Annotated in this window: 50 protein-coding genes and 2 pseudogenes; 21 read left to right on the plus strand and 31 right to left on the minus strand. The window is 52.6% G+C overall.

All coding sequences use genetic code 11. The features are described 5' to 3' along the window. Positions 1 to 268, plus strand: a pseudogene (locus tag ACTH5D_RS04975) (hypothetical protein); the annotation flags it as partial. Between the two features lie 39 nt (positions 269 to 307). Here ACTH5D_RS04975 and ACTH5D_RS04980 read toward each other — a convergent pair. From ACTH5D_RS04980 to ACTH5D_RS05005, 6 genes are all read right to left on the minus strand, one after another. Further along, positions 308 to 613 carry a hypothetical protein gene (locus tag ACTH5D_RS04980; RefSeq protein ID WP_441668948.1) on the minus strand — a complete coding sequence of 102 codons (306 nt, stop codon included), beginning with the start codon at positions 611 to 613 and terminating at the stop codon, positions 308 to 310. A gap of 393 nt (positions 614 to 1,006) precedes the next feature. Next, complete coding sequence (locus ACTH5D_RS04985) at positions 1,007 to 1,759, minus strand: SDR family NAD(P)-dependent oxidoreductase (RefSeq protein ID WP_441668950.1); 753 nt, start codon at positions 1,757 to 1,759, stop codon at positions 1,007 to 1,009. A 115-nt stretch (positions 1,760 to 1,874) separates the two neighbouring features. Continuing rightward, complete coding sequence (locus tag ACTH5D_RS04990; protein ID WP_441668952.1) at positions 1,875 to 2,783, minus strand: LysR family transcriptional regulator; 909 nt, start codon at positions 2,781 to 2,783, stop codon at positions 1,875 to 1,877. 21 nt (positions 2,784 to 2,804) lie between these two features. After that, positions 2,805 to 3,293, minus strand: coding sequence for a hypothetical protein (locus ACTH5D_RS04995; RefSeq protein WP_441668954.1), 489 nt, complete (start codon positions 3,291 to 3,293; stop codon positions 2,805 to 2,807). A 537-nt stretch (positions 3,294 to 3,830) separates the two neighbouring features. Further along, positions 3,831 to 4,805, minus strand: coding sequence for an alpha/beta hydrolase (locus ACTH5D_RS05000; protein WP_441668956.1), 975 nt, complete (start codon positions 4,803 to 4,805; stop codon positions 3,831 to 3,833). After that, the gene (locus ACTH5D_RS05005; protein WP_441668958.1) at positions 4,802 to 5,746 is read right to left on the minus strand and encodes an MBL fold metallo-hydrolase; all 945 of its coding nucleotides are present in this window, start codon (positions 5,744 to 5,746) and stop codon (positions 4,802 to 4,804) included. Before ACTH5D_RS05005 ends, ACTH5D_RS05000 begins: the two co-directional genes overlap by 4 nt. Before the next feature lie 72 nt (positions 5,747 to 5,818). Between ACTH5D_RS05005 and ACTH5D_RS05010 the strand changes: the two genes are divergently transcribed. From ACTH5D_RS05010 to ACTH5D_RS05030, 5 genes are all read left to right on the plus strand, one after another. Next, on the plus strand, positions 5,819 to 6,748 hold the full coding sequence (locus ACTH5D_RS05010; RefSeq protein WP_441668960.1) for a LysR family transcriptional regulator: 930 nt from the start codon (positions 5,819 to 5,821) through the stop codon (positions 6,746 to 6,748). A gap of 949 nt (positions 6,749 to 7,697) precedes the next feature. After that, positions 7,698 to 8,390 carry an NYN domain-containing protein gene (locus ACTH5D_RS05015; protein ID WP_441668962.1) on the plus strand — a complete coding sequence of 231 codons (693 nt, stop codon included), beginning with the start codon at positions 7,698 to 7,700 and terminating at the stop codon, positions 8,388 to 8,390. Between the two features lie 821 nt (positions 8,391 to 9,211). Beyond that, positions 9,212 to 11,362, plus strand: coding sequence for an ATP-binding protein (locus tag ACTH5D_RS05020; protein ID WP_441668964.1), 2,151 nt, complete (start codon positions 9,212 to 9,214; stop codon positions 11,360 to 11,362). Continuing rightward, complete coding sequence (locus ACTH5D_RS05025) at positions 11,359 to 12,744, plus strand: hypothetical protein (protein ID WP_441668966.1); 1,386 nt, start codon at positions 11,359 to 11,361, stop codon at positions 12,742 to 12,744. The genes ACTH5D_RS05020 and ACTH5D_RS05025 overlap by 4 nt, the downstream gene beginning before the upstream one ends. A gap of 13 nt (positions 12,745 to 12,757) precedes the next feature. Continuing rightward, positions 12,758 to 13,183 carry a very short patch repair endonuclease gene (locus ACTH5D_RS05030; protein ID WP_441668968.1) on the plus strand — a complete coding sequence of 142 codons (426 nt, stop codon included), beginning with the start codon at positions 12,758 to 12,760 and terminating at the stop codon, positions 13,181 to 13,183. An 18-nt stretch (positions 13,184 to 13,201) separates the two neighbouring features. Here ACTH5D_RS05030 and ACTH5D_RS05035 read toward each other — a convergent pair whose 3' ends face one another. After that, positions 13,202 to 14,185 (minus strand): DNA cytosine methyltransferase, encoded by a 984-nt coding sequence (locus tag ACTH5D_RS05035; RefSeq protein WP_441668970.1) that lies wholly within the window; start codon positions 14,183 to 14,185, stop codon positions 13,202 to 13,204. Between the two features lie 139 nt (positions 14,186 to 14,324). On the opposite strand from ACTH5D_RS05035, the pseudogene ACTH5D_RS05040 reads away from it, so the two are divergent. Then, positions 14,325 to 14,776: pseudogene (locus ACTH5D_RS05040) on the plus strand (IS3 family transposase); the annotation flags it as partial. A gap of 76 nt (positions 14,777 to 14,852) precedes the next feature. Here the strand turns inward: ACTH5D_RS05040 and ACTH5D_RS05045 are convergent. From ACTH5D_RS05045 to ACTH5D_RS05060, 4 genes are all read right to left on the minus strand, one after another. Further along, the gene (locus ACTH5D_RS05045; protein WP_441668972.1) at positions 14,853 to 16,178 is read right to left on the minus strand and encodes an ISL3 family transposase; all 1,326 of its coding nucleotides are present in this window, start codon (positions 16,176 to 16,178) and stop codon (positions 14,853 to 14,855) included. A gap of 5 nt (positions 16,179 to 16,183) precedes the next feature. Next, on the minus strand, positions 16,184 to 18,295 hold the full coding sequence (locus ACTH5D_RS05050) for a type ISP restriction/modification enzyme (RefSeq protein WP_441668974.1): 2,112 nt from the start codon (positions 18,293 to 18,295) through the stop codon (positions 16,184 to 16,186). 2 nt (positions 18,296 to 18,297) lie between these two features. Then, positions 18,298 to 20,289 carry a restriction endonuclease gene (locus ACTH5D_RS05055; RefSeq protein WP_441668976.1) on the minus strand — a complete coding sequence of 664 codons (1,992 nt, stop codon included), beginning with the start codon at positions 20,287 to 20,289 and terminating at the stop codon, positions 18,298 to 18,300. A gap of 439 nt (positions 20,290 to 20,728) precedes the next feature. Beyond that, positions 20,729 to 21,250, minus strand: a complete 522-nt coding sequence (locus ACTH5D_RS05060) for a helix-turn-helix domain-containing protein (RefSeq protein WP_441668978.1) — start codon at positions 21,248 to 21,250, stop codon at positions 20,729 to 20,731. Between the two features lie 404 nt (positions 21,251 to 21,654). Between ACTH5D_RS05060 and ACTH5D_RS05065 the strand changes: the two genes are divergently transcribed. The 14 genes from ACTH5D_RS05065 to ACTH5D_RS05130 all read left to right on the plus strand — a co-directional run bounded on the left by ACTH5D_RS05065 (position 21,655) and on the right by ACTH5D_RS05130 (position 34,985). Next, a complete protein-coding gene (locus ACTH5D_RS05065) occupies positions 21,655 to 22,146 on the plus strand; it encodes an STY4534 family ICE replication protein (protein WP_441668980.1) in 492 nt (163 codons plus the stop codon). A gap of 370 nt (positions 22,147 to 22,516) precedes the next feature. Beyond that, entirely contained in the window at positions 22,517 to 22,885 is a 369-nt protein-coding gene (locus ACTH5D_RS05070) for a hypothetical protein (protein ID WP_441668982.1), read from the plus strand. A gap of 81 nt (positions 22,886 to 22,966) precedes the next feature. Further along, positions 22,967 to 23,491 carry a JAB domain-containing protein gene (locus ACTH5D_RS05075; RefSeq protein ID WP_441668984.1) on the plus strand — a complete coding sequence of 175 codons (525 nt, stop codon included), beginning with the start codon at positions 22,967 to 22,969 and terminating at the stop codon, positions 23,489 to 23,491. 61 nt (positions 23,492 to 23,552) lie between these two features. Continuing rightward, positions 23,553 to 24,092, plus strand: coding sequence for a DUF3275 family protein (locus ACTH5D_RS05080; RefSeq protein ID WP_441668986.1), 540 nt, complete (start codon positions 23,553 to 23,555; stop codon positions 24,090 to 24,092). 115 nt (positions 24,093 to 24,207) lie between these two features. Further along, a complete protein-coding gene (locus ACTH5D_RS05085) occupies positions 24,208 to 24,801 on the plus strand; it encodes a hypothetical protein (protein ID WP_441668988.1) in 594 nt (197 codons plus the stop codon). Between the two features lie 71 nt (positions 24,802 to 24,872). After that, complete coding sequence (locus ACTH5D_RS05090; RefSeq protein WP_441668990.1) at positions 24,873 to 26,369, plus strand: DUF6094 domain-containing protein; 1,497 nt, start codon at positions 24,873 to 24,875, stop codon at positions 26,367 to 26,369. 103 nt (positions 26,370 to 26,472) lie between these two features. Next, a complete protein-coding gene (locus tag ACTH5D_RS05095) occupies positions 26,473 to 28,755 on the plus strand; it encodes a DEAD/DEAH box helicase family protein (RefSeq protein ID WP_441668992.1) in 2,283 nt (760 codons plus the stop codon). Between the two features lie 157 nt (positions 28,756 to 28,912). Continuing rightward, positions 28,913 to 29,545, plus strand: a complete 633-nt coding sequence (locus ACTH5D_RS05100; RefSeq protein WP_441668994.1) for a recombinase family protein — start codon at positions 28,913 to 28,915, stop codon at positions 29,543 to 29,545. A 395-nt stretch (positions 29,546 to 29,940) separates the two neighbouring features. Then, positions 29,941 to 30,498, plus strand: a complete 558-nt coding sequence (locus ACTH5D_RS05105) for a hypothetical protein (protein WP_441668996.1) — start codon at positions 29,941 to 29,943, stop codon at positions 30,496 to 30,498. Positions 30,499 to 30,579: 81 nt separating this feature from the next. Further along, positions 30,580 to 30,843, plus strand: coding sequence for a hypothetical protein (locus ACTH5D_RS05110; RefSeq protein ID WP_441668998.1), 264 nt, complete (start codon positions 30,580 to 30,582; stop codon positions 30,841 to 30,843). 14 nt (positions 30,844 to 30,857) lie between these two features. Then, positions 30,858 to 31,340: a hypothetical protein gene (locus tag ACTH5D_RS05115; RefSeq protein ID WP_441669000.1), complete on the plus strand. Its 483-nt coding sequence runs from the start codon at positions 30,858 to 30,860 to the stop codon at positions 31,338 to 31,340. 311 nt (positions 31,341 to 31,651) lie between these two features. Beyond that, positions 31,652 to 31,987 carry an FxLYD domain-containing protein gene (locus ACTH5D_RS05120; RefSeq protein WP_441669002.1) on the plus strand — a complete coding sequence of 112 codons (336 nt, stop codon included), beginning with the start codon at positions 31,652 to 31,654 and terminating at the stop codon, positions 31,985 to 31,987. A 147-nt stretch (positions 31,988 to 32,134) separates the two neighbouring features. After that, positions 32,135 to 33,973 carry a MobH family relaxase gene (gene mobH / locus ACTH5D_RS05125; protein WP_441669004.1) on the plus strand — a complete coding sequence of 613 codons (1,839 nt, stop codon included), beginning with the start codon at positions 32,135 to 32,137 and terminating at the stop codon, positions 33,971 to 33,973. After that, positions 33,957 to 34,985: a tyrosine-type recombinase/integrase gene (locus ACTH5D_RS05130; protein ID WP_441669006.1), complete on the plus strand. Its 1,029-nt coding sequence runs from the start codon at positions 33,957 to 33,959 to the stop codon at positions 34,983 to 34,985. Before mobH ends, ACTH5D_RS05130 begins: the two co-directional genes overlap by 17 nt. 440 nt (positions 34,986 to 35,425) lie before the next feature. Here ACTH5D_RS05130 and ACTH5D_RS05135 read toward each other — a convergent pair whose 3' ends face one another. The 20 genes from ACTH5D_RS05135 to ACTH5D_RS05230 form a co-directional block, all read right to left on the minus strand. Further along, the gene (locus ACTH5D_RS05135) at positions 35,426 to 36,151 is read right to left on the minus strand and encodes an FRG domain-containing protein (protein ID WP_441669008.1); all 726 of its coding nucleotides are present in this window, start codon (positions 36,149 to 36,151) and stop codon (positions 35,426 to 35,428) included. Between the two features lie 173 nt (positions 36,152 to 36,324). Then, on the minus strand, positions 36,325 to 37,116 hold the full coding sequence (locus tag ACTH5D_RS05140; RefSeq protein WP_441669010.1) for a DNA adenine methylase: 792 nt from the start codon (positions 37,114 to 37,116) through the stop codon (positions 36,325 to 36,327). Beyond that, positions 37,067 to 37,264: a Com family DNA-binding transcriptional regulator gene (locus tag ACTH5D_RS05145; RefSeq protein WP_441669012.1), complete on the minus strand. Its 198-nt coding sequence runs from the start codon at positions 37,262 to 37,264 to the stop codon at positions 37,067 to 37,069. The genes ACTH5D_RS05140 and ACTH5D_RS05145 overlap by 50 nt, the downstream gene beginning before the upstream one ends. Positions 37,265 to 37,404: 140 nt before the next feature. Next, positions 37,405 to 38,187, minus strand: coding sequence for a hypothetical protein (locus ACTH5D_RS05150; RefSeq protein ID WP_441669014.1), 783 nt, complete (start codon positions 38,185 to 38,187; stop codon positions 37,405 to 37,407). Positions 38,188 to 38,199: 12 nt separating this feature from the next. Next, positions 38,200 to 39,969, minus strand: coding sequence for a M14 family zinc carboxypeptidase (locus ACTH5D_RS05155; RefSeq protein ID WP_441669016.1), 1,770 nt, complete (start codon positions 39,967 to 39,969; stop codon positions 38,200 to 38,202). A 4-nt stretch (positions 39,970 to 39,973) separates the two neighbouring features. Next, entirely contained in the window at positions 39,974 to 40,792 is an 819-nt protein-coding gene (locus ACTH5D_RS05160) for a hypothetical protein (protein WP_441669018.1), read from the minus strand. Further along, positions 40,789 to 42,141, minus strand: coding sequence for a hypothetical protein (locus tag ACTH5D_RS05165; RefSeq protein WP_441669020.1), 1,353 nt, complete (start codon positions 42,139 to 42,141; stop codon positions 40,789 to 40,791). Before ACTH5D_RS05165 ends, ACTH5D_RS05160 begins: the two co-directional genes overlap by 4 nt. Beyond that, positions 42,138 to 47,417 (minus strand): tape measure protein, encoded by a 5,280-nt coding sequence (locus ACTH5D_RS05170; RefSeq protein WP_441669022.1) that lies wholly within the window; start codon positions 47,415 to 47,417, stop codon positions 42,138 to 42,140. The genes ACTH5D_RS05165 and ACTH5D_RS05170 overlap by 4 nt, the downstream gene beginning before the upstream one ends. A 30-nt stretch (positions 47,418 to 47,447) precedes the next feature. Further along, positions 47,448 to 47,762: a DUF1799 domain-containing protein gene (locus ACTH5D_RS05175; RefSeq protein ID WP_441669024.1), complete on the minus strand. Its 315-nt coding sequence runs from the start codon at positions 47,760 to 47,762 to the stop codon at positions 47,448 to 47,450. Positions 47,763 to 47,809: 47 nt separating this feature from the next. Further along, positions 47,810 to 48,133, minus strand: a complete 324-nt coding sequence (locus ACTH5D_RS05180; RefSeq protein WP_441669026.1) for a hypothetical protein — start codon at positions 48,131 to 48,133, stop codon at positions 47,810 to 47,812. Between the two features lie 82 nt (positions 48,134 to 48,215). Then, complete coding sequence (locus tag ACTH5D_RS05185) at positions 48,216 to 49,142, minus strand: phage tail tube protein (RefSeq protein WP_441669045.1); 927 nt, start codon at positions 49,140 to 49,142, stop codon at positions 48,216 to 48,218. A 2-nt stretch (positions 49,143 to 49,144) separates the two neighbouring features. Beyond that, positions 49,145 to 49,579: a phage tail terminator protein gene (locus ACTH5D_RS05190; RefSeq protein WP_441669028.1), complete on the minus strand. Its 435-nt coding sequence runs from the start codon at positions 49,577 to 49,579 to the stop codon at positions 49,145 to 49,147. Then, a complete protein-coding gene (locus ACTH5D_RS05195) occupies positions 49,579 to 49,851 on the minus strand; it encodes a hypothetical protein (RefSeq protein WP_441669030.1) in 273 nt (90 codons plus the stop codon). The genes ACTH5D_RS05190 and ACTH5D_RS05195 overlap by 1 nt, the downstream gene beginning before the upstream one ends. Before the next feature lie 10 nt (positions 49,852 to 49,861). Continuing rightward, positions 49,862 to 50,272 (minus strand): gp436 family protein, encoded by a 411-nt coding sequence (locus ACTH5D_RS05200; protein ID WP_441669032.1) that lies wholly within the window; start codon positions 50,270 to 50,272, stop codon positions 49,862 to 49,864. Between the two features lie 25 nt (positions 50,273 to 50,297). Further along, positions 50,298 to 51,203, minus strand: a complete 906-nt coding sequence (locus tag ACTH5D_RS05205; RefSeq protein ID WP_441669034.1) for a Mu-like prophage major head subunit gpT family protein — start codon at positions 51,201 to 51,203, stop codon at positions 50,298 to 50,300. Between the two features lie 41 nt (positions 51,204 to 51,244). Continuing rightward, positions 51,245 to 51,673, minus strand: a complete 429-nt coding sequence (locus ACTH5D_RS05210) for a hypothetical protein (protein WP_441669036.1) — start codon at positions 51,671 to 51,673, stop codon at positions 51,245 to 51,247. A 37-nt stretch (positions 51,674 to 51,710) separates the two neighbouring features. Then, the gene (locus tag ACTH5D_RS05215) at positions 51,711 to 52,820 is read right to left on the minus strand and encodes a phage protease (RefSeq protein ID WP_441669038.1); all 1,110 of its coding nucleotides are present in this window, start codon (positions 52,818 to 52,820) and stop codon (positions 51,711 to 51,713) included. 62 nt (positions 52,821 to 52,882) lie between these two features. Beyond that, the gene (locus tag ACTH5D_RS05220) at positions 52,883 to 53,359 is read right to left on the minus strand and encodes a hypothetical protein (RefSeq protein ID WP_441669039.1); all 477 of its coding nucleotides are present in this window, start codon (positions 53,357 to 53,359) and stop codon (positions 52,883 to 52,885) included. A 167-nt stretch (positions 53,360 to 53,526) separates the two neighbouring features. Continuing rightward, on the minus strand, positions 53,527 to 53,967 hold the full coding sequence (locus ACTH5D_RS05225; RefSeq protein WP_441669041.1) for a phage virion morphogenesis protein: 441 nt from the start codon (positions 53,965 to 53,967) through the stop codon (positions 53,527 to 53,529). Between the two features lie 113 nt (positions 53,968 to 54,080). Continuing rightward, positions 54,081 to 54,948 (minus strand): phage head morphogenesis protein (locus ACTH5D_RS05230; RefSeq protein WP_441669043.1); only part of this gene is annotated, 868 nt, incomplete at its 5' end.

The raw sequence follows: 54,948 nt of genomic DNA on the forward strand, positions 1-54,948 counted from the left end.
GGTGGACCTGATCTATTCCAGCGATGCTGCCAAGATGAGCTGGCTTTCGGCTGCAAACAGCCTTTACGACCGTATGGTGCTGCAGTTCGTGGAAGGAGCAATGTACCTGATATTACCATCGGTATGGATTGCAGCGCTGGGGTGGGCGGGATTGAAAGCTGGAGGTGCTATTTCTAATGCTATGGGGGACGGTGGAAGCGGTGCTCAAGGAGCCGGCAGGAAAGGCGGAGATGTTGCTCAAAAAAGCGCATCAGGTGGGAAAGTCTGACTGAGTAAAGTTCACAAAGGCCGGTAATTGCTGGCCTACTCAATCCATTCTATTACCATCTCTACCGTAGTACCCATAACCATCGCCAAAATCCCCCCAACCGAGGTCACGGTTTTCCTCATCCTCTGAAGCAGACGAGGAATGAGCTGCCATGGACGCGAAGAAGCCAGCCGCACCAACCGTAGCGGCGCCGGTAGCGCTGCCAAGGGTATGTATCAGACCCTTGGAGCCTGTTTCCTTGTTACCGAGCAGCAAGGCTGATGTGAAAGCAGAAGAACCCTTCAGCGCCCGCTTCGCGGTGAGCTTGCGTTCTTCTGTTACTTGTAATAGATCCTTGAGTCCCATGATTCCTCCCGGAGGCTCAATTGCCAGATTATAAGCTTAGCTTCTGAAGGGGACGGCTGCAAACGGCCAAGAACGGTATTTTAGGAGCCACTTGTATAGCCAGCCGTAACCGACGCATTTGTGGTGAGCGCAGAGAACGAAAAATGCGTCCGAGTTGACGGCATTATTATGCGTTTCATTTCTTCCTGGTCTCATGTACGTTGCTTCGCCACTCTTTTAGGTGACTAACCACACAGGAAAACCTGATTTTCTCACCATCCTCGCAAAATGGGGTATTCGGAATATCTGGTTGATATTATCCTGCCTACGGGTAGAACGAGCCTGCTGCGTTACATGGATCAGGAGCGCCGCCAGTGTTACTGGCGGCGCTTAAGCTTGCTTGATGGTCACAAATTAGACGGAGGTATAACCACCATCCGCCATCACGATGGAGCCAGTCATGTAACTTGCCCGATCGCAGGCGGCAAACGCGATCACTTCGGCGATTTCCTCGGGCTGGGCGGCTCGCCCGGCCGGTGAACTCGCACCATGCTCGGCGAGGAAGTCGCGGCCATTCGGCATGATATCGTCCAGAATGCCAGTAACCACATCGCCAGGCGCAACCACATTGGCCCGAATACCATGTTCGGCCCCCTCTAGCGCTAGGACGCGTGTGAACTGAGCGATAGCCCCCTTGGACGCGGCATAAGCACCGATCGTAGGGAACGCCACGTGACAGGCGTATGAGCCCACATTTACGATGCTGCCACGTTTGGCATCGATCATGACCTTCATCGCCTCACGTGAATGAAGAAAGGTTCCCCTCAAATTGACGTTGAGCACGGAATCCCAATCTTCGAGCGTCATATCTGCCACACGCTTGTTGATGATTCGCCCGGCGTTATTGACTAGGATGTCCAGCCCGCCGAAGCGTTCCAGGGCCAGTTCAACCGCCCGAGTCGCAGTTTGCTCTTCCGAAAGATCACCGGTCAGCGTCACGATACGCTCAGAATATTGCTCAAGCTCCTCAACCTCTGCCTTCACGTCTTCGGCCACCACACTGGCGCCGCGATCCGCGAGTAGTTTGACCAAGGCACTGCCTACACCGCCCGCAGCCCCTGTCACGATCGCTACACGGCCCTCAAACTCGCGATTCAAGTCAGTCATTTTTCCCTCCAGACAATGGTCATTAGCCGTCGTCTGTGACGGCAGAGGGAATAGTAGGAGCTTCCAAAGGCTAAATAATCAGCACTTTTCTTAAAGGTTAATTTAGTGGAGTTAATTAATCAGAGCCAACTGAAATTTCTTCCTTCAGAAAATCAATAAATGCTCGCATCACGGCCGAATGCTGATGCTGCTTAGGAAAGCAGAGATAGAACCCTTCAAATGGAGCGCTCCAGTCAGTCAGCAGTGGAACGAGTTCGTTACGCTCGATATAGGGCTGGATCTGGTCTTCTGCCCAAAAAGCGATGCCAGCGCCCCTTGCAGCCGCTTCCAGGGCCGCATGCTGATCATTGAACGATAGAACGCCATCCAGAGAGACCTTCAGCCAATGGTCGTTCTTGTAGAACTCCCACTGATAACTACCTAGATGGCCCGGCCACCGCCACGTAATGCACCGATGTCGCCGGAGATCGGCAGGGGTTTTCGGATAACCGAAGTCTTCAAGGTAGGACGGCGAAGCCGCAGCCACCTGACGAATGCGAGGGCCCAATGGCAGCCCAATGAAGTCCTGATCGAGCATTTCCCCAAGGCGAATAGAGAAATCGTAACCATGCTGGACGATATCTAGAGAGGCGTCATCGAGTGTGACGTCAACGCGAATATCGGGGAATGCCTTGAGGAAGGCAGGCAAGCACGGCTCAAGATAGAGTCGTGATCCGAGCCGCATCGCGTGCACGTGAATTTTCCCATGGGGTCGAGTGGCGAACTGTGACGTATCGGCCACTGCTGCCGACACTTCCTCCAATGCTGGCCGCAAGCGAGCGGCTAAGTGCTCCCCGGCTTCCGTCAAATGGACGCGCCGAGTCGTCCGGTGCAGCAGTTGAACATGCATGCGGTGTTCCAAACTCTTCATGCTCTGACTTAGGGCTGAAGCTGTCAGTTGTAGAGACTCTGCAGCCCGAACGAAGCTGCCATGCTCTACGATCGCCATGAAGCCTTGCAGCTCTGCAAACTCGGATCCACGCATGTTGTATATCTCTCACACAGTTCAATAATAAAGGGCCCTGGCAAGGAGCACATCAACCATTTTTTCCGGATACCCGCAAAATGACGCAAGGACATCTGACAACTGATAAGAAGGTGAATCGGTTACCTCCGTTACTAGGCCAAAACTCTTCACCCCCTTCTTTGGCACTTCTCCTGCATCGAACCATTCTGGCTCATGCTTCCACCAATTGGCGCAAGCGTTAATAAGCTCTACGTATGTGGCGCCTGAAGATTGCTTGGGGCCCAGTTTGTAGGCTTCAGATTTGGTAAGACCAGTAAACATGATGGTTTCGACCAGGTACTGTTGAATGGCCACGAAGCCTAAGCCAATAAAGTACTCACCTCGATCACACAGCCCATCCGAATCTGGATCAGCAGATTCTTCCATTCGAGCGTCAATATCAGCTAGTTTTTCATCGAGTATTTCGAATAGCTCTTGAAGCCTCCAAAGCTCTCCGTCCGCGAATTGACTATCAACAGTGAAGAACAAGAAAGATGCTCCTATTGCGCATAACAGCGTATTAAAGGGCGCGTTTCATGATTGAATGAACGTGCTGGCACTTTTTTCCGATAAATGCAGCCTGCCAGATTTTCCCAAGCCTATGACCCTTTAGGGTGTTAATTTTTATTAGTCCACATATCAAAAATTCGCGCTCCTGCTTCATTTCCAAGAATGACCGCTTTGGGTCCTGGCCGTGTGAAAACAGAAAAAAGCTGGCTTGATTCAAAAATCGTCACCCCAGCTTCCTGTTGAGCCCACACAAGCCATTGCTTGCATGATTTCCGACTGATACTGTTGTGAGATATGGAAATCATGAAACCATCATCTCCTTTACACCTTGGAATAAAGGCAAGTTGGGCAGAAGGCACCTCTGCGTCTTAGAACCTATTCACGATCTTTTGAGTAGTAGTACGAGAAAGGCCAAGTGGATGAACTGCAAACTGGTATTGAGTTTGCGCTCGCAGTTCTTCCGTCAACAGGCGCCCCGCTTGCGCCACAACTATCTTTAACAGCTAAGTCCCTGAGTCAACGCGGGGATTCCTTCAGGAAGCCGATGATGGCATCGAAGGCTTGCCAGCGGCCTGGCTCCATCAGGATCATGTGAGTGCCCTCGCCAATTTCGACCCAGCGCCGGTAGGCGGCGTTATCAAGGCGCTTGAACAGGTCTTGCATCATGTCGATTCGCACGTCTTGGTCCCACTCGGCGTGAACGAGCAGTACCGGTGCGCTGATCGCGCTCGGGTCATTGAGTGGACGGTTGGCGAGCCAATGTTCGCGGACATCCTGAATGGCGCCACCTGGTGCCCGGATGGTACCCGGCTCGGCAGCATCCGGATCGGTAGAAGTGGTGACGGCCGCCCACTGTTCGAACCAGTTAGGTGGTAACAGGTTGCTGTGGCGGTCGGCTGGGACGCCCGTTAGCCATGCCTCGCGAAAGGCGTCGACATGTACCAGACGCCACGCTGTCAGCGGCTGTCCTGCATCAATGCGCAATGGATGATTCGACAGCCACAGCGGTGCCACCAGCACCAGTTTTTCGATGTGTCTGCCATGCTGTTCGGCATAGATGCCCGCGACCGAGCCTCCCCATGACATGGCTACGATATTGAGACGCTCGATACCATTCTCAACGAGGACATGTTCAACCGCCGAGGCGAGATCACGTGCCGCGACCCGGGCCGGTGTCAACGGTGGCGCTGTGTCGGGCGAAACCGCCATCTCGGCTGGGCGGGTCGAACCGCCATAACCGCGGGCATCTATCGCCCACACGTCGAATCCGGCCGTGGCCAGCACATCCATGAACGATGCGCCACCCACCGGAACATCGAACAAGCTCTCGCTGGGGAAAGTGGCGCCATGCATCAGCATCAGCGTATTACTCGAACAGGCACGACCCATGTCGGATCGGCGCCTGCGGCGTAGCTGCAATTGGATGCCAGCGGTATCGCTGTCGATCAGGTACGTGTCGCGAAGCAGTGCGCCAATCGAAGTGTCGTTCATGGCCGGACTCCTTGAATGAATTGCCAATCGAAGCCGTGAGCATGTCGGCTGACTTTGCCAACGGAGCTATCACCGAAATGAGTGGTGAAGACCAAGGCGTCGAGTTCGGAAGCCAGATGCATGGCCTTGTGGCGGGACTGTTGCGCCGCCTGCGGGAATTCGCAGTAAACGGAATTTATCTCGGGCCGCCGAAACTGGAGTGGGTGATGCATGATGTCGCCCCAGAACAAGGCAGTTTCACCTTGGGAGGTCAAGGAAATGGAGGCGTGATCGATGCTGTGGCCAGGTGTGGAATGAAAGCAGAAGCCCTCAATCTCAGTATTGTCGATCACGATACGTTGATCTTGGCCGGCTTCCACGATAGGCATGACGCTATCTTCGAAGACACCATCTAGCGGCTCGTGACGCGGTGTGCCGATACCTGCTTGACGCTGGATCGATTCCACTGCTATTCGCTCATGGGAAAGCGCCAGATTGTAGGCATACTCACGTTCGGAAAATATGTAGTGGGCATTAGGGAAGGTCGGTACCCAACGCTCGCCCTGTAGCCAGGTATTCCAACCGACATGGTCGGCGTGAAGATGGGTGAGCAGGACTAGGTCCACCGCTTCAGCCGAGACGCCGACTTCCTGCAAGCGCTCCAGGAAGGGCTCTGCAAGTTGGTGGAACAAAGGCGCTGTCGGGCGCTTCTTGTCGTTTCCAGTGGCAGTATCGATCAGGACGGTGTGAGTCGGGGTCTGGACCACCCAGGCGTGGATGCTTTGCCGAAGCAGACCGCGCTCAAAATCGAAGCTTTGCTCGCCCCAATGAGTTGCATCTTTGCTCAGCGCTTGTAGGTCGCCTTCCGGGAAAAGTTGGGCGATATCTACAGTATCAAGCGCTAACTCAGGCACCTTGATGATCCGTACATCGCCGACAAAAAAAGTATCAAAGGTTGTCATGGTTTTTCCTGTTGACTAGTGATAGAAGTCAGCGTAATTCTGGAAGCTCCATTAACCAAATCGATTCAAAGAATGCACTCAATCGACCATTTCGATCTAAGAAGTTTCGACCTTAACCTCTTGATTGCCTTCGATGCGATGATGCGTGAGCGGAGCGTGACCCGGGCTGCGGAAAGATTAAAGATTCGCCAGCCGGCCATGAGTCATAACCTTTCATTGCTGAGAACACTTTTTCAGGACGAGCTGTTTGTGCGTGTGGGTACCGTTATGCAACCTACAATGCGCGCGCTAGCACTGTCTGATCCAGTGGAGCAGGCGCTCGGCATGATGCAGGGGATCATTCATGCCAGATCCGAGTTCGATCCAACGACAGACCAGCGCATCTTCAGGATGGGGTTCTCAAGCGAGGTGGAGCTGCTGCTGATGCCGGAGCTCGCTTCGCGATTGCGTCAGCGGGCGCCGGGGGTAAAGCTCCATGGCCGTCCGGTACAGCAGCGTGATGTCTACCGCATGCTGGACGATCGGGTTCTGGACTTGGCAATCGGCTGTTTTGACAGCCAGGCGAGGCGCTATCGTCAGCGGCAGCTGTTCGAGCAGTCGCTGAGTTGCGTTTTCCACCCCGACAAGATGGCGTTCGGGGCCTCGATTTCCTTGAAAGATTACCTGAGCCTGCCACATGCTCTGGTCAGTCTCAGTGAGAGCCTGCACGGCTGTCTCGAAACGGCACTCGATACGATAGACGGCAAACTCAACGTAGTCGCAACTTCGTCGGAATTTCTTGGCGTACTGGGTATGGTCGCGAATGCACCGCTGATTGCCACGCTGCCAACCCGGATGGCTCGACGCTACGGAGAGGCGTTCGGCTTACATGTGGTCCCGGTACCGTTGACGCTAACGTTGCCCGACGTTTCCCTGGTGTGGACAGCACAGGAAGATAACCATCCCGCATCGCAGTGGTTGAGGGGTGAGATTGACAACGCCCTGGGTAGGATCTCGTCATGAAGGCCGTCAAGCACAATTGAAGTAACCTTCCACCCTTAGATGCATGCCTTTCAACGTCGTTGAGAAGTGTTGGTCGTAAATGTGGATGCACCGTCAAGCAAGAGGAGTAAGACCATCTGGCAAGTCATTGTTGAGAAGTACGAACAGCAGGCCCCGGCGGCGGTGATGACCCGGACAGCGCGGTGGTGTGCGGCATCGTCGCCTGCGAGGACGCCTACGAAAGCGAGCGGGTAGCGGCGGCCGAACTGATCGATCAAGGCTGCAAGCGAAATTCTTGATGATGAGCTATCTTGGGAGGTCGCGTCACGGGCTATCGAGAGCATCAAATCCGCTGCTAAGAATGGGCTTCCCAGCATTCACCATATCGTTGATGCATGGTGCCGAGGAAAGGCACCAAGTGCGATTACAGCAGAGAGAGCAAATCAATTAGTTGACAGTATGAAGGTCATTGATACTGCGCAGCAGTTGGCTGAAGACGGACGAGATATATTGCTCAGAAAGCTGAGTGCTAGGCTTTTTAACGATAGTAAGCGGATAGAGGCCTTATCACGTCCCCTTGCCTCTCTACTGGGAGAGTCAAACGGAAGCGAAGAAGACGATGTTTTTGCGCGCCTTGGACTCGTTCAGCATCCTCAGCCTATGCTTTTGTGTGGCCCATCAAATTGCAGTGTTCAGATTGGTAGTTCACTCATACCATTAACCTCTCCTCTTCCAGGCGAGCAGCAAACCCCTCGATATTTGCTAGGTTCCGCTCAGGGAGGGTGTCAGAGGCTTTTACCGGACCCCTGTGTGCTCGAACGGCAGCGATTCCAGCCACTTGACGGGGCGCTCAATATGCGTAAGACTGTAACCACGACTCAACCCCGTACGCAGCGATTCAGTTCGTTGGCAGTCGGGGTGAAGAAACCGGCCACCGTGCCGGTTTTTTCATATCTAGGGATCTTATCTAGTGCAGACCGCCTTCTTCATCGACGGCTACAATGTGTTCTATGGGCTACTGGCAGGCACGCCATACAAGTGGCTCGACCTCCCGTCCTTACTAAGTGCCATCATTCACGAACAGAATCCCCACAGCCAAGTTGCAGAGATTCACTACTTTACTTCTCCCGTGCAACCAGCCCTAGCTACACGCGGTCAGCAGTCCAAGCAGGCCCAGGATACCTATATCCGGGCGCTCAAGGCCTATGGAGTTGAAGTCCACTGGGGCCGTCATCGCCTGGATCACAGGAAGGCTCCTCGCTTCGTCTCCAGGGAGGTTCCTGCTTCTCGACAAGACCAGGTTGATATCTGGAACCTCGAAGAGAAGGAGACTGACGTCAGAATTGCCATAGCGATGTATCGCATCGCAGCGAAACCGTGCAGGGAAGACACACCAGAAGGCCGAACCCAACAGATCGTCCTGGTATCAGGGGATACGGATCTGGCGCCTGCTCTGGAGGCAATCCGTGAGGACTTTCCACACCTACGCATCGGCATCATAGTGCCACACCGCAAGGGGGGCGAGAGGACCCCGCCAGGATCACTGCGGAACAACGCCAACTGGATGCGCCGTTACATCTCCAATGAAGAGCTCGAGGCACACCAGTTTCCTGCTCGTGTTCCTACTCATAAGAAACCCGCCGACAAGCCTGACTACTGGTAGGAGAGTAGGATGCACTAGGCCTTCTTTGATGTATTGGATAACCCGCTGCCGCCAGCCTATAAGTTTCGTGCTGCTTTTTCCCTAATGTCAAACGCGACGACAAGCAAGGCCACGGTCGAGCGAAAAGACGAGAGGGCTTTTTGTCACCGAATATCTGTAATGAGGGAAAGGAAGAACTCCAAAGAGCCCAAAAGATTAAAAGGAATTAAGGGTTTAATGGAATGGTTTTGAAGGGGAAGGGGCTTACCCATGAAAGGCAAGACAGTTTGAGGGAAACCCCCAAAGGGCTGAAAGGGCCAAAGGGAAAAAGGCTGCTCCAGCCATCCAAACAGCTGTCGCCTCCGAGCCCACTCTGCCTCAGTGGGCAACCCTCTGCCGCTACGCTCTGCATCTGAAAACATCCCACCACGTGAATATGTATAGGTCTGGCAACTCCTGAAAAATCATGCCAGAGTGTAAACTATAGTTTGTGCCTACCTAGGGGCAGTAGCTGCTTGCAATGTCATAGATAAAATCATTAGGCATGGCCTTGAAGACCTAATTAAAGGTGCACAGGCTCAGCTAGGAAGTGTATGTACCTACCTGAACTTTTCTGAGCGGGGCGTGAAGAAATCTCTCTGCTCTAGATCAACGAGCTGTGTTAGGTAATGCAGGTATACGCGTTGATACTGTGATGATGGCTAATGGGGAGGTAAGTGATATGGATCCAATCCCTGAAAGGATAAGGGAACTGTCCGTTCTCAGGAGAGGGAGCAGTGTCAGGGATAACCCTTGGTATTTCCAGTAACCGATAGTGTTGAGCAGAAAGGTTTTAATCAGATATGTCTAACTCTGTTTCCTTCAAGGCGAAAGCCCACCTCCTGAAGCTGTTGGGCGATGAGCTTATCGGCGATGATCGGCTGGCGATATTTGAACTTGTGAAAAATGCATATGATGCGGATGCAACACGGGTTGATGTAACTCTTGATGTGGAATCCAGTGAGCCGAAAATAATAGTGAGGGATTTCGATGGGGTTGGAATGAGCCGGGATACCATCATTGACAAGTGGATGGAGATCGGAACAGATAGCAAGAGAATGGGCAACAGGAAGAGAAGTCCAAAATATCACCGTATGCCGTTGGGTGAAAAAGGGGTTGGTCGATTGGCCGTTCACAAGCTGGGCACTGAGCTGACAATAAACACACGGGCGGATGGCCACCCTGAATGTAAGATACATATTGACTGGCCCTCTCTCATTAATGAGTCGAACTATATTGAAGAAGCCAGGGTAGATATTGAGGAGTTAGCAAACCCGGAAGTTTTTCAAGACGGGGAAACAGGAACCAGGATCGAAATAAACAACCTCAATAACAAAATCTGGGCAAGAGGGGATATACGTCGACTAAAACGCCTGCTGACCAGTTTGGTTTCACCGTTCAGTGAAGTGTCCGACTTTTCTGTAAACCTGTCTGTCCCTGGCAGGGAAAAGGATATAGAGGATGTCCTGAACGCTGAGGATGTATTGAGCAGGGCGATCTGGCGTTATGACTTCCTTATTGATGAAAACGCCAAGTTTTCCTATTCCTACGTATTCAATCCACCTTCTCTTTTCAAGGAGCTTTCGCCCGACTCGAAGAGTGCCGAGGATGAGAGGCTTGAGCTGATTCCCCCGGATAAATCGGAGAAGGCATCGCGAGAGGATGAAGTGAAGGACAATCTTCTGCTTGCAAAGCCTGATATGGAAGGAATAGGCCCGATATCCGGAACATTCTATTTCTATCTGAGGGACAGGAAAATCCTCAATGCCCAGGGCGCATACCAGGACGTGAGAAAGTACCTGGACGAACAGACAGGTGTGCGTGTTTACCGGGACGGGATTCGTGTTTTTAACTATGGCGAGGTTGGAGACGACTGGCTTGACCTGAATACGACACGTATAAACGCCCCAGGGAAAAAAATAGCCAACAATATGGTTATAGCCAGTCTCGATATGGATCTGGAGCAGAGTTCTGACCTGAAGGAAAAAACCAACAGAGAAGGGTTTGATGAGAATTCAACCTACAAAAGATTTCGGTGGATTATCCTCAGTGCTTTGGACAAGTTTTATCAGCTGCATTTCGACCACAGGGAGTCAGTAAGAGAATATATCGATGGTGATACAAAGGCGGCCAAACAGGACCCGGACTCAAGATTCACGGAAAATATTGAGTCCATCCGGGGCAGTCTTAAAAAACACGGTCTTGAAAAGGAAATTGGTGGGAAGATCAATCAGATTGAGTCTGACTACAAACAGATGAGGGACGTTACGCTTTCCTCGGGAATTGCTGGCATAAACCTTGCCGTGATTTTTCATGAGGTTGAAAGGGGAGTGGATGAGTTGAATGCTGCAATAAAAAGAAACGACTCCCATGAAGTACTGCTTAGCAGATCAGATCATTTAGCAAAGCTGCTTGAGGGATTCACACCGCTGCTTCGCAGAAATGAACAGAAAACCTTCAGCATAAAAGCCCTGGCGAAGAGAGTGCTTGATTTGTCGGAGCATCGTTTTCAGCATCATAAAGTAACCGTATCTTGCCCCCTACTCACCGATGAGTCGCCTGACTTCAAGGTCAAAGGCCCCTTTGGGCTTTTGCAGGCGGCCCTGACCAACCTTGTTGATAACGCGATCCACTGGACCACGCTGAAGGCGGAGAAGGAGGGGGAAGAATACATCCCCGCAATGCGCCTGCTTACACTGACAGATTGGTTTAAGGAAGGGCCGGCATTGGTTGTTGCAGATAATGGTCCAGGGTTTGAGCTTCCACCCGACCAAGCAGTCCTGCCGTTCAAATCGACCCGCTCGGCCGGGATGGGGTTAGGTCTTTACTATGCTGACAAAGTCATGGAGACCATTGGGGGGCGGTTGATTATCACCACCTGTGATGAGTTGGATTTGTCGAGTGCATATTCTGGTGCTGCAGTTGTTATGGTGTTCAAAGGGATAGAGGAATGATTTCTGGATTGCCAGGCATTGTTGTTATAGATGATAACGAGAGCGAGCTGAATAGCATAAAAAACGCTTTTTTTGAAGCTGGAATACCCTGCTTGCCGATCCAGTATGTCAACGATCCGGATAATGAGAGCGGTATAGATCATGTGGATATTTCGGAGTGGATATCCCCGAGAATAATAGTTACAGACTTGAATCTAACGGAAGCACAGAACGCAAAAGCTGTTAACTTGGTAGGCCCTTTAGCTAAAATGCTTCAGAAATTATCTGTAAAAGGCCCTTATCTGTTATGCATCTGGTCAAAACTTGGAAAAGATGTTACTGAAGTAATGGAGGTGCTGGAGGAGCGTCATCGGAATGACATGGCCCTTCCATTACAGGTGTCTGTGATCTCAAAAACTGAATTTCTTTCAGAGAGAGGAAAGCTTAGAGATAAGATAAAAAATTTGATTGCAGAAAACTTGTTATTTGACATTCTCTTTAACTGGGAGGTGCGGATATACGAGGCAGGCAGAAGTGCTGTCTCTATGTTGTACTCACTAGCTCAGGGCAATAACGAAAGCAAATCCATTGAGGATAGGGCAGGTGAGCTGCGGAAGATCCTGGCTACAATCGGCAACGAAGCTATCGGCCTGAAGAATGCTGCCGATAATCCGGCATTGGCAATGGAATGTGGGCTCATTCCTGTTCTAGAGGATCAGGTCAGGTCCATGTCCGGTGCTGAGTCCGATGGCAAGTGGGCTGAAGCTATTCCTGAGATAGGGAAAAAGCAGAATATTGATGATGCAGCAAAGTCAAAGCTTAACACTTTCTACCATATTGAAGAGGGAGCGGAGAATTTTCCGAAAGACAGTAGAGGAGTTTTCGTATGCCTAAATGGTCAATACTTGGAAACAAGGGAGAACGTTGAAAAGTTTGAGAAAAGGATCGGGCGCTCAATTGAGTGCCTAATTCATGAAGAGTTTCTCCGCCGGAAAGGGAAGGCAGCCGGACGCGTCCTGACTGAACGGGCGAGAAATGAGACCATCCTCGGTTTTCTGGAGATTTCCGCAGCGTGTGATTATGCTCAAAGGAAGACCAAGTTCCCCAGGTATATTCTGGGTGCCTTGATCCCGGCAGAATTTGAAGAGTTAACCTTCTTTACAACCAGCCAGGGAGTCGAGAAAGACAGAGCACATGACGGGGTGTACCGGCTTCCGCGAATTGATATTAATGGCAAAACCTACGTCGTGAAGTTCAGTTTCAAATACCAGCTAGGTGCTCAGCCTAATGACAATCAGTGGTTCGGGAGCAGCCTGTTCCGTGTGAGGGACCAGATTCTGTCAGCCATCACTTTTAGTTGCTCACAGTATGCATCAAGGCCGGGGATAATAAGTTTTCTATAGGATGGGGGCACTTATGTCTGATGTGCTGCCCCCCGAACAGCGTTCTTACTGTATGTCGCAGATCAAGGGTAAGAACACGAAGCCGGAGGTGGCTCTCCGCAAAGCTCTGTGGGGGCTTGGTTACAGATACAGGATCAGAAACCGGTTGCCGGGCAAACCAGACTTGGTTTTTCCATCATTAAGAACGGCTGTTTTTGTCGACGGTTGTTTCTGGCACAAATGCCCTGATCATTTTGTACAGCCGAAAACCCGGGCTCAGTTCTGGCTGGATAAAATCAGTAGCAATGTGGCCCGGGATCAGCAAAACAATGAGTCTCTAATATCCAAGGGATGGCAGGTTGTCCGAATTTGGGAGCATGAAATCAAAGAGTCCCTGGAACATGCCGCTGCCTGTGTCATAGAGGTTCTGGAAAAACAAAGGAACAGCATCCTCTTATAAGCTGTTGGGCAGCCAGACTCAGGAAGCCAGTACCATTTCTTTGCTTTCAGTCTGAATGATTTTCTTAAATATCATTTCCATAACAGGGGAGCAGACGCCATTACCACACAGTTTAATCTTATCCCGACGGCTTCCATGTGGGAGATGGTGATGAGCACCTGCGCCCATGGCCTTCAGTAATTCAGGTGGCTGCAGCATGCGGAGGTAGGGAGTGTTTCCTTCCCAGGTTACAAGACCGAATCGATCCAACGTGGTTATTGTACGCAAAGGTACGTCCAATGACTGCCATCCGCCCGCGTAGTCGGAGCCGTAGTAGACGATGATAAAATCTTTATTTCGGCCAAGCTCCGTGATGGCTCTCTCAGCACGGTCAATAGTGGCCTGAGCCCTGTTTTCGCTATAGAGCGGACGGCTTTTATATTTTCCGGTCCAATCAATAATGGTCCGGGCTGGCTTGTTATTTCTATTGTGGAGGGAGATTAAGTCTTCTCGTGAAATCACGGATCCCTTTAGATCGCACACCAGGAACATACGCTTGCGGGACTGAGCTACTCCGAAATCTGCAGAGTTAAGAAAGAGGTCATTTACCGTATAGCCATGAGATTCTATGACGTTGACTAACTCTTTGTGCCGCCCCCACTTTTTCATTCGGTTAACATTTTCTACGATCAACCAGCGTGGCCTCATCGCCTCAAGCCAGGGGACGATACCAATAGCTGTTTCCTTGCTTTTCTCACTGCCGGGTTTAGCTCCTCGTGCTATTGAATGAGAGGTGCATTCTGGAGAGGTCAAAAGCACATCGGGTGAGTATGTACTGGCGAGGTTCTGAGGAGCAAGATGCTCTATGGGAGAACACAATACTTCAGCAGAAGGAAAGTTGCTTTTGTAGGTAGCTGTGGCCACATCCCAAGCGTCCACTGCGAGAATAGGGCGGGCACCCGCAGTCACAGCACCCCGTGCTCCAAGTCCGCCTCCACAGAATAAGTCTACAAAAGTAATCATATGTTGTTGATCTATGCTCCATTGAATCACGTGGGGATACTACTAGGTTACTCGAGTGACTGCCTCATATATCCATCACAACCAATCGTTTTTGTATTTCGTGATTGAGGCATTTATCGACTATCGCCAGCATCTCTTCAAATCACTGTGGAAGTTCACAGCCACCACGAGCTCTCGGCATTTGCTGCCAGTTACACCGGATTTGCTAGAGCAAAACTTCACGGCCTCAACCCCTAATCAAAAGCGGGTGGGTGACATCACCTACTTGGCAACGGGAGAAGGCTGGCTTTATCTGGCAGTTCTCATTGACCTGTATTCTCACAACGTGATTGGTTGGGCGATGAGTGAGCTATGACCACAGATCTTGCCTGTGGCGCACAGCAGATGGCGTTATGGAAACGCAAAATCCCCAAAGACGTAATTGTCCACTCGGGTCGAGGCAGTCAGTACTGTTCCACGCGTTACCAACCGCAGCTTACCCAACATGAGATTAAGTGCAGCATGAGCGCCAAAGGCAACTGCTATGTTAATATCTGTGCCGAAAGTTTCTTTCAAAGTATCAAAGTTGAAGCGATCTACGGAGAGCAATTTAAAACGGGTATCCGGAGTCAGGTGTGGAAACCTTGTTTTAGCCCCCACCGCCTGACTCTGGGATTTTGTTGAACGGTTAGGAAAAGTAGCCCTTTTCCAGTAGGTCGCACAAAGTTGGAATATGTGGGCCGTACTCGATGGCTTTGACGTTCTCGTCTGCCATGCTGAAACGATACATGACTTTTTCTGGCAGGAAGGACCTTGGCTTTCTGCCGCGCACTTTCGTTGTCGGCTTACGGGCTTGCTTCTCATAGATGAGTCGGGCCCGCATCACTTCAAAGCTGTATCCCCGTCCCATCCTATTCATGTCCTTCGCTAGCCGGTTGGTAGGCTCGGTGTAGGCGTTGGTGACCCGATGGTCGTAGAAGTTAAAGATCTCACCCCACCAGTTCGTCAGCGCCGTTCTGGCCGCACCAAAAGCATACTCCATTTCCGGTGGTAGGGAGTCTAGCCAGGCTCGTGCAAATGCCTGAGCATCTTCTTTGTCACCACAGTTATATATCTCATGAAAGCTCTCCTTCATCCGGTAGGCCAGCTCCAGCTCCGGGTGCTGCTCAAACCACTCAAGCATCTTGTCATGCTCATCAGTGCTAAGCCTTCCCTCGCGTTCTAGCAAAATAAAACGATCATCTTTCAGCTTGAGTCGCTGCCGGGTATTCAGGTCTTTCCTGATCTTCTTGCGTACCGTCTCTAGGGCATCATTGCCTATGCGTACAACGTGCCAGCGGTCTACCACAATATCCCGGCTAGGGAGTTGCGCATTGACGACATCCTTGTAGGTACGCCACATGTCCATCGTCACCACCTTGACCTTGTGTTTATCAGGGAGTGTCTTGAAGTAGGTCGTGAGGTCAGCTTTGCGTCGATTGGGCAATAAGTCGTAGATAGAAAGCTCGCCTACGTTGGTGATCATACAGCGGTACTCACCAATGATTTTCAGCTCATCAATCCCTAAAAACTCGGGCGTTTCAAACCGGACTGTTTTACCCAGCCGCTCAACATAATCCTCGAAAATGTGCTTGATCGTTTTTTCATCAATCCCTGCCTCGCGTGACAGCAAGGCAAAGGTTTTCGTCATTGATTCCTGTTCGATGTATTTGATAAAGCGAACAGACGCTTTCCTTTTCGCGTCAATGTCCGGCAGATGAGAAAAAAACGTCTTGCCGCACACTTTGCAGCGGAAGCGCGCCCTCTCTACACGCAGGAGGACAGGCTTGCCGTGCATGGGTATGTCGATGTAGTGCTGTTGCTGTGAGCCGTGACGGTAAGGGCTCTCAGACAGGCAGTGAGGGCAGCAGCCGGGCATTCCTTGCCCGTCCACCTCGATAACGTAGTGATCGCCCTCGTCAATCAAGCGGGCAGCCTTGAGACTGCCAAGATTAAGCAGGTCGAGCTGGCTCATCAGCCCTACACCATGTCCAGTTCCGGGAGGCTACTCACGATCTTCTGGGTCTCCAGGCTCACCGTGACAACCCGCTGAAACAGCTCCAGGGGATACTTGGCATTGCCCATGGTCTCGATGGCCCAGTCGTTGGCGTCATTAACGATTCCGCTAGCCTTGTGGGTAGTTACCGCTTGACGATCCATTACCCAGTCCAGTGCGGCCTTACCGTTCACAACGTAATCCCATGCTTCGTCTGGGATGCTGGTCATGGTGATCTTGCCGTTATAGATGACGGTGCTGCGATCGTTGATGTTTTTGCCGGTTTCCTCACAGCGCTTCTTGCCAAACTTCATCTCGGTGACGCGGTAATCCTCATCAACCAAGCTGCCCTTGGCCTGAATGGTCACCGGGTATTTGTCCACAGTTTCATAATTCAGGTGCAGCGCGGCAAGGTCACGGCCAGCCTTTGAGAAAGCCCAGAAATCGGCTGCTTTTTTAACCTTCGGTATGCGTGGCAGTTCTTTGCACAAATTGTCGGCAAAGCGGGTGCGGTAGTCCTCGCTGTGCAGAATGCCGTAGACGTAGTAGAACAGGTCCTCTTTGGTGATCTGTTCACTAGGGTAAGCCTCTTGGAAGTGGGCAAGTCCTTCATCAGTGATGGCATCGCGACGCTTTAGGCCCTGATCAGCACTGTTCTGTTCAGAGCCTGCAAACAGATCACCGTTCCCCACCTGTTTCTGCGCTTGCTCATCGTAGAGGTAGAGCGGAAAGCATTGGCTCTTTTCTAATGTGTCATATGTTGGAATCGACGAGGATATAAGGGTCGAAAAACCGCTTCTAGCGCCTATGCCGGAGACACAAATTACTAGGTTGTCAGAAGAAATATCGGGGAAAATGCGAGGGATCTGAAGCACCCGTTCGTTAAATGTACGGTTAAAATATAACCACTGCTTGGTGAACGGCCGGTAAAGGCTAGGCATCAAACATTTCTGCTCGAACGAGAAGCTGCGATTCCTAGCGAGATTCTCCTTCAGATTCACTGTCCAGCTAATGCGCGCTGGGTCAGTGTTGATAAAGTTGCTTAGGACTCCCTCTCGTGACTTTTTATCGAGACTATCGTGTACTTGGTTAAAACGCTTAAGCTCTGAATTGTAAAATGCAATCATGCTTGTCATGTTGCTGGCTACTGCTGATTTAGACGCACTGTAACACCATGCATCCCTTGCCGTCATAATTCCGCCGGAGTAGTTATCAAAAATTTTTGTTTCAGACCCTTTCTTGTCACCGATAGTAATAAATTTAGAGAAATTATCATCGCGCTGACCGATCCAGTCTCCGTGTTGGTCAGGGTTTATGGATAGCCAGCCATCATTTTTAGAAATTCCTGAAACTCCGACGAGATTTCGAATTAAATCTAATTTCTCAGCTCTTGTTAAGTCATCCCCTATGTCATGGTAATAAACACGGCCATGTAGTTTTGCCTCGGGATTTTTTACGAACAAAGTAATAGCGATACCCGTCATACTGCTACTTTCAAAAATATTCTGACCCTCACGCGCGCGGCCTTTACTTAGCATATTTTTGCGAATGTCTCCCCGTAAGTTAAAGACATGAATATTACTGAACTCCTCTACCAAGCTTTTCCGTACTCCACTCATCACTGGCTTTTCTATGAAGCTAGAACCTGAAACATAACCAATCACTCCAGCATCTCCGATGCGATCAGATGCCCATCGAATAGCTCGAATATAACTGTCATACAGGGAATTCTTGAGGCTGGCATTTGATTTTTTTGCGTAGGTTTTCTCAATCCGCTCATCCAGCTTGGGGTAGCGGACGTTGGCGTTGTTATCGTTGGCACTGGCCTGACCCGCTGAATACGGTGGGTTGCCCATGATGACGCGAATATCCAATTCTTTCTGACGCTTACGTCGAGAACTGTTTTCAACCAATAGCGCGTCAACCATGTCCTCACTTTCGTACATCTGGAATGTATCGGTGAGGCAAATGCCGGTGAACGGCTCGTAGGGAACCTCAAAAATCTGATCGCTTTCCTCTAGGCCGGTCACGTTGTCATTCATGATGCCGTGGTAGGTGGCCTCGATATTGATAGCCGCAATGTAATAGGCCAGCAACACTAGCTCGTTGGCGTGAATCTCATGCTTGTATTTGTGCTCAAGCCTATTTCTGGGAATGATGCCGCTTTGTAGCAGCCGTACCGGGACCAGACGACCCTATAAGTTTGGTTGTCGTCCAGCGCTTTCTCCGGCTCTACACCGGCTGGGATAACCACTGGCAAAATAACGTAGCCTTGTTTCTTGCCAGGCGACAGACGCATGACCCGTCCAACGGACTGCACTACATCGACCTGGGAGCTACGGGGTGTCAAGAACAGCACGGCATCGAGGGAAGGCACATCAACACCCTCGGAGAGGCAGCGCACGTTAGACAGGATGCGACAGGTGTTTTCGGGTGCTTCTGCTTTAAGCCATTCCAGCTTTGAGCCCTTTTCGCTGGCATTCATCGAGCCATCAACATGCTGAACCTCACAGTTGAGCAGCAGAGCTGGATCAATTTCAGCGTCTGGGTTGCCCTCTAAAAGCTGCGCGACCTCCATGCGTTGATACTCAGCCACCACCTCGCCAAACATATCGGAGATCAGCTTTGAGCTGACTTTATGTTTTTTGCCTTTGTAGTCTTTTTCGATAACCTGACAGAAAGCAACGGCGCGTTGCATGGGGCTTTCATCACCCGAGAGCGTCATCCCTTGTTTGGCGAGTGCTTTCCAGCAGCCAATGATCTTGGCAGCATCGTCTACCTTCAGTTCGTTGCCTTCGCCCTTGAGTATGGTTTGCAGGCGGCGATTGATATGGCTTTCTTCTACAGCCAGCACGATCACCTTGTAATCGACCAGCAGGCCACGAGAGACGGCTTCCGAGAAATTGATGACGAACAGTTCACGACCAAAGAGCGTTTCGTTATCCATTGAGAACAGAACAACACCCTCAGTCTGCTTGGCGGCTTCCCCGTAAATGCGTGGGGTGGCTGTCATGTAGAGCCGTTTATGTGCCTGGATGTAGTCGTTGTCGTGAACCCGCACAAAAGCGGACTCATCATCGCCATCAAACACTGCACCAGTAGTACGGTGCGCCTCATCGCAAATGACCAGATCAAAAGCAGGAAGCCCAAAGTGCTTCTGCGCTTCATTGATCACGGCAATTGAATGGTAGGTCGCAAAAACAACACTCATGTGTGTGTCGCAATGACGTGCGACTAATGCCATGGCCAGACTTTTAGCGTTGGTCGTTGCCGGATACTGAAGATCGCTGACGGTCGCCTGAATCCGGTCATCTTCAGCGTTGCGGGTTTTTCCTACATCTCTATCAGAGCACACGGCATAGCTGTGCAGCGGCGTTTCGCTTTCTTGCGTCCACTCGGTCAAGGTCTGACTCAAAAGCGCAAGACTGGGCACCAGGAACAGTACCTGCTTACCCTTGCCCGCCATTTCTTCGGCAATCTTCAAGGAAGTGAATGTTTTCCCAGTACCGCAGGCCATGATGAGCTTGCCGCGATCCGCAGCCTGCAAACCGGCTTTGGTGGCTTTCAGAGCGTTTTCTTGGTGCTCGCGTAATGTTTTCTTTGGACGCAAAACAGGGGCTTTCTGGACTTGGAACTGCGACCAGTCGATCAGACTGTTTTCCAGATCGGCCAGCGTGATTGTGCTGACAGGTGGGTGCTGGCCCTCTAAGGCATCGCTGGCATTCTGTGTCCAGTTGTTGGCAGTGGTGATGATGATCCGGTTAGAGAATATCGTTTTACCCGAAGCGGTAAAAAAACTGTCAATGTCAGCCTTGGTGATCTTGTAGTCCGCTGCATAGTTCTTGCACTGGATTGCGTGTATTTCATCCTGATGAGTCACACCTACTAGGTCGATACCAGTGTCTTTTTTGGTTAGGCCGTTCTGCTCTGCCCAGTCACCATACGTCATGACCTCTCGGTACAGGTCACGGTAGTAGGGCTCGTTGCGCAGATACACCAATGACAGGTGCTCGAAGTCAGTGCCTTTGTCACGTTCGGACAATGCTTTCTCGCGGAAGCTGGCAAGGATCTGGGATAAAACTGATGGCATCGTGCGTTCCTTATTTATCGTGCTTCTAGGCAATCACAGAGCCTGACGCTACGCTCCAGATCCGTCCTGAAATCCAATACTGATGGGTGCGGGGTTAGCTAGAACATGAGGAGGCTACACACTCAGTTCCGGTTTGTAGAAAGGATTGTACGATGTCATAATTACACATGCAATTCCGTTTTATAGGCTTTATATTACGCTAGACTGAAAAGGGATTTACACACTCAGTTCCGGATACTCAGTAATTAAAACAATAGGAGAAGCTATGTTGTGGCCTATCGTGGGAGGTAGTCTTCTTATGATTGCCGGTCTTGTATTAACAGTTTCTGTACATATGATCTGTCGCAGCAGGGCCTCACTAGGAGGTAAACAGGCAGGTAATCAATGCCAGATAGCTACATCCACACCATCCATTCACTGTGGCAGCAGTTCATCTGCTTCAGGAGGCGGTAGTGATGGAAGTTGCTAAACAGGTAGGGGCACATTTTGGCGAGCCATAGAGATGCAAAGCCAGAATGACGTTATCAAGGGTATTTTGGTCTGAATTACCAACGTGGCTGAGTAAAGCTCCCAAGTGGGTATTTTCGACAAGTAGAGCTACGTCTCGTGTATCTAGGAAAAGTGGTTCGCCAGTGCTGTAATGCTCAGCAATTTTAATCAGTGCGTCGTGAAGGCGCTGTTTCTTCGTCTCGTCTTCAAGGTAGTTATCACGTACGCCCGAAAGTCCTAACAGTTCCTCAATGCTGACATTCAAGGCTATTGATAATTTGGCTAACCGATCATGCCCTATTTGCTTGATTTGTCCACTCTCCCAGTATCCGACGGAAACATCACTGACACCGATTTCTTTTGCTAAAGCGGCTTTGTTAAGCCCAGTTTTCTCTCGATAGTATTGAATACGCTTCCCAATATCCGTTTCCATTTGGCTTTTGTAATCCCTATCGCTAACTGTCTCAGTCATTGTGTGATCTCCTGGTCAATTTTCTGTGACTATTCTTAGTAGAACTTTTCGCTAGGTCATTGATTAAGTGTGAGCTTTGAACTCTAGATTTAATGATACTTGACATGCTGCGTGTGCTAGCTAGCATAGGAAGAGCTAGTGCTGCCGATGACAGCCCGGTGGTCTCGACCGGCTCCAACTGAGATGCCCGAGGTTACTGCACACCTCTCCCAGTGCAGACGGTTGATCCTCGAATGGATCACTTAAGCCTGCCAAGCATCCTGTAAGCAGGCCCCGTTTCTAGCGGTAGGATGCAGCCTTCACCTCGACTTAAAGTCTTCTATACCTCCCATGGGAATAACCTTCCCATATGGGATTGGTGTTTCTCATGGATTTGTTCGTCTAATCCCTAAGGAGAAATACCTATGACTACTCAAAACGATACCAACAGCTTCTTCGACCTGCATATCACAGGCTTGGGATATCTGAATAGAATCCGCGAAGTAACCCCAAAGCGGGGTGATACTTTTTTGGCTTGTGATATTTCGGCTCTTAATGGGGCTGCAGACGATGTGTCATATACTCGGTTTGATTGCCGTGTTAGTGGCCGAGAAGCTGAATCTCTTGTCCGTCGTTGCCAGCAGGCTTCTGATATGGGCAAGAAAGTCTTAATCGGATTCAAGCTGGGTGACCTCTGGACTGATACGTTTGTATATCGGTCTGGGAAGCGTCAAGGAGAGACAGGCGTCAGCCTGAAGGCTCGATTACTGTTCATTAGCTGGATCAAGATCGACGGCAATATGGTGCATCAAGCGCCGCGCCGCGACGGTGATAACCAAGGTCAATCAGAGCAACCGGCTAACAGTGGCTATGTTGGTGGTGATGCTGGTTCGTTTGAAGCAATGAAGATGCACTAATTTTCATATTCACACCACCCTATCGGGGAGACATCTCTCCGAAGGGGAGGTGCTTCTCGACTCGCTATATCCATAGTAAGGAGGTATGCGAGTCGAAATGGAACAAATGCTGTACGACACATCATTTCTGCCCGCTAGCATAAGAATTGCTCGCACTGTCGTTGACAGTCCGGTGTGTCTCCACCGGCCCCAATAGAGGCTCCCCCTAAGTTCCCCCCGCCTCATGTGAGGGAACGCCACTCACGTGGTTTGAGGCAATCTATATCTGTAATTGGCCTTTTGGCCTACCTATCTACCATGGGAAAACACTTTCCCATGGGGATGGTGTTTCCCATGGATTCGTTATTCCTATCCATTACGGAGAAACACCATGCTGCAATTGCAATCCATCGATCTATCCGCAGTAGCTATTAACTCAGGGTTCACTGGCCCGGTTCATGTAAGTCTCAGTTTAATAGGGGATAGCATGTACTGTACTGAAACGACGCTGAACACGTTTGGCATATTAGCAGTGGAGCGGTTATCGCTGATGCTTCAAGACATTGCATCTCAGCTTACGAAGTTCCCAGCAGGTACTCAAACGGCGCGACTTACCCATTTCAGAATCCCACCCAGTGGTAGTTCAGAAGAGGCGTTAGGTCTTGATATAAAGGCAATCGTTACTAGTGGCGAAGAAGGAAAGTACCTTCTTCTGGCTAAAGCTGATGAACTAGAGCTCAGCGAGCTAATCGCCGCGTAAACCAAACTGTCCACCTATCCACCCCAGACCGGGATCACACTCCCGGTGGGTGTGGTCTTGGTCATACAAGAGGCTCTTGTCATGACTACTTCTTTTTCCCACCTCATTTCTTCACAGGTAATACGGCAACCTTTGTTCGTTCAGGATACTACTGGCACTTACCACGTTGCCGATGATAACTATGTTGTTGAGGCCGCGCGTATTGTATTGGAAGGACAATTTCGTCCAGGACTCGCTCTCACTAACTCATCTATTACAAAAGAGTATTTACAGCTGAAATTAGCCTCTCTTGAGCACGAGGTATTCGCAACGATCTGGCTCGATAGCCAGCATCGTGTGATTGCTTATGAGGAGCTTTTTCGTGGAACGATTGACTCTGCCGTGGTGCACTCCCGTGAAGTTGTGAAAGCGGCACTTCAACACAATGCTGCGGCTGTAATCTTCGTTCATAACCATCCCAGCGGTACGAGTTCTCCAAGTGATGCCGATAAAAAGATCACAAAGAAGCTCGTGGATGCTTTGGGTTTAATCGACCTTCGTGTAATCGACCACATGATTGTCGCTGGATCTGATGTGCTTTCCTTCGCTGAGAAAGGACTGGTTTAACTCTTTTCGACTCGCTCATTCGAGCGAGCCTTATTCTTTTATTGGTTTCTGGAGCAATTCCATGATCAAGATTCCTGGCCGCTTATTGGTCAAGACTATCCATGGCCGTCACGGCCCCTTCAACGTGGGACGCCTGGCGACTTCCATCGGGGAGTTCGTCATCAAGGATCCCCAACTGGAGCAATTTAGTGAGGGCCAATTCTCGGGAGAGTTTTTGGTTCTTGAGATTCGGCCGGCTAGCTATTTTGCAGGTGGGCGATTGGTAGTCGAAGTACGTGCCAGAGTTGGCGAGATGTTGCTCTCCGATAACGGTGTGCTCGTGTCGCAATCTGATAAGCCACACTTCGATTCGTCGGAAATAGACCCGCTTGAAGAAGAGGCATCCTCTCATCAAGTTCCTGAAACAGCACCTCAAAACGTACCGCCGGTACAAAATGAAACGAATAACCCGGATATGAAACTCTTCGGTCTGCTCTGGCCATTAGGCAATACTGTCAAGCTCGATCCAACTATTGAGCGTGCAATATTTAGGAGCCAAGTTAGCCGACTGAAAGATATGGGTTACCAGTTCCAAAGTAAAACCCAAACGTGGTTCAAATAGCCACGCTATCTACAGCTACCCGATTAAGGTAGTAATTAACCCCCATGGGGCGCATCGACGCCCTTGGTGCTCGGTCGCTCCATCAATCTCTCAACACTGATCGATGGAGACAGTGATGGCCGACCTATTCGCTATCGGGGAATACCCCGATTTATATGCAGATGCGTGCTGTGTCAGCAGTGACGGCGATTGCTTGTTCCTCTCTCTTTGGGGGAGGGACACAGCTATCCAGGAGCTTCTGGCAAGGCTTACGCTACCTCCAGCCCAGAACGGCTTGGATGGACTTCACATTATGGATGGTGGGGCCCAGCACAGTGTTCGCTTCCGCAACATGGATAACTACGAAAAACGCACGACTCGGGTCTTTCAAAAGACCCGCTTCGGTAGCTTGGTGCAGGTTTGGCTGTTTGACCAGCGCTGCGTTAGCCCTGATCGGGCCAATCTTGAGGCTGTCATGCTCATTGAGCACGAGGCTTCAGAGGTGACTGAAAACCGATTGTGGCAGCGGATTAATGACTTGTGTCCTTTACCGCTCCTCGATCACTGGCAAGAACAGGTTATGGCATGGCTGCATCAGCAGAATGCCATTGTTCCTGCTCAAAATTCGCTGGGACGGCTCAACGCTTGGGAAATCAAGCTGGATCAGAACGCAATGGCTACGCGCATTAGCGAAATGATCCGAACCGGACTTCTCACCACCGAGTCTTGAACTCACTTCCCTATGGCGCGGCTTGTCCGCGCCTTCTTATCCCTACCCAAATTTTATTCAGGAGGTGCCTCATGGCACTCATGTTCCCGCGCCTGGCGCACAACTATGCAAAGAACGGCTACTACCCGACAGATGCAAATTCAACTGAACGGGTTTTAAAAGCTCTGCAGCCATCGATTGGTGAAATGCGAATATTTGACCCCTGTGCAGGTGAGGGGGCAGCGATCGCAGAAGTAGCACACTATCTGGGCCGAGAATACGTCCATGCCTATGGTGTTGAGTATGACCCGGAGCGGGCGACCACAATGGCATCCTTAGTGGATACATCGCTACAGGGTGACTTGATGGACACCGTTGTTTCACAGAGAACCATGGGGCTTCTTTGGCTCAATCCCCCGTATGGTGATCTTGTCACCGACAGTTCTCAAAACGTGCATTACGAGGGTAAAGGTCGACAGCGGCTTGAAAAGCTTTTCTACCAGCGCACGATCAATACTCTTCAGTACGGGGGTGTATTGGTATTGATTATCCCGGTCTACTCACTCGACAAGGAGTTATCGGGATGGTTAGCCAATCACTTCAACAACCTGAGAGTATTTCGGGCGGCCGTTGATGATTTTCAGCAAGTAGTGATTCTTGGAAATAGAGCCCGTCGCTACGAGGTGGAAGGCAAGGCGGAGGCTAAGCGACACCGTAATCAGCTGCTTAGCGTTGGTATGAAAGAAAAGACCCTTAGTGTTCTACCCGAAGAATGGCCTTTCGATCCCTACGTGGTTCCTTCTGCGAAGGGTGAGATGGGGCACTTCTACCGAGTATCTGTTGAACCCAGGCAGCTTGAAGAAGAGGTTACTCAGCTTTGGGGGCTTTGGTCTGACGTCGGTGCCATTTTTGGCAGAACAGGTCTCAAAACACGACCTCCTGTCAGACGTTTATCGAACTGGCATTTGGCGCTTTCGTTAGCTGCCGGTGCCATCACTGGCGTAGTCACATCACCTGGTGGGCGTTGCCTGGTAGTTAAAGGCAATACTCACAAGGACAAGATATCTAAAACCGAATTCACTGAGAATGAAGATGGTTCAGTGAAAGAAACCCGGGTTCTCACGGATCGATTTGTACCCGTCATCCGGGCGTGGGAAATGACAGCAGGGTCTGCACAGCTGGGTCAACTGCTAACTATAACGTCTGTACCACAAGCCAATGATAACGATGCTAATGCTTCGGAAAGCGGTGAGGTTGATGAAGCGCAAGCTGAATCGGCTCCCTCACGACAGGCGGCGGCATCAAACGCAGCGACGATCCCCAGATTCGATCTTGGTCGAATTGTGATGACTCAGGCAGTGAACGATTTGGTTGCTGACGGGGTATTCAACCCCTTAACGCTTCTCAAACGTCACGTATTTGGTGATTGGGGAGACGTAACAGGAGGCGATGCACAGAGAAACGAGCAGAGCCTCCAAGACGGTGATCGCTTGATGTCCGTTTACAACGTGAGCTCAACGCTCACCATTTGGATTATTACAGAGGCAGACCGCAGCGCGACAACGCTGCTACTGCCAGAAGACTATTAACTAAGGGCGAAATTCGCTCTATCCCACCCCCAGACGGGCTGTACCTAACCCGTCTGGGGAGGTGCATGCCCGTCATTTCTTGATACTCATAGGAGAGACGATCATGTACCCAATGACCAAATCACCGGCGTTGGCCGGCACTGTAAGCGAAAATCTTCCAGGGGCATTCGATGCTAATAGCTTCGGGCCTACGGTAGATCTGAATGACTTCATTGAAGAGTTTGGGGATGGACTGCTTGAGTCACTGAGCCGATCTCACCCGCCCGTCTATGACGGAGCGGGTAACACAGAGCGACAAGCCATCATGGATGACCTGGCACGCAAACCGTTTACTGCCCAAGCAGAAGTGGTACAGGCGATCGCAGCGTTAATGCTCGACCGCAATGAACCTGCTGGCATCATTAATGCTGAGATGGGAGCGGGTAAAACTATGATAGCCATTGCCATGGCTGCTGTATGCCATGCGGAAGGCTATCGCCGCTTTAAAGTAATCGCACCACCCCACTTGGTTTATAAGTGGCGGCGCGAGATATTGGAGACCATTCCTAATGCACGAGTATGGGTGCTCAATGGCCCGGATACGCTAGCAAAGCTACTGAAGCTTCGTTCTGCTCTTGGCACGCCTGATGATGGGCGTCCCGAGTTTTTCATTCTCGGCCGAGTAAGGATGCGAATGGGGTTCCACTGGCGACCAGTAGCAGCTAAATGTGTCCGTGGTGGAGAGTTGGCCTCATGTCCTGACTGTGGTGGCTCGATACTCGATAGCGATGGCGAACACGTCAGCATGGTGCAGTTCTTGCGTGAGGAGCGGCGACAAAAATGCCAGCATTGTGGTAACGCATTATGGACGCTTATGCGTCCTCAACGGGCTACCGGCAATGTACAGCGCGATATGGTGTTGAAAGCTCTGCGTAAACTGCCAACGATCGGCAAAGTCACATCTGAACGACTCGTCGGTCAATTCGGCGAAGAGTTCCTTGCTTCCATGCTTGGTGACAACATCCATGAGTTCTTAAACTTGATGGATGAAAACGGTGACCTAGTGTTCTCCGATCGACAAGCAACGCGGATGGAACGGATCATGGCCACGATGGAATTTGGCTTTGGAGAAGGTGGCTACCAGGCTACTGAGTTCGTTAAGCGTTATCTACCTGATCAGACATTTGATCTGCTTATTGTAGACGAAGGTCATGAGTACAAAAATGCGGGGTCTGCCCAGGGGCAAGCAATGGGAGTCCTAGCAGCTAAGGCGCGAAAGACACTGTTGCTCACGGGCACTCTGATGGGGGGATATGCCGATGATCTCTTCTATCTGCTGTTCAGAATTCTGACGTCCAGAATGATTGAAGATGGCTATAGCCCTAATGACAGGGGGTCGATGGGGCCTGCGGCCATGTCGTTCCTGCGTGACCATGGGGTGTTGAAAGACATTTACACCGAGCGCGACGGTGATTCGCACAAAACAGCGAAAGGCAAAAAGCTGTCAGTGCGCACCGTAAAAGCCCCAGGCTTCGGCCCCAAGGGGATCATGCGTTATGTGCTGCCTTTCACCGTCTTCCTCAAACTCAAAGATATCGGGGGCAACGTACTGCCGCCCTACGATGAAGAGTTCATAGAGGTACCGATGGATGAAGGGCAGTCTTTCGCCTATCAGCGACTAGAAGCCCAGTTGGCCGCCGAGCTAAAGCAAGCATTAGCTCGGAGGGACACGACTCTACTAGGCGTTGTGCTTAACGCGCTCCTTGCATGGCCTGATTGCAGTTTCCGACAGGAAACAGTTAAGCACCCACGCAATGGCAACCTGTTAGCGCTCGTTAAAACGATCTTTAGCGAGCAAGAGCTCATGCCCAAGGAACGGGAGCTCATTGAGATCTGTAAGCGAGAGAAAGCTGAAGGACGCAAAGTGTTGGTCTATACGTCCTACACAGGCAAACGCGACACCAGCAGCCGCCTGAAACGTGTTCTTGAGCAAGCCGGTTTTAAAACTGCGGTACTTCGTTCCAGCGTAGAGACCACAAGGAGAGAGGATTGGATTGCAGAGCAAGTTGATCGTGGGGTCGACGTGGTCATAGCCAATCCTGAGCTAGTGAAAACAGGATTGGATCTGCTGGATTTTCCAACCATCGTCTTTATGCAGACCGGCTGGAACGTTTATACGCTGTTACAGGCGGCTAGGCGCTCCTGGCGAATCGGTCAGAAAATGCCGGTACGTGTGTTGTACTTGGGTTATGCCCAAACATCACAAATCAAGTGCCTGGCACTAATGGCAAGGAAGATAGCAGTAGCTCAAAGCACGTCGGGAGACGTTCCAGAGTCCGGTCTTGATATCCTAAATACGGATGGTGATTCCGTAGAGATGGAATTAGCCAGGCAACTGGTCGCTTGAATTCAACCCCTCTTCGGAGGGGTTTTTGTTGTGTTACTTAGGGTGTATCCCATCCGCCACGAGTTGTGATAGCTGATGAGTGTAGCGATAATGTGCTGACAATCACTCAATTCGCAACGTGGTCTTATCGCTAACCCTATTCGCTACAGGTGCATCGATGTTTATACGTGCCTATCTTCGTGCGAGTACCTCTGAGCAGGATTCTCAGCGAGCTCGTCAGCAGCTGATAGATTTTTCAGTTCAGCACAGTGTTCCCATCGCAAGCTGGTATGCAGAAAATGCTTCAGGTGCATCCTCTCAGAGATCGGAATTGCAGAGACTCTTGAATGATGCCCATCCTGGTGATGTCTTGCTGGTTGAGGCCATAGATCGGCTTTCTCGTCTGAACCGGGACGATTGGCGTCTATTGCGTGGAGAGCTGGATGCGAAGGGGCTACGGGTCGTCGCGCTCGACCTACCAACAAGCCACCTTGCTCTCTCGACTAATGCCTCGGATGAATTTACAGGGCGTGTACTTGATGCAGTCAACGGTATGATGCTTGATACTCTGGCAGCGGTGGCACGAAAAGACTATGAGGATCGTCGTTTCCGTCAAAAGCAGGGCATTAGTAAAGCAAGGGCTGAAGGAAAATATTCAGGGCGAAAGAAAAACACTAAACTTCGCCAGCAGATCGAATTATTGCTTAATTCTAACCATAGTGATGGCAGTGGCTACTCTGTTAGGGGGGTGGCTAACATTTTGGGTTGTAGTACTAATACCGTGATGTCTGTTAAGAAGCATGGTGTCTGAGTAGAATGCCTCATATCCTTTTCATGTAACTGGGGTTCTTGAAGCGTTCAGGGTAGCTCGTTGCCGTAAAGTTATGAGTCGGCTAATTGTAGATGGATGTCCGTTGATAGTTTGTCAAATTACAAATCACCATTAATCAATAGCTAAATTGATGTATGCCGCGCAAATAAAATGTCCTATTTCCCAAGGTATTTAGATAGTCTTATATGCGTTCCCCTCTTTAGAGAATGCGTGTCATTTTCAATAATTGAATTGATGCGCCATTTCATAAGTAGCGGCGACGGGCTGGTCATCCCAATCAGCGAAATCCAGGGTATCGAGTCTCTGGAGGCGGTCAAAAAGCTCTGTGCGGGCGCTCCGGCCCGCCTGGGTGACATTGTACGGAGAATCATTTGATGGCGATGACGGGAGCGGAATATGACGCCCTGGTGAAGCTGATGCGTGGTAGCCCCGAGAGTGCGGCCAACCGTGCAGCAAGGGGAGTTCTGGTGGAAGGGATGTCTCAAACCGACGCCAGGCGGGAGACGGGCGCCACGCGCTCAACGGTGAGTGATGCGGTGGCCAGGTACGAGGAAGCCGACCGTCTGATCCGAGTTGCGTACAGGGTGAAGCGGAGTGGGGAATTGGAACTTGAGCGTACGCCTCTAGAGGCGTACCATGACCTCGTCAAGACAACCCTTGAGGAAAAAAGAGTTATGAGCTACGCACAGATTTCGCCAGCGACGAATTGGTACTTTAGGCACGAGAATTCGCCACACGACGAGCGCCCCTGCACCGTTTACCAAGTCGCTGCTTGGGCGCTAACAGAAGAAGGAGAGGTGGTAGGGTTAGTAACGGTGAGAGACCCCGAAACCAAGCGAGCAAAGCTAGTTACACCTCCGCCTTTACCAGGCGACTATTTGCACCAGGATCAATTGTCAGCTGAGGAGAGCGAGTACGCAAAGCTAAGATAGCCTGCTAAGGCTCCAGCCCTGGGTCACCGGGGCCTGTCGAGAGCCGAACCGTTGGGTCGGCTGCCGACAGAAGCTGACTCCATGACAAAATTTCAAGCAGTAATCAAAGTATCTAAGGTAGCTGAGTTGGCTGTTTGGGCGATTCGAATAGTAATTCTGTTCGCAGTGTCATTAAGCGCTACCATTGTTGTGCCTATGATCCTCAGTGTTGAAGGTTTCGGGGTGGCCATAGTTAACATAGTTAAAGCTCTTCTCGTCTTATTTGGCGTACCTTTGGCCGTCATTTCTTTAGCAATGATCGTTAAATTAATATCTGCGTATAAATACGTCGTAAGTGATAACTGATCTAGGAAGAGACCATGACACAACGGGAAAATGCTGGGAGTAGTGGGTCCGTAAACGCGGATGATGTATATGCGAAAACTCTGGACGATTTTAGGGAATTGGAAATAATCAAGTTTCTGGGCTTGATGCACGGTGAGTGCTTATCAGGAAGAGTATCAGACAAAGAGATTCGTGAGTTCGTTCTGGGGATCTATAGGACGCGCTTCATGGCGGCGGGATATGGGAAGCAACTCTTTCTTAGTCAAGGCGGAGGGCTTGATGAGGCGCTTGAATTATCAGATGGATTATCTGAGCGTAGCCCTATAGCCCAAATGTCTTTTGATGCTAGGGTTCAGTTCTCAGATGTTGTCAGTGACCCATTTGATATCATTAAGTCTGAAGCTGAAGAATTGTTTAAGGCGGGTGGCTTGATGGCCAACCTTGTAGCTGCTGGTAAGCCAGAGATCGCTCAAATCATCTGGAGAGATGGCGCCAAGGGTGTGTTTCCTTCCCTGTGAGCACGGCAATGTCTGAATATGAGCGCAATCATATCTGGCAAGGAAAAGTAGGAGTAACACATGAACTCGTTCCTGATTCCATCATGATGCCGAGAAGTAATCAGTGAAAAATATATCGTGAGTACACTTAAAATGCAGCGTACTTATTACACAACAATCCGCCTGGACGGTAAGTACTTTATGCCACTGTAAAGTATCTGGAGACCATGGCATTGGCAACTAAGCAGAAAGTGGTGTTGGGTAGTTGCCGGGGGTTAAGTGCTTGTTGTATTGTTAATGCACTGTTGCTAAGAATTATTAAGGGATGCTAAATGACCAGGATGTTTTCGATTTTTTTACTGTCAGCTATCAGTTTCGTTTCTCCGGCAATTGCTGATGAAGATCTATTGCGAGTGGAGAATACGGAAGTAATAGCACTTGACTCCGGCCACGGCCACGAGATCGTTGGTGTTGCCCATAGCACAACGGACGAAATGATTTCTGCTGCGACACTCACATTCAATCTATATGACCGCTCGGGTGCTAAGGTTGGAGAAGCCCGTGCAAATGGAAACCATATTGAACCCGGTGTGCCTTGGAGGTTTCGCGCACTATTCTCTGAATCCTCTGTCACGAGCTATCGCCTTGTGAACATCCGGGCGTTTTAACGTCGAAGGGATAGCATGACTGGGGAAGTCAGCACCACAATAGGGGATTGGGAGAAAGTTAATCTCCATGATGGGGATTAGATTTCCCTCTTTCTCTGAGCGCTTGTACCACGTCAGATAGCTAATTGACTACTGTCGAGGCAACTAATGCTCATGCTCAAGCGCCTGTTTCAACATACGATAATCTCCCCTCTACAGACGCACCATCAAGATGACGATGGCTGGCTAAAGCCCCTATCTGGAAACGAGCTTCTCGATCAGCCGTATCGCAAGCAAGTCATCAAAGCGTTGTGGGATCTGACTTCACTGACTAAACCAGTATTCCGTGAATTCATACAAAGACCGCTGGAAAACTACGCCGAACTCGTACAGCTGCTTCCTGCATCCGAGTCTCACCACCACGCCTATGCCGGTGGCATGCTGGACCACGGACTGGAAGCGGTGAACTACGCCCTACGAATTCGTCAACAGCATTTGTTACCGCCCGGTGCTACGCCAGAGGAGCAGTCATCTTCAAGTGAGCGATGGACTGTAGCAGTGGCCTATGGGGCGCTCTTACATGACGCGGCTAAGCTGCTCGATGTCGACATCTTCACTAAAGATGGCGGTGTATGGCGAATTTGGCATGGCCCGATCCCCGGCCCGTACCGAGTCCGGTACCGCAAAAGCCGGGATTACATGCTCCATCAGGCTACAAACGGATTGCTCTGCCACCGGGTTCTCGATGGGAGGATCCTCGACTGGTTATACGGCGACAGCGAGGTGTTCAAACAATTGATGTTCACCATGTCAGGGTATAGCAGTGAGGCTGGCATCATCGGCGAGATCGTCAGCCAGGCGGATCGGGCCAGCGTGGCCAGTAACCTGGGTGGCGACCCGACCAAGGCATTACAGGCACCGGTTGAGTCACTTCAACGCAAATTGACCGACGCCCTCAGATACTTGGTCAAGGAGCAATTGGCCCTGAATACGCCACGGGCACCGGCATATCTGACAGAAGAGGCGTTATGGATTGTCGCGCCCAGCGTCCCCAATCAGCTCAAAGCCTACCTGCTTGAACATGGGGTCGGCGGTGTCCCCTCGAACACCGCCCGTATGTACGATGAGATGCAGGCTCATGGTTTGATTGAGGAGGCAGGCGAGGGGAAGTCAGTGTGGAAGGCGGACATCCAAATTGACGAATGGCAGGCAACTCTGAGTTTCCTCAAGGTTCCAGCTGGGTTGATTTGGGGGCCAGGTGAGGAGCGTCCCCCGGCTCTCAACGGGACGTTGGCCGTGGTGAGCGGGAAAGCTGTGAAGGGCAAGGATGGCAGTAAGCCACAGAGGGCAGAAGCAAGCGGTGTTGCTTCCACTGAAGTGCTGGTTACGGATCAGGAGACGAAAGCTGAGGTTCCTGCATCACCAGAACTGCAGCCCCAGGCGGAAAGCAAGCCAGCCTCGACTAGTGATGTGCTTGATTTCGACGAGATGGTATCCCTGATCACTGGCGAAGAAAAACAGGAACCACCTCCAGAAAAATCAACTGAAGTCAAAAATAATGTTAGTGAGTCTGCCGAATCAAGTAGGGAGGTAGATGATCCTGGATTTCCAAGCGATCCTGGTGAGCACTTTGTGCAGTGGCTACGAAATGGCTTGGCCACCCATAAGCTCATTGTCAATGACTCGAAGGCTCTTGTACACGTCGTCGACGGGACTTACTTTCTCGTAAGTCCAGGGATTTTTAAACGATTCTGTAACGTGACATTTGGGTCCGATAAGCCCTGGAATAAGGTCCAGCAACGATTCCAGAAGCAGGGACTTCATCTCAAGACAGAACAGCAGATGAACATCTGGGAAGTGAATGTCCGGGGCCCAAATCGGCGTGGCAATATCCTCAAGGGATACCGCTTGAAGCTAGATAGCGGCATTACACCTAGCAACAACGACAATGTGTTCCTCTCACTAATCAAGGATGGTGCGGAGGCTGAATATGAACAGGGTGCGTAATTGTGACTTCAGCGAGTTACTTGAGGAAATGTTCGTAGAGCGTTGGCTTTCAACAAAAACACAGACGAGCTATATCGGTCCAGTAAGTCTCTTTAGGCGATATATCGGCACGCATGTTCTACCTAGTGAGGTGAGCCGTCGGGATGTGCTTAACTGGCGACTGGCCATTGTGAAATCAGATCGCAATCCTGACGGGATCGAGGAAAGCAGTTGGAACAATTATGCCCGGCACCTCAAGGCGCTATACAGGTTCGGGATATCCCACGAGCTGATTCCTATACAGGTGCATACGTCCCCGTTCGAGAAGGTATTCCTGCGCGAAAAGAAACGCGGACGCAAAACACTAAGGGATAAGGATATCGTGTTTGCACGAGAGGCTCTGGAGTTATGTCGACGTTATGAAGTTGTAAAGGGGCAGCCCGCTCCGATTCACCCAGCATGGTTTTGGCAAGTGGTGGTAGAGACGTTCTATCACACAGGCATTCGATTGAATCAGCTGCTGAGCATCAAACCGAATGACATTCACCTCAAGCGCCGTCGGCTAGTTGCTTCTGCCGAGGGAGCCAAAAACAGCTATGAGGCGGTGCTACCGATAACTGACGCATTATATCCCCATTTAGCCACGCTGATGACCTCGGCGCATGCTGCAGGTTGCCAGCGCTACGATCAGTTATTCAATGTGAATCTTTTTTCGGTACGAACGAAACGCAAGACCATGGATGTGTGGCAAGTTGAGCGATTCTTCAAGCAATTATCACGCTACTGTGGAAGCCGCATCACACCACACCGGTTCCGTCATAGCCTGGCCACAGACCTGATGCGTAGCGAGGGGAGAGACTTGTATCTTACTCAGCAGATCTGTGGACATACAGATATACGATCAACAATTGAGTACATCAGCCCTGATCTGAATATGCTTCGACAGTACCTGGATCAGCGGCACTCACGTAAAGAGCAAGTATTAGGGGATTCAAGTCTCGACTTGAATATCCCGCATATATCACTGAGGTGAAATTAGTGATTGATCAGCTTGACAGGCGAGAAGGCGCGTGACGATAATGATCTTGCAAAGTGGTGGAAATTCATTAATCGATATTTCCTGGTCAGCGAGTATCCCACAGGTCGACCACTAAGCAGATGCTGGTAGAGTCATGCGATTTTATTTAGCCCGCTAACAAAGTGACAACTGACTTGTAATCAGTAGGTCCCGGGTTCGACTCCTGGTGTCGGCACCATCTAAAGATGGTTAAAAGCAACATGTTAGAGACTTAAAAAGGCTGCCTTCATCGGCGGCCTTTTTTGTTTCCTTCCCCAAATTCTGCATCTGCGTACCGTAGTGTGTACCGTTTCTCTCAAGACTGTAAGCGCGCGCTAGATTTGGCACTTTCTAGCACTAGATTTGGCATAGAAGAATAGCCGGCGGTTTTAACCATTTAGCGTTTTATTTGGCACCTAATCTATGTATGGAAAAGTGTTGGCCAGCTCGCCTGCAAAAGCCTTGTCCTTAACCTCTCGGGCTACACCTTCGTATCCGGGAAAAAGCGTTGATCCCTTTACTCCGAAGTCAGCACATAAACGCAGCAACTCAGGCGCTTCACTTGTGGGCAATGTTAACTTCCAAAGTAAGGGGATAGGATCGTTGTCGGAATCATCGTAATGAAGCAGATTTTCAACTGTCGTTGATTCCATTCCCCCACCCATGGTTGCTTCGAGCGTAGATACTGTAAAAACGCCGTCCTGTGCTGCTAGGTTGGTGCTAGTCGCTCCGGGCATTTCAAGAAGCTCAACTGCTCCCCAATCTTGAAGCTTGCGTCTATTCAGAGCCCAAATAGCTATGTGCTCACTTCTGGCGGATGCATGGAGCATTGCAGAAGCGGCGAAATAGCAAGCAACATAAGACCTTCTTGTCCAATCAAGTAAACAAGTTGGAACGCCGTGGTGCTGAGCTGTAGCCAGTACTGGGCGAGCTACTTTCGGAGGCCAGCTTCCGTCATTCCTTGTAAAAGGTAACTCCCACACCAGTCCCGTTATTTCAGCTCGAAGAAGGTCTGAGTCACCTGGAATCGGAATTCCCGTTGCATCACAGGCACGGATAAATGCTCTGAGCACTTGTAGCTCAAATAATATTTGACGCTCACCATAATCTAATCTGGAGCGCATCACTGAACCAGCAGCCATGGGGCCAACGGTTCTTAACGCTGAAGGTGCTAATCCGAAGCTACTGCAGGGTTGGCCACGAAAAATGTATGCACCTCTACCCCATTGCAGGTTGTTTAATGGAGAGAGGTGCTCCATAAGCTGCCGCGCACTTTCGAATTGTTGTTCTCTAAGCAATTAACTTACCTCTGAAATTAAAACAACCCTGCCGGTTCAGCTTCCACATCCCAGCTAAAAATCAGCACCTCTTTGGCGTCTGAGCCTTTGCCGCCGCCGACGGTGTAGCGAATGTCGGTGGTTTCGATGTGGTAGCCCGCGAAGATCCGGCGGATGTCTGGGTGGTCGTTGAGACTGATTATGGCCTTGCCTTTTAGTTTGGCCAACATGCTCGCCATTTCCTCGTACTGCTCTATGCCAAAGGGTACTCCATATCCTTCTGTCTGCCAGTAGGGTGGGTCCATATAAAAGAGAGTGTGCGGTCGGTCATAGCGTTCGATGCAGTTCTGCCAGCTCAGGCGCTCTATAAATGTGCTCGATAAACGCAGGTGGGCTGCTGAGAGTGTCTCTTCAAGGCGTAGCAAGTTTAAGCCCGGTGGTGTTGTGGTAGCAGTGCCAAAGCTTTGGCCTTCGATGCGGGCACCGAAGGCGTTCTGCTGTAGATAGTAGAAGCGGGCTGCTCGCTGTATGTCAGTGAGTGTTTCAGGCCGCGTCATCTTGAGCCACTCAAACACCTGGCGGCTGGAGAGCGCCCACTTGAACTGTCTGACGAACTCTTCCAAATGGTTCTGCACAACACGGTAGAGGTTCACTAGGTCGCCGTTAACATCGTTAAGCACCTCGACGTCTGCGGGCGAAGGGCGTAGGAAGAACAGCGCGGCCCCTCCTGCGAAGGGCTCTACGTAGCACTGGTGCGGTGGCATTAGCGGAAAGATACGGTCAGCGAGGCGGCGCTTGCCGCCCATCCAGGGAATGATTGGGGTAGCCACGAGGCATCTCCTCTAAAGGTTTGGAGCTCGTGGCTCTCTGTTGGTTTAAGTGCCTGCAACGCGGGCACTTTATTTCGATGAACTGGTAGTCGCTGACGTTGGCCAGCTTGCGGTTGCACTGCTTACAACGGATTTCAATTAACACCATGCCAAGCCTTCTAACGTTCTAACGTTTGGCTTAGACTTCCAGTGCCTCGCGAGGCAGGGGAGTCTAGGCCGACTGGCAGGCTTGGTCTGCTTGTTGGTGACCACCTTCGGTGTTCCCGCACCTTAGGTGGTCACTCCTTTCTAGTGGTACTTCTGCATTAAAAATTTCTCGATAGCCCGGCGATGCCCCGCATTCTCAGCGGCACTGAAATCGGTGTTGAGCAAACCCATCGGGCCATAATCACCCCGCGTATTTTGTAAGAACATCAAGTTTCTCGGGCCGTCGATGTCTATATCCAGAGGGGTTTTGTCATCAGGTGCTGTCGCAACAAGTACTCCGTTATCAAAGATGCTCAATCCTCGCTCTGTTGAGAATGTGACGCAGATGAGCGTGGGCGTACTTCGTTGAGCCAAATTCATTACGTGGCTCAGCCTGACCGGGTTTCCACTCGCATTAATAAAGCTTTTGTAAACCAGCAGGGTCTCTGTCGTGTTTCCGGTCCAGCCGATAATCAGCCCTGTTTTATCGCCTACTTCATCAGTGGTTGAATGCCTGACCAGGTATTGAGGTACCCCTCCTCCCTCAGAAGGGGCGATGACAGCTAAAAACGACCACGCATCCGGGTTGATCGCAACCGTCTGATAGTAATTAACCGGCGCTGCATCTGTAGCGCGAACACTACGCTGCCCGTTTTGAAACTGTCCGAGCGCGATATTGCCGTTCCTCGACTCGCTGTCAGCCCCCGTGACTGCGTTGAGAACTGTGTTGTTCGAAACGCTAACGCTGTCCTCGTACCTCGGCGTAGAGAATAGGCTCCACCCCGGAGCGTTGCCGATAAATGTATCTTCTTCTCGCTCTTGAACAACGGGCAGACCGTTAGAATTGGAAAATTCGTACCCATGTAGTTTTATGTAGTTACGCATGTCATTAGCCTCTTAGTTTATGCTCAGTGTTCGTGAATCCATTTCCACTTTGTGTATCAAGTGGGCGAGATGAGTAACGGCTTCCGTGGCATGGCGATAAATGTCAAACGTGCCACCCTGGAGAAAATGGTTAGGTGTTTCCAGCAAATAGCCGTCGATGCCTTCTGCTGTAGCTTGTCTCGCTACCGTCCCGTTAGACGACTGAGCCAAACGCCCCAATGATGAGTTGTCTTGCCAGATATAGTCGTATTTCGCGCGTACCCAGCTAACGTCATGTGTAATCATTTTGGCCGCAATAGCGATGGGTCTCGGCTCACGCACGCCCATCCAAACGACCTCTCGATTAGAGTCGTTGTTCAGCGATGTAAAACGGTGGTGGTCGATCCATGCATCGATGCCCCCGAGCTGCATAACAGAAGTGATGATCTGCGTCTCTAGTTCAGAGGCAGGCGCAGTGCCCTTATACGACCAGCTACTGGGATTTGAACTGCCGCCGTTTTCCCAGTCGGCGGGATAGTTGCGATTGGGATCTACACCATTTCCGTTTTTCCGGCTCATCGCGTTATAGCCGGAGGGACATACAATCGGGATCAAGACAATTTCACAGCTCCAACGCAACCCGCTTAAGCGTTCATCTTCCTTCCAGCGTCGGCACAGATTTGAAACGAAATGGATGTTTGCTTTAGCAGCGTGAGGTTCGTTTCCATGTGTGCCCCCCGAGATCACAATCCTTGGATAATCAACCTCATCCTGGGGATATGAATTACCCGCACCAGAGTAGTCAGCAGCGCGGAATGTATACGCTTTGATCTCGCTACCCCATTCATCAACACCTAACACCTCAGACGTAACGTAATCGGTAAACTCAGCAATGAGCTGGTCCAGGTAGGCATAGACGTCCAAATGCGTCGCAAAAACATCTCTTGCCGAGACAGCGTACAAATTGTCGTAATCTGGTTTAGCTTCAAGCATATTTTTATTTAACCAGGGGGCGCCTGAGTTAATGTGCTGATCCGTTCTGGGGAGCTGATTGATGCTCGGCAGCCCGCTGCCACCGATAATGCGGGCGCCGGCTGCATCCCATGATTCAAAAACGACGCCGTTTTTGTCGACGTGCAGATATGTCGAACCACTTAGCGCATCATTTTTCCATGCGAACGTTTTCTTATAGTCAACTATCGGCTGCCCATTGCTGTCAAAACGGGCTATACGGCGGCCACTTAAATTGACAAAAAACTCCTCTTCATTCGCAGACGGCCACTTAAAGAGCTTGCGTACGGGATTAACGATAAATCCATTGTCAGCTGCCAATAGATACGTACCTGCATCGCCGATAAGCAGAGGTGTAATACCACCCTTCGATTGGCTTTCCTTGCCCCAATTAAATGCGGTTCTTTCAGCATCAGCTCGGCTGGCAAGCTCTAGCGCAACCATCTGCGCAGCAGCTACACCTTCCAAAAATTCAACGCTGGGGTCATCCGCCACTTTCCGATACTGAGTATCGGAAAGCCGCTGGTAGAGCGTCTTTGATGCATTCGTCGCGCCTGACTCTGCATAGAAATAACTACCATCTGACGCCGCTGCCATGCCAGCCGCTACAGTCGGGAATATCACCCCACCAGCGACCAGCAGCGCCTCGCCTTGCTCTTTCACATAATCAACCAGGCCTTCCGCAAAGGTGTTCAATGCACCCATTTGCAGATTGTGCTTCTCGATGACTTGTCGAGTTTCACCTTCCGCAAACCTGTATTCATTGAAGTCGGGAATTTCAGGGGCTCCCATGGTCTTATACCTCCTCAAAGGCTATCTGCGATTGCCAGTTTTCTACTCTGTTATGGGTGCGTCCGTAGTTGCTCTTACGGCGCGCAACGAAAGCGTGCTCGGCTTCTAAAAAGCCACCCCACTCGGGGTATGTTGATACGTAGATATCCTGCCGCTTGCCGACGCGAAGAAGCGCCCGTGAAAGCTTGGCCATGTCGTTACGGTCGAGATAATCAAGATTGAAGGTAAGCAGGCGCGCTGAGCCTTCACCGATTGTGCGCAGCGAATTGCCTTCGGTCCGTTGGTGCTCGGCGAAGTCTTGCCACTCCAATGAAACGCCATAGCTGACGTTAAATACTGGCGAGTACGCTGCACCTGCGAAGATGCGTTCTACTTGCAAATAGCCGTCCGCGTTGTCGGGGTTATCCAGCGTGATGCGGTAGCTGTCTGCGATCCGCTCAGCAGTCCATGTTGTGGATTGCACGCGTGGTAGCTCGGTGAGATCTTGCCCACCCCATGGGTCGATCCCCACACGCCAGGTGCCCAACGGGATTAACTCAGAGGCTATTTTTTCGCCGGAATCGTAGACAACGTTCCCTGAAAGCAAATACTCAACACGTACAGACCCTAAGCCGCTCAGGTTGTGGCCATAGAGCACCACGCCACTGATCGGTCGCGGGCCTGGCAGTGTGGCTGTGATGATTTGCTGCGATGTGTCTGTAGAGCGCCAGACGTAAGAGCGGCCACTGCGCTGCGTATAGGCAATAGGCAATGCCTGGCTACTCGCGCTGAGCGTTGCTTGATCGTGTAGGTTTTCGATGATCAGCCGCATGTTGGCACTCATACCCAGACCTCCAGCGCAGTGGTTGATAGTGTGGGTGAGCGGGCAATGCTGACGATCCGCCCGACGCGGCCTGCTAGGCGCAGGTGATCGACTGCGATGGCTTGGCCGATCTCAACTGGCGGCAAAAACGCTTCAATACGCCATAGCTCACGGCGTACCGAGCGCAGTGCCAGCAACCGATCGCGCTCTGTTGCAGCATCCGTCGCGTCTTGAATGACGCTGTCGCGTTCAGCGTTTTCAGCCAGCGGGTAGTTATCTACTGACTGAGTCGAGCGGCTTTCTTGCCATTCACGGCGCAGGCGTGACGCCAGCTCTGGCGTTGCGTCATCAACCACGGCAGCAATGGTGGTGAGTGGTGCCGGGTTGCGGCCCCATTTAAGCGTTAAACTCTTCCAGGGAGATTCAGTCTCAGAGAGGCTGATCTGGTCATAGACAATGTCATCAGCAAACAGCATTAGCCCTGCTGTTTCAGCGGCGTTGTGCTGCCTTACGACTAGCTCGCCGAGGGCATTGATGTACCAGTACGCACCCAAGCCTGCACACAGATCGCTCAGGATCTGGCTGCCGGTGGTTGCGCCGCTGTAGTGGAGGCCCACTAGGTAGTCGGGTAGGTCAATATCACCGACTGCGATGCCGTAATGATCAGCCACCCATGTAACGACCAGTGCGGGGGTGTTGTGGGATTCTTCGATGTCTACCGTGATGGTGCCGACTAGCGGCGCGGCTAGCTCAACCGAGCCTGCCGTGGCATCGGTCGTATGCGATACCAAATTTCCGTTATCTTTGGCACTGATGGTCGATACGGGCAGATAGGAGGCTTGGTACGTCAGTGTTTCAGTCGCCACTCGATAGGCCGGTGCGTTAAACACGTGGCCAAGTACCAGCGGTACAGCTCCGGCTTCGTTGGGCAGCTCGCCGGTGCCGATCTGCTCATCGAGCACGCTGCTTTCGTCGCTCATCAAGAACGTCAGCACGCCGCGCTTTGCTTCTGAAATGCCGTTGTTACGGCCTTTAGCCAGCAGCCTAAAATCATCCAGTGACCAATCAGGGCCACCGAGGTACATGCATATAGAGTGGCCTTGCCAGGCACGTTGAGCCCAGTGGGTGATCTCACCGTCATCAACCAGTGCCAGCTCTCCAAACCCGATTAACCCATCGATGCGCGTTGAGATATCGACAGCTGATGCCAGCAGGTCGTCATAAATGCGGTTTTTCGCACTGTCACCAGGCCTTGAGATATACGGGGCGTTAGCGACGTACTCAACGCCGTCAGCGTGGTGCAGCTCAACAAGCAGCACACGGGGTGCGCTCAGGTCTGCTAACCAGTTTTCGTATTGAACGTCGGTCATAGCACACGCCCCCTGATGCGCGAGGCGCGTGTTGCTGCGCGCTGTTCATCCAGTTGCGCCTGGCGTTGACGTTCAGCGACCTGAGCGCTGCTGGCGACGGCATTTGCTGTGCCCTTAGTGTTGTCGCTGATGCGCTCTAACAGGCGGCTGAGGTCGGCTCGTAACTGCTGGTTTTCGCGTTTTAGGTCGCGCAGGGTTTCGACGACGTCGCTATTGCTCAGCAGCGGTAAATTGGGGGCTGGCATCGGAGGGGGCGGGGGCCTACTGACATTTCGCATCGCACCAGCATCCTCAGCTGTCAGCACTTTTTCGCCACGGTGAAGTTCGGCCATGTAGCCATCAAACGGTACATATTCAAGGCCGTTACGGTGCGAGCCGTCTACGCTTTGAAACCGTAAATGCTCTTGCCACAGTTCCCAGAAATTGACGCCCTGTGCATCAACACGATCATCACCGGATAAACCCACGTTGGCGGCATCACGCTCATTAAATGCGGCTTGTGATGCGTGCCGCGCAGCGAGTGCGAGCGTACGCGCAACGCCCCGGTAATGCCCTGGGTCCATTGACTCCACAGTGTCTCGCAGCGCGCCGTATTCGCTGCTTTGCAGTAGCCCATCATCGCCTGCATAGCGTTCAATGAGCTTTGATATTTCGCTAATTTCCTGGCTACCCATCCCCACAGCATCAACGCCACGCTGAGCGCGACCGATGGCGTCAACGGATTGAGCCATGTGGCTATTCGCTGCTGCTGTGTACTGAGACACGGTGCGCTCATTGCTAATGCGGTCGCGCTCTGCTTGCTCAGCGGCAGCGCGCTCTTCCTCAATCCGAGTGATGTCATCCTGGGCAACACCCAGGGCGATGATTGCGTCACGTAAAGAGAGCATTGTTGTGTTGAGCGATACGAACTGATCCGTGGTGCGGGTCATTTCACTGACGAGACCATTAAGCTCTTTAAGCTGGTCGCGTGCCTGTTTCTCTAGGCTATCGGTATTCGCCTCTGTGCCTTCGTTGGAGCGGTTTAGTGCCTCAAGACGACTGATTGTGCCCGAGCCGTCGGCATCCAGTTTTTCGAAGATTCGGCGTAGCTCATCATCGCTGGCCATACCCTGGAACGCACTGTGGAACTCGTTCCAATCGATTAGCCCAGATGCATCGAGATCGATGCTGTCGAAAAGAGGATGCAGTGAAGTTGCGATGCCTCCAGGCAGTTGGCCAACCGCATCTTGCAACGCCTGGCGTATTTCATCTGCTAGGAACTGCTCAGCGGAGATAGCAGCAGGTAGCCCCGCAATAGCATCAAACACATCCTGCTGAATACGCTGGCCAGCATCGCTGCTAGCGTTGTATGCCTGGTTGGCGTCGAGTACTTGCTGGGCGTATTGGGTGATGTTCTGTAGCGCGTGGCGGTCGCCGTTCTCGGCGAGCACCAGCTGCTTAGCGAGCTGCTCTTGTGCGGTGGCCAAGTTGATTTCAGGCGTGCCGCTGGTTGCTTGCTGCTGGTCTAGCCAGTTTCCGATGTTGGCAAACTGCTGGCTGAGCTGGTCACGCACACGGGTAAGCTCGCGCTGATAGTTGCGCGCTGCGGCGGTGGCGTTTTGCTGCGCTGCTATCTCATCTTGAATGGCCCAGATGCGTTCCTGCGTGGGGCGTAGGGCTTCGTCGATGGTGGCGAGTTCGCGCTCGCGCTCTAGGGCTAACGCGCCTGACGAATCGCCCATTAGGTTGAGCAGCTCGATCTGCTGGCCAAACGCCTGGTTGCTGAACACTTCATAGGCGCGGCGCACCTGGTCTTCTGCAGAAGAGACGGCATCGCGGGCGGCGCTTAGCTCTGCTGTGAAGTCACGCACACCGGTTGCGGTGCTGCCGAGCATGTCCTGTAACTGCGTAAAGCCGCTGCTGAGCTGGAGTAGCTGCACATAGTTGCGCTGGCCGGATTCGGTATTAAGATTCTGGGCTTCGACCAAGGCTCGATAGCTGGCCACGTTCTGGGGCAGTACCAGCCCCATTGCGTTGAGTGACTGCGTCAGGTCATCTTGTAGGTTTGCAGCGCGCTCAGCTTCACTGAAAAACGCTTGGTAGTACTGGTCTTGCAGCGCCGCTAGGTTTTGCACACCACCTGCGTATTGAGCCAGGTTGTCAGCCGCACGAAGGGCGCTGGATGACGCGGCATCAAAGTGTAAGTTAAGGCGTTCAGACGAGGCGCTCATCACGCTCATGGCACCGGATGCTTGCTCGATGCGTGCTGCTAATTCTTCTGCACCCAGGTTGCCCCAGGCTGCCGTCACGTCGTGACCTGCTGCCTCCAACGCAACGAGCGTCCTATCGACTAGCTGCGCTTGAACCAGTTTAGAAGCATCACCAGACGCGACTTTAAAACTGTTAACAGCATTCTTCATTGCGTCCAGTTCGCTAGTGCTTCTAGCCGTGCTCGCAATGACGGTATCTAGTGCTTTGGATGCCTCAAAGAGCTCGGCTGCCCACTCCTGAGTACCGGCGCTGGTGGCTTTCTCAATACGCTGACGCTGAGTAAACCCTGTCTCACCCAACGCCGTCTCAGTGCGATAGGCCTTAATTCCGCTACCACTGCCTACTTCGCCATAAAACGGCGTCTTGCCACCACCAAACAGACCGCTAATGGCTTTCGTTATGCCGTCGACAATGCCCAGGCCCAGCACGTTATCTACGAGCAGGCCGCCTGCTAACCAAGGGGCAGCCGCGCTGGCCGCACCCATAAACCCGGTGCCAGCCTGAGCAGCACCGGCAGCGGCGCTACCTGCCCAGCCGCCATAAGCACCCGTTGCAGAGCCTGCCCAGCCCGCCGCGCCATAACCAGCCGCCGCCGTTGAAGCCGCAGAGCCACCACCCCATAGGCCGCTGACAGCATCCCAGCCGCCTTTCAGCGAGCCTAGATTGAAACCGCCAGCACCACCAGCCTGAACACCCATCCCCCCAAACCCCATGCTAGTAGCCAACTGCACGGTGATAGGTCGCGTGACTGCAATGTGAGCCATTTCGGCCAGCGTTTGAATGAGCGCCTTCTTCATTAGCTCGCCAGCATCCATGCTGCCGTCTATCGCACTTTCCCAAAGATCCGCAAAGCCATCATCTAGGCGGCGGAGGCCGTTCAGGCGCACTTCGTCCCAGGCGCCTTCCATGGTGAACGCCGCTTTAACGGTCTTATCGGCCAGATCGTCGGTGTCTTTTTGCGCCTCGATATACTGCTGTTGGAGCAGGCCCATCATCTGAATGTTTTGGGCGATGTTGCCAGTGCCCATAGCGATGGCCAGCGTTAGCGTTTGCATGTCCTGCGCTAGCTGGGTCACTTCCCGGCGGCCTGGGATTAGGCGGTTGCGCAGAGCTTCAAGTGCGGTGGCTTGGGCTTCGGTGGATTTTGCGAGTTCTTTGGCATGAGCGGCGGCTGTTTTGCTCGCATCGCCTAATTCAGTTGTGGAGCTCGTCGTTTCAACTACCGTTTGCCCAAGACCAGCCAAGGTTTCGCGAAGCTTGCCAATTGACTCGCCAGCGGCGTCTTGTTCGGTGGTAACTTGTGCTAGCTCTTCGCGCATATCGCGCAAGCGCATATTGTTTTGTAAGCGAGCTTGAGCGCCTTGACGATCGTTATCCTGAGCCTGGGTTAATCGCTCAATTTCAGCAGTGGCAGATGCTGCTTGCTGGCCTAGTGCGAAGTACTCAGTAGCGAGACTGACAATACCCGCTTCAACGGCGGCCACGCTATTTTGGCTAATAGCATTGGTTAAATCGTCGATGCGTTGCGTGGTGGGCTCAGCGGCTGCGCGCACTAATCCTAGTTCTTCTCGAAACGCATAGAGCAAACCACCAGCACCCACCAGCAAACCAAGCGGGCCGCCGACCAAGGCCAGGGCGCCGCTTAATCCACGTGCTGCTACGCTAGCTCGCGCCGTTGCGGCTGTGGCGGTATTCATAGCCGCTGTATGCGCGCCTGCGGCGGTCGTTGCCCGCGTACGAGCCACGCTTAGCTGTTGCAGGGCAAAGGTATGGGCAGCAGTCCCTTTAGTAGCCTGTGCTTCTAGTCGCGCAGTGCTGAGAAGTGCCAGTGCCGTCTGCTTTTCTGCTGCAGTGCGACGAGTGACGGCAACTGCGGCGGCTGCCTCAGCTCGTACGTCTGCCTGTGTAGCGAGAGTCTTTGCAACCATCGCCGTAGTGGCGGTGGTGAGGGCAACAGCAACACGCCCGCCAACCAACACCGCCATGATTTCAGCACCTGTTGTTAACGTATCGATGTTATCGACCAGCGGGTCAATGGCAGCCGTCATCATATCGGCCGCACTGATCAGGATGCCTGCGACACCCTCCGATGTCCCCAGCGCCTGATCCAACTCACCGACGAGGCGAGTGGCGGACGTGCTGATACGCACAAAGCCGTCTTCAATGGTTGCGGGCATTTCTCCGGCGCGGTCGCGCACGTCATCCAGCGAGCCAATCAGGGAGCTGGCGATCACATCGCCGGTAATACGCCCCTCGGTTGCGAGCCCACGTAGCTGGCTCACCGTCACGCCCAGTTGATTCGCCAACGCCTGGGCCACTTCACCGCCATTGGCGAGTACCGTCTCCAGCCCATCTGCCTGTAGCTTGCCAACGGCCATTGCGCGAGACAGGGCATTTTGTACAGACTCCGCTTGCTGCCCCCGTGTAGCAGTCAACACCAGCATGTGGTTGAGCGATTCGGTGTAATCTGCCGTTTCTTCTGCTGTTCGGCCCAGATCTCTCAGCGCCGATACGTTGCTGGCATAGGTACGCGCCGTCAGCTCCAGTGGGGCATACGATGCGTTAGCGATATCAGTGATACGGCGCATCATGTCGCCCGCCTCACTCATATCGCCGATGGCGGCACCGACCACTGACTGCATGTCTGACCAGCCATCGGCAAAACCGGCCACGTGGCGTATTGAGAACGCACCCAAGGCCAGCCCCACCATTGTGCGTAGTGAGCTGAAGTGGCTGGTGGTGGTTTGTGCTTGTTGACCCGTTTGGCTAAGCGCTTGTGTGGCTTCACGCCCGCCTTGGGTGGCTTCGGTGCCAAAGGCGCGCGCTTCGCGCTGGGTAGTGCGTAGGTGTTCGGAGACCGTCTCGGCGCTACGGCTAGGTGCCGTTAGAGCGCTTTCAGCCTTTTTGCTTTCCCGCTCTGTGGTAGTGCTGAACTCCCGCACGTCACCCTGGGCATCTTTTAAGGTGCCCGACAGCTGGCGGTTATCGCCAGTGAGGGTAACGCTTAGCGTTAGATTGTTCGCCACGGTGCTTCCTTCTAACGTTTACGGGCCGGGTTAATGGCGGGGTTGGTTCATTACGCTGAGCGCGCCGCGCTCGATGAGCTGTACTTGATCCAGCCGTTCAAGCTGCTCGGCTGGGGGCAATCGGTAGAGGCTGAGTACGCTGATAACCGCTTGCACATCCAGCCCCACCGGGCCACCCATGCCGCTGAATCGCCACTGGCGGGAACAGCGCTGGAAGGTCTGCACGGCCTCCCAGTTCTCTGGCAGTACCGCGAAGAGATCCAGCTCGGCTTGCGCTGCCTCGGCCTCTTCGGCCAGCTCGCCGCCTAGCGTGATGCCCAAGGCGGCTATGTCATCCTTGACCAAATCGGGCTGGCCATTGCTGGCTTCAGCCCAATGCTTGCCTGCGTCGACTAGATTCGCCCACGGTTCTTTTTTGAAATGCTCTCCTGATAAGCCGTAATCAATGCAGTGCTGATCGCGGGGTCATTCTTCGCGGCCTTCAGCAGGTCGTCGCCTTTCAGCTCGTTACCTTCATCATCGGTCAGGACAATGTCCTCGACGCCCTTGAGCACTTCATCCAGCAGCAATGTATCGGCGGGCATATCGCGCAGCTCGTCCTGAGGTTTCACTTTGAAAGTGGCTTTGAATTTGCCGGTGTTCTCTTTACCGTTTTCGTCATACACGGTGAGGGCAACGGGATATTTGTAGCTTCGGGCTGTATTGACTGTGAACACGGGTATTTCTCCTGGTTTGATCTGATAGCGCAACGCTGTTTAACCGCCGCTTGGGCAGCGGTTAACGGGGTGTTAAGCGGCTTTATTTGACGGTGATGGTGACTTCGTCGTTACCGTCTACCGGCTCAGGCATGTAGTTGATGCTGAGCATCTGCGTGCCGTCTTGGTCGCTATACGATGGCGATTCGATGCCGACCTTGGGCATGCTGATTTCAATGATGTCGCCTGCTGTTTTGCCCTGGGTGAGCATGAGCGGGCCGGTATCGGCGTTCTGCGAGACCTGAAAGTAGTTCATGACGCCAACACCGGGGTCTTCGATGCTCAATTGGCCTGAAGGGGAGCGCCCCGTAATCTGGATATCGTTGGAGCCAACGATTTTGTTGTGCACCACTTGGCCCGACATATCGAGTGAGAACTGGTTGAACGGCACCGTGGCACCCATAAAGGCCAGTGGCTTGGTATTCAGCGTGTTGACCGCTAACGCTTCACGCCACTGGCTGAGGGTGACGTTAGGTAGCTGCTCTTGTGTCACTGGGCTAAGCAAGCCGCGCAGGGTAAAGCGGATCACCGGCATGCTTTCTGCATTGACGGTGAACGCAGCCGTGCCATGTACGCCACGGCCTTTGTGCAGGTTGCCGTCCACATGCGCGAAGAACACGCCGCTGTCTTCGTTCTCGGAAACCGGGCTATAGGTGACGCTTTCGCCGTCCACCACAACTTCAGCAAAGCCGCAGCAGCGCAGCAGCTTGCCCCATGGCGGCGCGGTGCCAGCGGTGCCGCTGGTGTTCAGCTCGACTTCAATAACCGCTTCAACGTGCTTTTCGCCCGCCGCTTTAGGCGAGTTGCCGTAGTAAGGGCGCACAAAGTTACGCTCGATATCGCTACCGCTCAGCGGGGTAACGGTAATCTCTCGGGTTAAAATGGCATCCGTGGCCGCTTCCGGCGTGGTGGTGCCATCGTTGTACTCAGATTCCAGGGCGAACAGCATCGCCCGGCGGTTGGTTCTCATGCTCACGGGGAATTCTCCTCAAGTGGCCACCAGTATTCGGCGGTTAGCACATCGGCCCAAAACAGGGCGTGGCTTTGTAGGGCCAACAGCTGGCCGCGTTGCCATTTCACGGGGATGTCGCAACCAGGCGGCATCCAATTAATTAACTGCGTTAGCGCGGGCTTGCGTAGCCGTGCCAGTTCGTCGTCTCCCGCTGTGGCCACTGGCCCTAGCGGTTGGTTACGGCGACGAATACCCGTTACCAGCAACACCTCCGTTTTCACGCGATGGCGTGACTGGTTGCTCATTGCGCCATGGCTGACGATTTCACGCCCTAACACCAGCATCATGTTGGGAAGCTGTGAGTTGCGCTTGGCGGCTTCAACATCGGCAGCAAGCTGCACCACTGGGCCACCCAGAGCGTTAAGGCGATCAAGCCAGGGCGTGAGCGAGAGCATTACTTAGCCTCTTTGCCTGGTTGCGTTTCTTCCGCTGCTTTGGGCTCAGGTTCTTTCACAGGGGCTGGCGCTGGCTCCATCATCATCGCGGGATCGCGGGCAATGGCTTTGTAGGCGCTGCCTCGGTCGTCCAGCGTGATGTGCTTCCAGGTGTTGTCGAAAATAACCCCGCACACCTGGCGCTTAACGCCGGGTGATTTTGTCTTCACCCGCAGGCTGATTTCCTTGCGAGGCGTCGGCGGGGCTTTTTTAGTGGTCTGTTTGGCACTCATGGCCATCTCCTTAAAAACCGCCGCCGTTAAATGCCCGGCGGCCTGAGTTCATTTGCACGCTGCCTGCGCTGCTTGATGCAGGGCCGGTCGAGATCCCCAGGCGCACTTCGCCACGGGATACGCTCTTTAAGAACTTCACCGCGTCGTCGTAGCGTTTCTGTACCTGATCGCTGGCGTGTTCGTCATAGAGCCGGTACCGGGCAATGTCGCAGGCGTTGGCAATCAGGATGCGCGGCACCGGCGAAAGCGGCACCGGGTAGCCCGCTGCACTGACGTAGCCATCAATCTCGCCGCTGGCGTCTTCACAGGCGCGTTCGACCACGGCGGTGTCGATGGCCATGCCGGTTTCATCGCGAGCGATGGCGAGGATCTCGTCAGCGCCGAAACGCTCGACCAAATCGGCTTGTGTGCAGTAGGGCATGGGTTAACGCTCCGTTTAGCTAGGCTTACGCCGCGCTAGGCAACCATGGGTTCATGATTAGCTGTGAGGTGTTGGCCCATTCGTTGGTCGCGCCCGCTTCGTTCATAGCGTTGGTGAGCACACGCCGTGCCGGGCCTTCCATATTGCTGGGCACCATCGTGTGGCTGTGGCGCAACGCCAATGGACGGTCATGGTCGCCTTTCAGCTCCTGGAGCTTCTTGCGAGCCAGCTCATAGTTCGCTGCGTTGAAGGGTTGGTTAGAACGAACGACCAGTTGCCATAGGCCTGCACCGGCATTTACACGGGCATCCACGCCCATGAGGAAGTTGTCGGTCATAAAGACTTGAGAGTCATCCAGGTTGGTCAGGGCGCGGAAGTCATAGTCACGTCGCTTCTGGAAGACCATCGGCTTGATGGCGCGGGTGAGATCCATCACATACCAAGCAGCGCCATTGCCGCCCATGTCGTTGGAAACGCCGATTTCCTTCTTCTTGGCGTCTAACACTGGGTGGTCATTGGCAAACAGGCGCTTGCCGTCGTAGCAGAGCGGGTTTGCGGCTAACACCTCAACGGCGATTTCGTTGGGATGCTCACGGCTGGAACGGCCAAACTCCTGGTATACCGGGGCATATAGGCCGTAGGTGTCGTCTTCGATGCTGTCGCGGGGAACGCCTGCGGTTAGCTCGAACTTACGGTTTTTGATAGAGAAGTCCGCACCTTCAAGGCCGTGAATGACACGGTCGCCCAGCCATTCGCGCATACGCGGCAAGGCTTTTAGCCAGGGGTACACTTCAACCGCTGTGGTACTGGTGACAATGGTGCAGAACTGCTCATGCACGCTGCCCGCATCGCCGACAGAGTTGAAGCCCTGCTGGAAGTTGGCCTTGTAGGCCTTGAGCAGCGCGTTCAGGTTGGCGTTATTTAAATTCATGGTTGCTATCCTCTTAGGCCAAGCGGGCCGTTAATGGGGCGTTACAGGTAGGCGCCGGAGGTGGGGTCGATCACTACCCACACGCCAAAGTCGTCTACGCCGTCGATGATTCCGGCGATGGAGCGCGCCGCCTCGCCATCGGTTTTGGCCACGGTGTGGTCGTCCACTAGGTAGCAGGGCTTGCCTACGTCGGCAGCGGTGATTTCGTCTGCCGCTGCGGAGTTGTCGAAGGCAAAGCAGCCGACCTTCACGTCGACGTGCTGGTCGCCGTTATCGCCTGTGGTGTTGTCCTGGTAGTGCGTGGCCACACCGACGGCGACTAAGCCGGTAGCAGTTGTTCCAGCAGCTACAAAGCCACTGGCTGCCATGGCGACGATGCCACCAGCAAACACCACCGCCCCAGCGGCAAGCGCGTGGTTACGGCTGGTGTTATGGCGATACGGTGTATTGCGATTTTTGGTAAGTGCCACGGTGTCATCCTCTTGCGTATTGGGTTAGTGCCGCTGATTAGGCTGGGTTAGCGGCGCGGTACTGCTCAGTGCTAATCCCCATGGATTTGCACACCGCCAGTTCAGCCTCGCTGAGCTTTTCGCCGTCGCTAACCGCGCCACCTTCAGGCTGCTTGCCCTGGGTTTGAGTCGCCTTCAACGCAGCGATGCTGGGCGCGCCGTCCAGATGCGCTTTACAGGCAGCAATGCCTTGCACGCGCAGCCAATCCGCCGTCGCCTTGCCGGGAATGCGGCCATCTTCCAAGCCTTCTTTAATCAGGCCGTCCAGCTCAGCGGTGTTGCTGTTGGCTTTCAGTGCCGCCAGCTGGGTGCCTTGCTCGTCGTACACGGCCTTGGGCACGTACTGGCTCATGTCAGGCGCGGCGGTAGCGCTGGAGGCTTTCAGGGCTGCAACGGCTTCCGCTGGCTTCGCGTCGTCTTTGGCACCCAACGCTTGGCGGAACGCCTCGGCATCGGCTTGGGCAGACTTCAGCGCGGCAATCGCGGTGTCGATCTGTTCGTCGGTGGCTTCAGCGGCCAAGCCTAGGGTTTGAATCAGTTGCTCACGTTTCACGGTGTCGATCTCCTGGGCGTCGTTAGTGACGTCGTGGGTAATCGCCATCCGAGCAGCGGCAAGCTGCGCCGCGCCCTCATCAATGGCGGGGGTGTTGGTTAACGCCAGGTGCAACAGGTCTAAAGGCACACCGTTGGCGTCGTAGGGAAATACGGGGGAGAGGTAGAGATATTCAGCAGGCTCGCCGTTTGGCCCAGGCGTGATCGCTGCGCGGGCTTTGGCCGTCCAGGCAATCGCGCCATATAGGCCATCGTCCCGAAACTCAAGCGAGCGCGGGTCGACCCAGCCAGCGGCAGGCGCGGGCTGGCCGTTCTTTTCGGCGTAAAGGGTTTGGTGTTCGTAGTCGATGGCGATATCGGTACTGCGCGCAGCGGCCAAGCGAATAATGGCTTGGGCTTGCTCGGCAGAGAGGTGCCATGGGCCAGAGCCTTCAGCAGCCCCACGCGGAGCATGGAACGTACCGGACGGCATCAGGCGCGTTTTATCGTCAGTGGCTTGCACTCGTAGAGCACAAACGGCGACGCGGGGCTTTGTTTGAAGGCTTTGTGTTTTCATGCCCCCATGATCGGGGGCTTAGGGCGGGGCGTGGATTTAAAGCGCTTTAGGAGTTTTCGGGCTTAAGCTGCCAGCTTGATCGAAATAGGAAGTGAAGATTTAGAAACGCCCAAGTCAAACCGTATTTTTTCAATCAATCGATTGACTGCTTGCCAACGTAGGTCTTCAGCCGTCGTTGAATCTTTAAGAGCGTCGAGTAGCGCCATGAGCGCTACTACAACTTCATTTGATGCAATGATGAAGGACTTATTGGCTGCTGCTGTAAATTTACCCTTAGCCTCATCAACACTCGCAGTTGAATTGATGCCTTCTTGCCACCCCTCATATTTTTCTAAACCAGCAAATATACTAAGTGATGAAGGTGACGGAGAAACACTAGCAAGGAAGAGGTTGAGAGAGTGTATAAGCTCTTTATAGTGCTCCATCTTTTCCTTACGTATTTCAGCTTCTCTTTCCCGCCATTTGGTAAACAGGTAGGTTGATGCCGCTCCAAGAGCTGCAACGGCTATCGCACCGAGAACACTCAAAAACTGAGCCATTAGATATTCCTCTTACTGTTTTGTTTTATCGTAAGCCATTCATGCGGGCCAAAGTAAGGTCTAATCAAAATCTAACGCGGGTCTAACGCGCCTTGCTGGGAAAAGTCAGGCCAACGTAGCGGGGGATGCCTTAGCGGCGCTTACAGGGCCGCGTTGATGAATTCGGGTTATACGCTCAAATGGTCGGCGAGGATGGCTAAAACCTCGTCGTCGTCGTCCTCATTCAGGCCGATGAATTCACGCCCAGGGATATCACCCCACAAGTGCGGGAACTCGGCTTTTGTTCCGCCCCAGTGCATCATAGGCGCGTATACCATCAAGCTGCCCCATTCGACGCTGTCTGACGTGGCGCTATAGCTGAACTGCTTTGATAGCTCATTGCTTTCACCTTCCAGCACACGCCCGTGGCCTTTGCGCTTTTCAGTGACTGGGGAGTTGTCTTGCCAGGCGCTGCCGTCCGGGGCTTCTTTATCGCGGAAGCGTTGCTGGGTGGGGTTGATCATCTCTTCGCCGATCGACTTCATCGGCGCTGTTAGGTCTTCGCCTTTATTGATCAGATCTTGGATGGCGCGTTCGACGGCCTCAGAACTAACGTTGATGGTACCCATGGTTCTCTCCTATACTGTGTTGAGTGCATGAGACCAATATTCGCCTGGTGTACCCTGCGCACGCAGATGAGGTATCTGGGGATGGCGAACCAGCCTTGCACTGTCTTTTTGGTTCAACGCAACCGCTGCATTTTCTGCCTGACTTCCCGCTCGGCCTTTTCGTCACTGACCACAAACAGCGTTAAGAAGTAATTCTTCTTGCCGTCGGCTGTGCGCTTCAATGCGGCTCGATATAAGCGTTCCCCGACACTTAAATAGATCATACGCCCTGGCTCGCCGTAGCGCTGGTACACCTCGCCTTGATCCAATATTTCCTGTATCCGTCGGTAATCCGCTAGCCCCACTTCTGGGTGGCTCACTTTATGGGCCGTCAGGCTTTCTTGTGAGAGCAACACCACAGGGCTTTCCGCGCCTAACACTTGGCGTTCCACCGCTGGCACTACGGCCACGGGATATTCACCGCGCACCTCGCCATTCCAGAAGCGATTGAACAGCGGCGCTTCGACCAATTGCGCAACGTTCTGGCGGGCCACTGTCGCCTCTACACTATCTAGCCGGTTAAGCCTGGCAGCGATCGCACGCTCGGTGGCGGTCTGCCCCGGTGCATAATCCCAGCCGGGTTGCACGCCGTTTGGCACCGTAACCACTTCGCCGGTGGTGTTGTCCACGTTTTCATAGGTGCCGTCGTTGGGCGCTGCATCCGGGCTTTCTTTACCCAGGCGCTTTAAGCCGCGCTCGTTTAACGTCTCGACGCCGCAGTTGCAGCCGAACCCGTTGGGTGGGTAGTGCGCTTGCCACCAGGGATCGTCGGCCCGCAGCACTAGGTTGTTCCAGCGTTGGTGCTGCTGGCGTGGATTCTCGATGGTGTTATGCACGTAGCGCCAGTAGGGGCGCAGGCGCACCACGTCCGGGTCGGTCATCTGGGCCCAGCGCCCAGCGGCGTAACTGGTATCGAGGTTGGTTTTGTAGATCAACCGAGTA

The organism is Halomonas sp. (assembly GCF_052095695.1).
Taxonomy (GTDB): Bacteria; Pseudomonadota; Gammaproteobacteria; order Pseudomonadales; family Halomonadaceae; genus Vreelandella.

Excerpts from the sequence above, each read along its gene's own strand:
- ACTH5D_RS05215 (WP_441669038.1), bottom strand. The coding sequence starts at position 52,820 with ATGAAAACACAAAGCCTTCAAACAAAGCCCCGCGTCGCCGTTTGTGCT.
- ACTH5D_RS05165 (WP_441669020.1), bottom strand. The coding sequence starts at position 42,141 with ATGACCGACGTTCAATACGAAAACTGGTTAGCAGACCTGAGCGCACCC.
- ACTH5D_RS05090 (WP_441668990.1), top strand. The coding sequence starts at position 24,873 with ATGGCACTCATGTTCCCGCGCCTGGCGCACAACTATGCAAAGAACGGC.
- ACTH5D_RS05055 (WP_441668976.1), bottom strand. The coding sequence starts at position 20,289 with ATGCCATCAGTTTTATCCCAGATCCTTGCCAGCTTCCGCGAGAAAGCA.
- ACTH5D_RS05070 (WP_441668982.1), top strand. The coding sequence starts at position 22,517 with ATGCTGCAATTGCAATCCATCGATCTATCCGCAGTAGCTATTAACTCA.
- ACTH5D_RS05190 (WP_441669028.1), bottom strand. The coding sequence starts at position 49,579 with ATGCTCTCGCTCACGCCCTGGCTTGATCGCCTTAACGCTCTGGGTGGC.
- ACTH5D_RS05225 (WP_441669041.1), bottom strand. The coding sequence starts at position 53,967 with ATGGGTACCATCAACGTTAGTTCTGAGGCCGTCGAACGCGCCATCCAA.
- ACTH5D_RS05045 (WP_441668972.1), bottom strand. The coding sequence starts at position 16,178 with ATGAGCCAGCTCGACCTGCTTAATCTTGGCAGTCTCAAGGCTGCCCGC.
- ACTH5D_RS04980 (WP_441668948.1), bottom strand. The coding sequence starts at position 613 with ATGGGACTCAAGGATCTATTACAAGTAACAGAAGAACGCAAGCTCACC.
- ACTH5D_RS05075 (WP_441668984.1), top strand. The coding sequence starts at position 22,967 with ATGACTACTTCTTTTTCCCACCTCATTTCTTCACAGGTAATACGGCAA.
- ACTH5D_RS05020 (WP_441668964.1), top strand. The coding sequence starts at position 9,212 with ATGTCTAACTCTGTTTCCTTCAAGGCGAAAGCCCACCTCCTGAAGCTG.
- ACTH5D_RS05150 (WP_441669014.1), bottom strand. The coding sequence starts at position 38,187 with ATGCGTAACTACATAAAACTACATGGGTACGAATTTTCCAATTCTAAC.
- mobH (WP_441669004.1), top strand. The coding sequence starts at position 32,135 with ATGCTCATGCTCAAGCGCCTGTTTCAACATACGATAATCTCCCCTCTA.
- ACTH5D_RS05105 (WP_441668996.1), top strand. The coding sequence starts at position 29,941 with ATGGCGATGACGGGAGCGGAATATGACGCCCTGGTGAAGCTGATGCGT.
- ACTH5D_RS05205 (WP_441669034.1), bottom strand. The coding sequence starts at position 51,203 with ATGAATTTAAATAACGCCAACCTGAACGCGCTGCTCAAGGCCTACAAG.
- ACTH5D_RS05080 (WP_441668986.1), top strand. The coding sequence starts at position 23,553 with ATGATCAAGATTCCTGGCCGCTTATTGGTCAAGACTATCCATGGCCGT.
- ACTH5D_RS05065 (WP_441668980.1), top strand. The coding sequence starts at position 21,655 with ATGACTACTCAAAACGATACCAACAGCTTCTTCGACCTGCATATCACA.
- ACTH5D_RS05195 (WP_441669030.1), bottom strand. The coding sequence starts at position 49,851 with ATGAGTGCCAAACAGACCACTAAAAAAGCCCCGCCGACGCCTCGCAAG.
- ACTH5D_RS05110 (WP_441668998.1), top strand. The coding sequence starts at position 30,580 with ATGACAAAATTTCAAGCAGTAATCAAAGTATCTAAGGTAGCTGAGTTG.
- ACTH5D_RS05220 (WP_441669039.1), bottom strand. The coding sequence starts at position 53,359 with ATGGCTCAGTTTTTGAGTGTTCTCGGTGCGATAGCCGTTGCAGCTCTT.
- ACTH5D_RS05025 (WP_441668966.1), top strand. The coding sequence starts at position 11,359 with ATGATTTCTGGATTGCCAGGCATTGTTGTTATAGATGATAACGAGAGC.
- ACTH5D_RS05000 (WP_441668956.1), bottom strand. The coding sequence starts at position 4,805 with ATGAACGACACTTCGATTGGCGCACTGCTTCGCGACACGTACCTGATC.
- ACTH5D_RS05010 (WP_441668960.1), top strand. The coding sequence starts at position 5,819 with ATGCACTCAATCGACCATTTCGATCTAAGAAGTTTCGACCTTAACCTC.
- ACTH5D_RS04990 (WP_441668952.1), bottom strand. The coding sequence starts at position 2,783 with ATGCGTGGATCCGAGTTTGCAGAGCTGCAAGGCTTCATGGCGATCGTA.
- ACTH5D_RS05085 (WP_441668988.1), top strand. The coding sequence starts at position 24,208 with ATGGCCGACCTATTCGCTATCGGGGAATACCCCGATTTATATGCAGAT.
- ACTH5D_RS05005 (WP_441668958.1), bottom strand. The coding sequence starts at position 5,746 with ATGACAACCTTTGATACTTTTTTTGTCGGCGATGTACGGATCATCAAG.
- ACTH5D_RS05115 (WP_441669000.1), top strand. The coding sequence starts at position 30,858 with ATGACACAACGGGAAAATGCTGGGAGTAGTGGGTCCGTAAACGCGGAT.
- ACTH5D_RS05120 (WP_441669002.1), top strand. The coding sequence starts at position 31,652 with ATGACCAGGATGTTTTCGATTTTTTTACTGTCAGCTATCAGTTTCGTT.
- ACTH5D_RS05135 (WP_441669008.1), bottom strand. The coding sequence starts at position 36,151 with ATGGCTGCTGGTTCAGTGATGCGCTCCAGATTAGATTATGGTGAGCGT.
- ACTH5D_RS04985 (WP_441668950.1), bottom strand. The coding sequence starts at position 1,759 with ATGACTGACTTGAATCGCGAGTTTGAGGGCCGTGTAGCGATCGTGACA.
- ACTH5D_RS05095 (WP_441668992.1), top strand. The coding sequence starts at position 26,473 with ATGTACCCAATGACCAAATCACCGGCGTTGGCCGGCACTGTAAGCGAA.
- ACTH5D_RS05160 (WP_441669018.1), bottom strand. The coding sequence starts at position 40,792 with ATGAGTGCCAACATGCGGCTGATCATCGAAAACCTACACGATCAAGCA.
- ACTH5D_RS05060 (WP_441668978.1), bottom strand. The coding sequence starts at position 21,250 with ATGACTGAGACAGTTAGCGATAGGGATTACAAAAGCCAAATGGAAACG.
- ACTH5D_RS05130 (WP_441669006.1), top strand. The coding sequence starts at position 33,957 with ATGAACAGGGTGCGTAATTGTGACTTCAGCGAGTTACTTGAGGAAATG.
- ACTH5D_RS05200 (WP_441669032.1), bottom strand. The coding sequence starts at position 50,272 with ATGCCCTACTGCACACAAGCCGATTTGGTCGAGCGTTTCGGCGCTGAC.
- ACTH5D_RS05155 (WP_441669016.1), bottom strand. The coding sequence starts at position 39,969 with ATGGGAGCCCCTGAAATTCCCGACTTCAATGAATACAGGTTTGCGGAA.
- ACTH5D_RS05100 (WP_441668994.1), top strand. The coding sequence starts at position 28,913 with ATGTTTATACGTGCCTATCTTCGTGCGAGTACCTCTGAGCAGGATTCT.
- ACTH5D_RS05185 (WP_441669045.1), bottom strand. The coding sequence starts at position 49,142 with ATGAGAACCAACCGCCGGGCGATGCTGTTCGCCCTGGAATCTGAGTAC.
- ACTH5D_RS05035 (WP_441668970.1), bottom strand. The coding sequence starts at position 14,185 with ATGATTACTTTTGTAGACTTATTCTGTGGAGGCGGACTTGGAGCACGG.
- ACTH5D_RS05145 (WP_441669012.1), bottom strand. The coding sequence starts at position 37,264 with ATGGTGTTAATTGAAATCCGTTGTAAGCAGTGCAACCGCAAGCTGGCC.
- ACTH5D_RS05030 (WP_441668968.1), top strand. The coding sequence starts at position 12,758 with ATGTCTGATGTGCTGCCCCCCGAACAGCGTTCTTACTGTATGTCGCAG.